The sequence below is a fragment of the Actinoplanes sp. TBRC 11911 genome (genome assembly GCF_012933445.1).
Classification (GTDB): Bacteria; Actinomycetota; Actinomycetes; order Mycobacteriales; family Micromonosporaceae; genus Actinoplanes.
Window position 1 is genome coordinate 228,808 of sequence record NZ_JABBNC010000008.1, and the last position, 57,117, is coordinate 285,924.

Sequence of the window (57,117 nt, forward strand, 5' to 3'; positions counted from 1 at the left end):
CAGGCGGCATCCGGCGGCGACGGCGAGCTCCGTACGCGGGATGAAGCCGTGACTGACACAGACGGCGTCGACCTCGATCTGTTTCTCTGTCCCGGAAATGGGCGCCCATTGTGGATCTAATCGAGCGACGGTGACGGCTTCGACGCGGTCGGTGCCGTGCGCCGCGATGACGGCGGTGGCGGTGCGGTAGGGCACGCGGTAGCGGGCCAGATCCTTCACATACCCGGCGAGTTCCGCCCCTTTACGCCACGACGCGGCGAGTTCGGCGGGCTTGGCGGTCCAGGCACGGCCGAGGCGTCCCCAGCCGTTCGCCTCCAGTACGCCCCGAACCCGCGCCCCGGTCCGCACCAGGCTGGTGGCGACGGGCAGCAGGAACGGCCCCGCTCCCGCCACGAGCACGTCACCACCGACGGCGATCCGTTCCGCTTTCGCGAGCGCTTGAGCCGCACCGGCGGTGAAGACACCCGGCAGTTCCCACCCCGGGAAGGGAAGCGTGCGCTCGGAGGCCCCGGTGGCGAGCACCAGCGCCCACGCCCGGAAGGTCAGTTGCCGTCGCCCGCCCCCGTCCGCGGCCCCGACGAGAACGTGCACGTCCGGCGCCCCGTCATCGCGCCGCTCGACCAGCCAGACCTGCGCGTTGACCAGCACCTCACAGCCCGGGTCGGCGTCAAGCCGCCGGCGGAGCGCCGCAAACCGCCGCCAGCCGTGGTGCAGCTTGGCTTCCCGCCCCGCCGGCCGCTGAGGCGGAAGGTGCCGCCAGTATTGCCCACCGACATCATCGGCCGCGTCCAGCAGCGTGACCGAGGCCCCGCCCCGCCGCGCGGCCAGCGCCGCCGCAAGCCCCGCCGGTCCAGCCCCCACCACAAGCACGTCACGTGTCATATATTTCATGCGCCGCCCCCGCCGTCAGGCGCGCTGGTCCGTGGCGAGGGCGTCCCGGCCGGCAGGCAGGCCGGCCGGGTCATGCTGGAAATTTCGTCCTTTGTCGTGATGACGTCGCCGTCTGCGGCGCGCCGCTGGCATGCCCGGACATCGCTCAAGCCGTTGACGGTCAGCAGGCAGTCGTAGCAGACGCCTATTCCACAGAAGACTCCGCGGGGACGGCCGCGCCGGGTCGTGCGCCAGCTGGCCCGGCCCGTGCTCAACAGAACGCCGGCGATGGTCTGGCCGGCCAAGCCGGAAACCGGGAGCCCGTCAACGTGGACGGTGATCGCCGTGGTCGCGCCGGGCTCGACTGGGTCATCGGACGGTGCCAAGCGGTGCGGTCCGGTCGCCCTCACGCCAGTAGTATGTCACACATCGCTGACGATGAAAGGGCGAAGACTCGGCCGATCAACGGCGAACGGTGTGGCCGGCACATGCGTGGTCCGCCCGTACAGGAGATCGACGATCAGCTCCGCGGTCGCCATCGACAGCACGATCCCCGCGCCCTCGTGGCCGGTCGCATGCCACAGGCCGGGCAGCCGCGGGTCCGGGCCGATCACCGGCAGATGATCGGGCACGAAGGGGCGGAACCCGCCGTACGCCCGCATCACCGCGACATCCGCCAGGAACGGGAACAGCGCGGCGGCCTTGGCCGCGATCGCGGCCAGCACACGCGCCTCGATCCGCTCGTCAAACCCGCGCCGCTCCCGCGACGATCCGATGAGAACGGTCCCGCCCGCCGTCGACTCGATCACGCTGGACGTCTGCAGCGCGGCGTCGTCCGAGCCGACGGCACCGACGTAGTCCGCGTCGTAGACCTTGTGCCGAATCCGGCCCGGCATAGGCGTGGTGACCAGCAACGTCCCACGCCGCGGCCGCACCGGCAGAAGCACCCCGAGACGCCGCGCCACCTCCGCCGACCAGGGCCCGGCAGCCACGACGACATGGTCCGCCGCGAAGTCGCCGGCCGTCGTCCGCACACCAACCAGCCGATCACCGCCGCCCAGCCCGGCACCGCCCGCCAGCCCGGCACCGCCGCCCAGCCCAGCACCGCCGCCCAGCCCAGCACCGCCCGCCAGCCCAGCATCGCCGCCCAGCCCAGCACCGCCAACCGGCCCGTCAGCACCATCCAGCAAGCCGCCGCCCAGTCGGTTGCCGCCAGCCGGCCCACCAGGACCAACCAGCAAGCCACCCCCGCCGAGCCCGGCGCCACCAGCCAGTCGACTGGCTCGGCTGAGCCCGTCGGCGCCGCTCGTCCCACCGACGCTACGCAGCGCTTCATCGCCCGCACGTGGACGCCCCCGCGACGACCGATCCCGGCCATAAAGCGGACCAAGCACCTCGACGCCCTGATACACCCTCGCTCCCCCACGCCGCGCCGACGCGAGCAACGCCTCGGTCGCGATCGCGGGCTGCACCTGGGAATCCTGCGGGTAATATATCGCTGCGGTAATCGCGCGGGTCAGATCCGGTTCAAGGCTCGCTGCCGTCCCCGCATCGACCGGCACCGCCTCGACCCCGGCCGCGCGCTGCCCGGCCGCGAAGACCCGCAACGCTTCCGCGCCCTCGTCGGTCGTGGCGACCACGAGACCGCCCTTGGCCTCGAACTCGATGCCCGGAAACGATGGCCCCAGCTCATCCGGCAGATCCCGCCAGAGCGACAGCGAGCGCTGCGCCAGCACCAACTCCGCGCCCGGCCCTTTGTCCGACACCAGCAGATTGCCCTCGCCTGCCGCCGACGTCCCACCGGCCGACGCCGAGCGGTCCAGCACCGTGACCTTCGCACCGGCCTTGACCAGCTCCCGCGCCACCGCCGCACCCACGATCCCGGCCCCGACGACCACCACCTCAAGATCGCCCGCAGGCGGCGACGAGATCAAAGACCCCGGCGATCCGGGATCCCCATGTCCCGCCATCAGCGCTCGCTCTTCTCGGGCCGGCCGCTCCACCAGCCGGTGACATGTGCGATGTGATGCACCATCAGTTCCTCGGCGGCCGCCGGTTTGTTGTCGGCGAGCAGGTCCAGCAGCGTGTGGTGCTCGGCCGACGACCGGGCCAGCTCGGGCGTGCCGAGCATCCCGGCGAGCCCGACCAACCGGCTCTGCTGACGCAGGTCCCCGACCAGCGTGACCAGCCGGTCGTTGCCGGTCAAGCTCAGCAGATGCAGGTGGAAGTCGGTGTCCGCGATCAGGTAGGTGCGCAGGTCGGACGCGGCGGCGCCGGTCACGATCGCGTCCGCCTCGAGCCGCAGCGCGGCCAGCTCCGGCTCGTCGATCCGGCCGGCGAGCTGGCGCATCGGCGGCGCCTCCAGCCATTGCCGGATCTGCACGATCTCCTCCAGGTCGCGCCGGTTCACGTGGGTGACCCGGAACCCTTTGTTGCGCGCGATCGAGACAAGCCCGCGCCGCTCGAGGTTGAGCAGCGCCTCGCGGACCGGCGTGACCGACACGTCGAACGACACGGCCAGCGACGGCGCGGTCAGCATGGTCCCGGGTGGGATCTCCCCGGTGACGATGGCCGTCGACACCGCCTCTTCGACGAGCTGGCGAAAGTTTCCCCCCGCATGCAGCGGCCCGATGACCGGAAGCTTCACGCGCCACCCTCCCTCAGTAATATGTCACATCCTACAGGCGGCGGGCGCTACGGCACCGGACGAAAACGGGGCTGAATACCGCGGCCCGACGACGTAACGTTCGAGGCATGCATCGACGGGCGATCATCTTTCACGGGACCAACGCCAGCCCCGACGTGGCGTGGTACCCCTGGCTCGCCGAGCGCCTCGCGGCCCGCGGGCTGGTGGTGGAGCTGCCACACTACCCCGGCCTCAACGCCGAGCCGATCGCCTCCTTCGCGCCCAAGGTGCTGGCCGGGCACACGTTCGACGAGAGCACCGTCCTGGTTGGTCATTCCGGCGGCGCCGCCCTGATCCTGGCCCTCCTCGAGCACGTCACGGTCGACCAGGCGATCCTCGTCGCCGGCTATTGCACCCGCCCGAACACGAACGACGAACCCGTCCTGAAGCAAAGCTACGACTGGGCGGCCATCAAATCCCACGTACGCGACATCACCTTCATCAATTCGCGCCACGACCCGTACGGCTGCGACGAACACCAGGGCCGCGCCATGTTCGACCGTCTCGGCGGCACACAAATAGTCCGCGACGACGGCCACTTCGGCGACTACGACCAGGTGTACGACGATTTTCCCCTGGTGGACCACCTGATCGGATGAGGCGATGAAGCGGATAGCCATCGTGGGTGCCGGCATCGGCGGCCTCACCGCGGCGATCGCGCTCGCCCGCCAGAACGTCGAGTGTGTCGTCTTCGAGCGCCACGCGACCCTGCCCGACGACGCCACCGGCATCGAGATCTCCCCTAACGCCGCCGCCGAGTTGCACGCGCTGGGCGTGGCGTTCGAAGACGACGCGGTGCGTCCCCACGGCCGCGAGATCCGCCGCTGGCGCGACAACTCCACGCTGGCCCGCACCGACCTTTCCCGGTACGCCGCGCCGTATTACACGGTCCGCCGGGGCGCTCTGATCGCGGCTTTGAAAAGCGCTTCCCCGGTACGCTTCGGCCGCCGTTGCGTGGCCATCCGCAACGACCCGGCCGGCGTCGTTCTCGGGTTCGACGACGGCACGATAACCCGCGCCGACGCCGTGGTGGGCGCCGACGGCCTGCACTCGGCGGTCCGCGGCGTCTTCTCCCGCGAACTACCCCGCTACAGCGGTTTCGTGGCCTCCCACACCGTCATGCCGATGGACGCCGCCCGCCCGCTGGCCGCCCCCGACCGCGTCCTGACCTGGCTGGGCCCGAAGCGGCACTGCCTGGCCTACCCGATCGACGGCGGCCGCCGCCTGACCCTCGTGGTGGTCGAGCCGCAAGCGACACCGACCGCCCAGAACCCGCCGCGCGACTCGCTGACGAACTTCCTCGGCTGGCATCCGGCCGTCCGTGGTCTGCTGGGCCTGGCCGGCCGGCTGCACCGACGTGCCCTCTACGACCGTCCGCCGTTGCAGCACTGGCAGCACCACCGGGCCGTGCTGATCGGCGACGCCGCCCACCCGATGCTGCCGTTCCTCGCCCAGGGCGCCGCCCAGGCCATCGAGGACGCCGCCACCCTGGCCCGGTGCCTGACCGCTCCGGACCCGTTCGCCCGCTACGAGGAGCTGCGCCGCCCGCGGCTGGCCCGCATCGCCGAAGCCACCCGCGCCGCCCTCCGCACGTTCCACTTCCCGGACGGCGAAGACCAGCGTCGCCGCGACCGCGCCATGGCCGCGTCTCCCCCGGATGCCCTGGACTGGCTTTACGCCCACCGGCCGGGTTAGTGCCCGCGGAACGCCTCCTCCAGCCACCACGACGGACGCTGCCCGGCCACCTTGAGGTCGACGACCATCGGCACGTCGCGCGGCCCGGCCACCCACTGCTCCACCGATGCCAAATCCTCTCGACGGCGCACGGTCGCGGCCGCACAGCCGTGGCCCCGGGCGATCGCCGCGATGTCCGTCGACGGGAAAACCACAGTGGACAACGGATGTCCGCCGGGCCCGAAGTGGTGCACCTCGGCCCCGTACGCGTCGTCGTTGTAGACCAGGATCAGCATGCCGAGGCCCAACCGGCGCACGGTGTCCAGCTCGGAAATCCCCATCAGGAAGCCACCGTCGCCGCAGGCCGCCACCGGCAGCCGGTCCGGCATCGCGAAGGCGGCACCGATCGCGCTCGCCAAGCCCAGCCCGATCGACTGGAACGCCTGGGTGAACGAGAACCCGCGATGGTCCGGCACCGACAGGAACATCGACGGGTAGCCCATGAAATTCCCGGAGTCGACCGCGACGACCCGCTCGGACGGAAGGATGTCGTCCACCGCGATCGTCGCGGTGCGCGCGTCGATGTGCGAGCCGTCCCCCTCGTCCTCGTACGCCACGTCGCGCCAGCGGCCGGAGGTGGAGAGCTCGAGGCGTACGGGATCGCTTCTATAGCCTTGTTTTTCGGCAACTGTGACCGCGGCCGCCGTTTCCGCGACGTCGCCGGCGATGCTCAGGTCGACCCGGTGGTGGGCGCCGAACGCGGACGGATCGAGGTCGACCTGCACGACCGTGGCCGACCGGTCGACGAGCCCACCGTGCCGGGTGGTCCACATGTTCAGCGACGCACCCCAGGCCACCACGACGTCGGCCGCCCGGATGAGCGAGGCCGCGAGCGGTGTGGCGAAGCCGCCGGACACGTCGAGGTTCCACGGATCCCCCGTGAACAGCCCTTTGGCCGCCGCCGAGGTCGCGAGCAGCGCCCCGCATCGCTCGGCCAGCGCCGACAATTCGGCCCGGGCGCCGAGAGCGCCCCGGCCGGCGATGAACACCGGCCGCTCCGCCTGGTCCAGCACCGCGTTCAGCTCCACTATGGACGACTCGGAGACGGACCGCGGCACCGGCGGGAACGACGGTGTCACCATTTCCCCGGCCGGCATCGCCTGGATGTCGAGCGGCAGATTGACCAGCACGGTGCGCCGTTCGCTGACCGCAAGATGCCACGCCCGCGCCACGTCCGCCGCCTCGTGCACGCGCACGCTGGAAGCGCCGACAGCGTGCGCGAGAGCCCCCTGGTCGATCCGGAAGTTCGAGCGCGGCGCGGTGGCTTCCGCGGCGAGCACCAGCATCGGCGTACGGCTCTTGGCCGCCTCGGTGATGCCGGTCATCGCATTCGTCAGGCCCGGCCCTTGATGCACGGTGACGATCCCGGGACGCCCACTGATTCTCGCGTACGCGTCGGCGGCCGTCGCCGCCCCGCCCTCGTGCCGGCAGGCGACAAACTTGACGCCGTGCTTGACGAGCGCGTTGGTGACGTGGAAATTGCCGCTGCCGACCACCCCGAACACGTGCTCGGCGCCGAGCGCGGCCAGCGTCGCACCGACCGCCTCGGCAACCGACCCGGTCATCGTTCGACCAGCGCCAGTACGCGGGTGGGGCTGCCCGAGCCGCCGACGATGGGCAGCGGACCGGCGACCACGACCGCGCCGGTGGCGGGCAGGCGGCGCAGGTTCTGTAACTGGGTGAGGCCGTACTTGCCGGCTCCCAGCACGAAGGAGTGGCACGGGAACGGCGGGTCGAACGAGTGCGCGGTGCCCGCGTCGGTGCCGACGGTCTCCACGCCGACGCCGATGATCGGGGCCTCCTCGGCGAGCCAGCGCGCGGCCGCGACCGAGATGCCGGGCGTGTGCGGGCCGGTCTCGTCGGCGTTCAGGAACGCCTCCTGGCTCTGCGACCTGGCGTCCCATCCGGTACGCACGAGCAACCACCCGCCGTCCGGCAACGCACCGTATTTGGCCTCCCACTCCTTGAGGTCGTCGACCTCGAGGAGGAAGTCGGGGTTGTCGGCGACGCGATCCGAGACGTCGATGACCGCGGCCGGCGCGATGAGCTGCCGCGCCGGGATCTGCGACACGTCGGCGCCGTCCTTCGCCGTCACCCAGTGCACCGGCGCGTCCAGGTGGGTGCCGGTGTGCTCGCCGGTGTGGATGTTGTTCCAATACCAGGCCGGCCCGCGGTCGTCGTACCGGCTGATCTCTTCGAGGCTGAACGGCACGGTGTCGGCGAACGGCGAGGGCAGCTTGAGGATCGGCGTCGTGCTGGACAGCGGCGCGGTGAGGTCGACAACCTCGATCGAGCCGCTGCCGATTCCGGACACCAGGGCCTGCAACGTGCTCATCGGACCTCCACTGTGCGCTCGCTCACCATGACAGCGAACAGCGTACGACCGTACGCCTCAAGTTCGTATCGGGATCTTGCAAGTGACCGTGGTCCCACCGCCGGCCGGGCTGTGCACGTTGAAGGTGCCGCCCAGCGCCTGGATCCGGTCGGTCAGGCCGAGCAGCCCGGTGCCGCGTTCCGGGTCGGCGCCGCCCATCCCGTCGTCGCGGACCTGCAGCCACAGCACGCCGTCGGTCACCTCGGCCTCGACGTCGACGCTCGAGGCGCCGGCGTGCTTGACCGCGTTGTTGAGCATCTCCGAGACCACGAAGTAGGCGCCGACCTCGACCGCCTGCGGCAGCCGCCCGTCGAACCGCACGTCCACCTTCACCGGCGCGGTCGAGCGCCGCCCGAGCGCGCGCAACGCGGGCCGCAGACCGGAGTCGGACAGCACCGCCGGGTGGATGCCCCGGGACATCTCGCGCAGCTCGTCGATGACCGTCATGAGGTCCTGGGCGACGCCCGCCACCTCGCCGTCCCTCTGCGCCGGTGCCGTCCGCAGCCGCAGCGCCAGCGCGACCAGGCTCTGCTGGATGCCGTCGTGCAGGTCCCGCTCGATCCGGCGGCGTGCCTCGTCGGACGCGGCCACGATCCGGGCCCGCGACTTGGTCAGCTCGGCCCGGCTCTGTGCGTCCGCCACCGCGGTCGCCACCAGGTCGGTGAACTCGGTCATCCGCACCTCGACGTCGGGCGGCAACGCCCCGAACCCGGGTCCGGTGCCGATCACGATCACGCCCCACAGCCGTCCGCTGACGTGGATCGGCACCCCGACCCCGGCTGCCAGCCCGACCGTCTGCACCAGGTTGCCGGGCAGGGCGCCGTAGTCGTCGACGCGGGCCGGCCGTCCGGTCCGCAACACCTGCTCGACCACCCCCTCGGCCGGCCGGCTGTCCCAGATCCCGCCGATCTCGGCCGTCGGCCCGTTCTCGCCCTGGCTGGCCAGCAGCGTGATCGTGCCGTTCAACTCGAAGCGCAGCAATCGGGCGCTGCCGCCCTCGCCGAAATGACGCAGCACCTCCTTGATGACCGCGGCGAACACCTGCTCCGGGGCCTCGCCGCGGGCGATGAGCAACGCGAGGCGCCGCAGCGACGCCTGCATGTCGGCGAGCCGGCGCAGTTGCTCGTCGGTCTCGGTGTTCGCGATCGCGATGGCGGCGAGCTCGAAGAAGTCGGCGATGCGGGACTCGACGCCGGGCTGGAAGTCACCGAAGGTGGCGACGACCGACACCCCCCATGTCCGGGAGCCCACCTTGATCGGCGTGGCGATCCCGGTGTTCAGGCCCAGCCGCACGGTGATGCCGCCGAACGGCCCGATGTTCAGGCCCTCGCCGGACAGCGACGCCGCCCGGCCGGTGTCGACCGCCGAGCGCATCATCATGCCGGGGATCAGCGTGACCCGCGTGCCGATCGGCGTCGTCATGGTTACCCGCCCGTAGGAGCCGACGATCGTCACCCACGGGTCCGGACCGCGGGGCGGCTCGGCGTCCGGGTCGTCCAGCCGGGCCACGAAGCTGGAGTCGGCGCCGAGCAGCCGTGCGAGCTCGTCGGCGATCGCCGCGAACACCTCGGCGGGTGCGGCCCCGCCGGCCACCAGCGTGGCGACGCGTCGCAGCGCGGCCTGCTCGTCGGCCAGATCACCGCGGGCACGCTCGGACGCCACCACGTTGCGCGCTACCGTCGTGGCGATCACCCCGACACTGACCGCCATCGCGAGCAGAAGGCCGAGCACGGTGAAGGTGGAGGTGTCGAACTCCCCGCGCAACGGCGGCAGGAAATACCAGTCGTACGCCTCGATGACCACGACGCCGACGGGCAGCGCGTAGAGGATCCCGGCCGTGCGAGCGACCCCGAGCACGAGCGCCAGCAGGGCGAGCCCGAGCACGAGGTCGGGCACGTGAGCGCGGCGCGCGGCGACACAGACACCGCTCGCGGCCGCGAACGCCACGGCCCCCGTCAGAACGGACAAGAACACCTCGGCCGGCAGCGGGATCCGTCGAGATCTCAGTTGCACGCGGTCGAGGTTCCCACCACCCACCGCGCAGAGGTCCCGAGCGGCGGCACAGGTGTGGAAGATCACCACCGGACGATCGCATCGTGACGGTACGCCGCGGTGCGAACCTCCCTCGACGCATCGATCTGCGACCATGGATTCATGGGGCCGGAGCTATGGACCGATGCCGAACGTGCGGCTCTGACGAACGGCGTCCGGCGTTGCTACGAAAACGCGGGGCTGCGCGCCCCGGAGATCGTGGCCTGGGCGTCGTCGCCACTGGCCGGAGAACGGCTCGCCGCCGAACTCGCCCGGCGCCACACCTCGATCGGCACCCGGAGCCGGGCATGGGTCGTGCTGCTCGCTCGGGCGGTCTCGTCGGGAACCCTCGGCGTACTGTCCTTCGGGATCACGTTCGGCCTGTCCCTCGCCGGCGCGGTTTACTGGCTGCTCGCCATTCTCCCGTCCGCCGTCTCCCCGGACGACGATGAGTGGTTTCCGCTGGCGCACGCCCGCGGTGCGTGGATCGGTGCGATCACCGCGGTGGTGCTGACGCTCACGGCCTTGTTGGTCGTGATGACCCGCACGATCGCCGCCGTCCCCGTCAGCTGGGTCCTGACCGGAACGCTGTACGGGGCCCTCTTCGCGGTCTTCGGCCCCTACCTGCCGATCGTCATCGGCGGCTGGGCGGGTGTGGCCGTGAGCACGCTCGGAGCCGCTTCCGGCGCGCCACCCGAGTCATGGATATCGACGCTGCTGACGGCCACCGTACTGCCGGTATTCGCGGTGGCCGTCGTGGTCGGCTTCGTGGTCCGGATGCGCACCGGCCCACCCGCACCGTTGCGCTACACCGACGACACCCACCTCCGGATCCGCAACAGCCTCGCCGCAACGATCGATCTTGCTCCCGTGACGCTGCCCGGGCAGCTGTGGAACGATCCCGACAGGCCGGTTGAACTGGCCGTCGCATGGGCCGTCTCGACGGGGCGGCCGGTGGTCCGGCGATATCCGGTCGCCCACTTCGACACTCAGACCGGTCATCGCGTGCTTTCCGGCACCTTGACCGCCGCGCCGCACCTCGGCTGGTGGTGGCCGCACCGCCGCTTCGTCGTCTTCAGCCACACCCCCACGGAAGAACATGACGAACACCTCATCGACGGCTTCCGGCGCCCGCACCGCACCGACGGCCCGGCCATCTCGTGGCCCGACGGTTACCGTGTGTACGCGGTGCACGGCGTCGGGGTGCCCGCCGAGTTCGTCGAGGCCGGGTGGGACGCCGAGGCCTTGCACCGGCATCCGAACACCGAGGTGCGCCGCGCCGCGATCGAGCTGATCGGCTGGTCGTCCTACATCGAAGGGGCGGGCTGGGAGCTGGTCGCGACCGCACCCGATCCCGGTAACCCGCCGCATGAGCTGGCGCTCTACGAAGACCCGTCCGGGCGGCTGGCAAACGTGCGGGTCCTCGTCATGACCAACGGCAGCCCCAACCGATCAGGCAAACCACTCCGGTACGCCGAGACGGTGCCCGACACCATCAACGATCCGGTGGCCGCGGCGGCCTGGCAATACGGTTGTCCCGTCGATGTGTACCGCCAGATGCGGCGCCGCACCTGAGCCCTCCGAGTAGCACCGACCGCGCGTCGTATGTCTCAACGACGAGAACGTGGCTTGGCGCCGCCCTGGCGGCCCAGCGCCAAGCCACGTATCGGTCCGCCCAGGGGCTTCGAGGGGAGAGAGGCGGACACCCATTAATTGCTCGTTCGTAAAGCAGGATGGAATCACTTTCCTGCGGGGCTACCCTGGGCGAGTCGTGAGATGTGGTCCCACTCCTCAAGCCCGGCGAGGCGGCCGGCATACTCGACTCGCATCTCCTCGAGTCCCTTGATGCCGAACAACACCCGCAGCGGCGGATTCGGAGCGTCGGCGAGTGCGAGGAGCGCTTCGGCGGTGGCGGCGGGGTCTCCCGGCGTGAACCCGGCGCTGGCCGAGTTGGTCCGGAGGGCTTCGCGCGCGTGCGTGTATTCGGGCATCGGCGTGACTTGCGGTGATGCCTCGAACAGGCCGGTCGGGAAGGCGATCGGTTCGATCAGGGTGACGTGGATGTCATAGGCGGCGACCTCAGCGGCCAGCGACTGACTCATCGCTTCGAGTGCCCATTTCGACGCCTGGTAGATGCCCATCGTCGGGTAGGCGATCAGGCCTCCGAGCGAGGAAACCTGCATGATGCGGCCGTTGCGGCGTTCGCGCATTCCGGGCAGGACGGCCTGGGTCGTCCACAGGGAGCCGAAGTAGTTGACATCCATCTGCGCGCGGGCCTGTTCCGGGGTGGCTTCTTCCACGGCACCGATGAGCATGTGCCCGGCGCTGTTGACCAACAGGTCGATGCCGCCGAACCGCTGCTCGGTCTCCTGGACGGCGGCGTCGACCGCGGCGCGGTCGGTGACGTCTAACTCCAGCCCGAGCACCCGGTCGCCGTAACGGTCGATCAGCGGTTTGAGCGTTTCAGTGTGGCGAGCCGCTGCCGCCAGATTGTCGCCGCGCTCGAGAATGGCTTTGGCCCAGTAGGCGCCGAGCCCTCGGGATGCTCCGGTGAGAAACCAGGTGGCCATGGTGATACCCCCATGATCGGTTGGATCGGTCGGAACCCAGCGTGCGGCGAACCCGGCAGGGTAAACAGAGTGAGTTTCACTCTGCCTAGCGATTCTGTGGGCGCGAACATGGAAGGGTGAACGCTCACCTGCTGGCCGAGTTCTTGAAGGCGCGCCGGGTCGCGCTGAGCCCCCACGAGGTGGGCCTGTCCGCGAGCGGCCGCCGGAGGACCCCGGGACTACGCCGCGAAGAGGTCGCCGCCCTGGCCGGCGTCTCGACCGACTACTACACCCGGCTCGAGCAGCAACGCGCCACCGCGGTGCCTTCCGAGGTCGTGGTGAGTTCGCTGGTCCGGGCGTTACGGCTGAGCCAGGACGAACGGGACCACCTCTATCGCCTCACCGGGCACCCCGTCCCCGACCGCCATCGAGACGATCAGCATGTCGCGCCGGCATTGCTCAGGGCCCTCGACGCGCTCGCCGACATCCCGGCCCGGGTCATGACGGACCTCGGCGCGACACTCGCGCAGAACAAGCTGGCTCACGCCGTCTTCGGCCCCGCATCAAAGACAAGCTTCATCTACCAATGGTTCTGCGATCCTGCCGCGCGCAACGGGTACCCCGCCGAGGACCATGCTGCGGAGTCCCGCGCGCTCGTCGCGGACCTGCGCGCCGCGGTCACCCGCCGCGACGACGATCCCGCCCGGTCGCTGGTCGCACATCTGCTGGCCGACAGCCCGGAATTCACCGCACTCTGGAACCTGCATGACGTCGCCGTACTGCGCCGGCGCGAGAAACGGATCCTGCATCCCGAGGTCGGACTGCTCCAGTTCGACTGCCAGTTCCTCATCGACGAGAACCGGTCGCAACTCCTGGCCCTCTTCTCGCCGCTGCCCGCAACGCCGACAGCCGACCGGCTCACCCTGCTCGCGCTCGCCACGTCCACCGACATCGGCGGCTGAACTCACCGCCGGGGCGTGAAGCGACCGGTTCGCGCGGGGTGGCCGCAATCGCTCCCGGTGACCAGCCGTTGCACGATGGTCGCGGTCGGCAGCGACATGCGGTCAATTCTTCCGCGCGCCAGCCTTCCCCGGCCCCGCCGGCGTGTCGGTCGGCCGAGCGCGGGCGCCGTTAACCGGGCCTTCGGAACCCGGCTACCGGTCCTATGTCGTCGATTCCGTCCATGCGTACATAGTCACCGGTGTGGGTGGCGTTCACGATGGTGTCGTCGCCGACGTAGATTCCCATGTGGTGCAGATCGGTAAACCAGAAGACGAGGTCGCCCAGCCTCAACTCGCCACGGGAAACGGGCTTGGTGGCTTGTCCGTCAGGTCAATCGGGCTGCCGCTGATCAGCTTGCCGCTCAACCCCGACGAGCCACCTTCGATGTACACGCGGCTGGCCAGCACATTCACATCGGACAGCGCCGCATCGACTCGGCTTTGCAGGGGCTTGAGCTGTTCCTCGACCTGGCGCGGGGACGGTTCGCCGTGTGCCGGCGCAGCGACACCGAGCGTAGAAACGCCTAGCGTCGCGGCACCGGCGCACAGCAGCGCGGCCCAGCCGGGCCTCATGCGGGAGAACACGAAGCTCAGCCGGCGTGCGAGTGCGGCACGACCGGGGCGTAGTCGTTCTCGACGCCGGTCACCAGGTTGAAGTAGTTGGTGAAGGTGTTGAGTGCGATGTGCGCGACAACCTCGGCTATCTCCGCATCGGTGACACCGGCGTCGCGGGCCTTCTGAATGACGGCGTCCGCCACGATGCCACGGCCGCGCACGATGGCATCGGAGAGCGTCAGCAGCGCCGCGGTATGCGGATCGCTCGACCTGGCATCGCGAGCCAGCTCGAGTTCCGCGTCGTCGAGCCGGCCGACCCGTGCACCGAGGAAGGTGTGTGCGGACAGGCAGTACTCGCACCGGTTGTACTCCGAGGTCGCGATCGCCAACTGTTCGCGTACGGCCGAGTTGAGAACGCCGTGGGCAAGCGCACCGTTCAACGCCAGCCAACCCTTCAACACCGCGGGGCTGATGGCCATCATCGTGGTCATGTTCGGGGTGCCACCGAGGGCTTTCCTGGTCTCTGCCAATACATCGGCCGCCTTACCGGTGGCGGTGGCTGGCTCGACGGGTACAAAACGGGTCACGGCGATTCCCTCTCGTTCTAACGGTTTCTTCCGTTAGAACCTCGCACGGCGAATCTTCGCGCGTCAACGCTTGGTGAGGTTGGTAACCGTTAGAACTGAGGGTCTGGTGTACGTCGCAAGGGGTCGGTCGCATGCCGGCCGAATTGACCGACGGGCGCGCGGCGGTTAGTCGGCGAGGGCCGCGAGCGCGGCCTCGGCGCACTCGTCGTCCTGCCCGGGCACCGTGCCGCCGCTGACCGCCAGCGCACCGAGGACGGTGTCGCCCCGCACGATGAGCACCGCACCGGCGCCGACCAGGATGGGCACCCGCACGGCATGATCCAGTTGGGCGAAGAAGTCCGGCGAGGTCTCCTGCATCTTGCGCAGCACGGCGCCGTCGCGCCGGAACAGGGCGACGCTGGCCGCCTTGACCTGGGCGATCTGTGCGGAGAGTGGCGGTGCGCCGTTCATGCGGCCGAGGGCCTGCAGATGCCCGCCTTCGTCGACCACCGCGACCGTTACCGGCGCGGCCAACTTGGCGGCGCGCTCGTGTGCGCCGGCGATGACCGTCTGAGCGTCTTGGAGTGTCAACGGCATGGCGATCCCCCTGAGTTATGTGGAGCCGCGCCCACAGCATGATTGAAGTACAGCTGTAGCGCAATGGGTGTCCAGCTATTCTGCCGGGATGGACACCAAGGGCCGGCGCAAGCAGAACACCCGCGGGAAGGGCGACCTGCTCCGCGAGGAGATGCTGACGGCCGGCGTGCGCATGCTCGACGAACTCGGCGACGATCAGGCGCTGTCGCTGCGCGCTGTCGCTCGCGCCGTGTCCGTCGCCGCCACCTCGGTCTACCTCTACTTTCCCGACCGCGACGCACTGGTGCTGGCCGCGACGCAGCGCTGCCACGAGGAACTCGTCGCCGTCGGCGATGCCGCCGAGGCCGCCCACGACGGCCACCCCGCCGCGCAACTGCGGGCCCGCATCCTGGCCCAGGCAGAATGGGCGCAGACTCACCCCGGCCTTTACAAGGTGCTGCATGAGAGCGGTGTCCACCGCCGCCTGGGCATGCCGTTCAAAGAGGTCATGGTCGAACGCACCCGCACCGCCGTCCAACGTTGCATGGACGCCGGCGCCGCCCCGCACGACGACGCGCTCACCGTGACGATCGACCTGCGCACGGCCGTCAACGGCATGCTGGCTCAGCGCATCAACGAGCCCGACCTGCCGTGGCCGCCGTTGGCCGACCAGCTCGACCGCTTCCTGACCAAACTGGTCGGCCTCCAACTCTGACGCGACCGCGAGCCGTTCATCGACCGTCCCGCACCGTGACCGAACACTGGGTGACCGTGTTGGGTTTGGTCGCGGTCTCCCCGTCCATGGCAAGCTGAGACGTCGCGATCTGGCACCCCACCGTCTTGTTCCGGTCGATATTCAGGGCGCTCAGCGAGAGATACAGGTCAGATTCCTTAGCCGCCACCGTGACCGTGCGCGTCCAGGGTATCGGCGCGACGAGGCTGACCGATTTCTCGCCCAGCGTGTAGACGATCGCCGCCTCGCCCTTGCCCGTGACGTCGAAGGTAACCTTGATCGTCTCGTCGCCGCGCGGCTGGACGGTGCCGGGTGAGGCGGTCACTGTTCCGGCATGCGAGGCCGGCGGTGGAGTGCCCGGCGACGCGTCACCCCTGCAGGACGACATGCAAGCAATGGTCACGGCGAGAGCCGCGCACGTGAGCCCGGAGCGACGCATTTAAGTATCTTGGCCCACCCGAAGGTCGTCGGCATCACCCGGCGACCTTCGGCGCCGGGTCGCACGGCGGCTCCGGCACGGCGTGGTAACGCGGCAGGGTCAGCTCCAGAGCGCACACCACGTCTTCTCGCCGACCACCCCGTCAACCGACAGCGGATTCCCGTCGAAGTCGACATTGTCCGTCTGGAACGCCCGCACAGCCGACAACGTGTTGGACCCGAACACCCCGTCCGCCTTTCCGGGGTCGAACGGATCGTGGTCGAAGCTCTGCAAGATTTCCTGAAGGAGCTTCACCCCGTCCCCGGTCGAGCCTTCCTTGACCGTGTCCGGTGCCAGCCTCGCCCACGTCTTCGGGCCGACGGTCCCGTCGACGCTCAGCGGGAACGAGAACGCCCAGAACTCGCCGACGCCGCGGTCCAGCTGGTACCGGATCACCCGGTTCTTGGTCACCGGGCCGAAGATGCCGTCGTCGGTGCCCGGTGGCAGATAGAAGCGGCAAATCAAGGCTCGCTGCGCCTTCTTGACGGCGTCGCCTTTCGAGCCCGCTTTGATGGTCGGATTCGCCATTGATATTCCTCCTGGAAAAGAGCGCCACGAGCCGGCGCGGTTCCCTCAGCATCAGCGGGCCGCCCGATAGATCGATAGCCGTATGTCGCAAGCCGGACACGGGGTGAGCCGGACCGGTGGGACAGCCCGGTCGTGCGTGAGGAGATGTTGTTGCAGGCGGCCGGGCGAAGACCTGGGGACCCTTCGTCGAGGCGTACCGGAGGCCCTCGTTCTGGGACATGCCACGACGTTGCGCGAGAAACGATCATGGGCGTTTGTGCTGTTCGTTTCTCTGCTCGCGCTCAGCGGGCTCGCGTGGGGGGTCGTCTACGTCGCCGCGATCCGGGCCGGAATGCGCGACAAGACGTTTGCGATGCCGTTGTTCGCCTTAGGACTGAATCTGTCGTGGGAAGGGCTGTACGCGGTCGTCTCGCTCGTGGCCGGCGGGGAGGTTCTCTTTCAAGGCTTCATCGATGCGCTGTGGGCGCTGCTCGACTGCGGGATCCTCTACACCTATCTGCGTTACGGGCGGGTCGGGGCGCGGTGGGTGTTCGGGACGTGGACCGTGCTCGCGCTGGCCACCTCGTTCATTCTGCAACTGTTGTTCCTCAACGAGTTCGGGTCGCGGATGGGCAGCGCCTACTCGGCGTTTCTGCAGAACCTGCTGATGTCGATTCTGTTCATCAACATGTTCGTCACTCGTCGTGGGACGGCCGGGCAGTCACTGTTGATCGCGGTCGCCAAATGGCTCGGGACGCTGGCGCCGACAATCGCTTTCGGCGTGCTCGGCCACAGCCTTTTCTTTCTCGTCTGCGGTGCCCTGTGCACGCTTTTCGATCTGGCCTATATCGGCTTGCTGGCGCGCCCGGCGTCGATCGCATTGTTCGTCGATTCTCCGGTGCCGGAGAGATCCCCGGTGGGGTGAGGCGTTCGTTCTCGGGGCGCAACCGGGCTGCGATACCGTCGGTGCGCCCCCGTCTGGCGGGGGCGAACGATCAAGGGAGACACGCATGTCCGACTCTTCCGCCGAATCCGACGCGACCGACGCCGAACCGACTGAGGAGGTCTTCGAGAACCGGGCGGCCCGGCGGGCCAAGGGCAAGAAGACGCCCGGCCGCACCGAAATCTTCGGCAAGGGGCAGCCGCCGGCCGGCCGCGGCTCCGTGCAGAGCCCCCGGCAGTACGGCAACCGGCGTAGCGGCTGACCAGGAGAAACGGCCGGGCGTAATCGCTCGGCCGCACCCCTTTCCGGGCGAAAATGGGTTGCGCCGACCGGCTGCGGGCAAGAAATGTCACACCCGTACGGGACGATGCGGCCATGCCCAACGGAGGGGGACCACCATGACCACACCGGCCATCGAGACCGCCGGTCTCGTGAAGACGTTCGGTGACAACCGCGCCGTCGACGGTGTCGATCTGTCGGTGCCGGCCGGCACCGTGTACGGCCTGCTCGGGCCCAACGGCGCGGGCAAGACCACCGTGGTGCGCATGCTGGCGACGCTGTTGCGCCCGGATGGCGGCAGCGCCCGCGTGTTCGGGCACGACGTGATCCACCAGGCCGACGCGGTCCGCAGCCGGGTGAGCCTGACCGGCCAGTACGCCTCGGTCGACGAGGACCTGACCGGCACGGAGAATCTGGTGCTGCTCGCCCGGCTCCTCGGCCATTCCAAATCCCAGGCGCGCGAGCGTGCCGCGCGGCTGCTCGAGGCGTTCGGGCTCACCGACGCCGCCGACCGCCAGGTGAAGAAGTATTCGGGCGGCATGCGCCGGCGCATCGACATCGGCGCCAGCATTCTCAACACGCCCGACCTGCTGTTTCTCGACGAGCCGACGACCGGGCTCGACCCGCGCAGCCGCAACCAGGTGTGGGACATCGTGCGGCTGGTGGTCGCCCACGGCACGACCGTGCTGCTCACCACGCAATATCTCGACGAGGCCGACCGATTAGCCGGCCGGATCGCGGTGATCGACCACGGCACGGTGATCGCCGAGGGCACTCCCGGCGAGCTCAAAGCCTCGATCGGGGCCGGCACTGTGCACGTCCGGCTGCGCGACCCGGATCAGCGACCGGCCGCCGAGCGGGTGCTGGCCGAGGAACTGGGCACCGCGGTGCAGCTCGATCCCGACCCGGTCGCGCTGACCGCGCGGGCCGAGGCCGCCGGGTCCGAGCGCGGGGCCGCCGAGCATGCCGCGCGGGTGCTCGGCCGGCTCGCCGAGGCCGGCATCGTGGTCGACGACTTCTCCCTCGGCCAGCCCAGCCTCGACGAGGTGTTCCTGGCCCTGACCGACCGCCCCGCCGTCGCCGTCGAGGAGGCCGTGGCATGAGCACCGTGACCGAACCCGCCGCCTACACCCCGTCCGCCGAGTCGCTGAGCGCCGTCCTGGCGCGCGGCGACAAACCCGGCCGCCCCGGCGCGCTCGCCGCGTCCATCGCCTTCGGCTGGCGCGCCATGCTGAAGATCAAGCACGTGCCCGAGCAGCTGTTCGACGTGACCGCGTTCCCGATCATCATGACGCTGATGTTCACGTATCTGTTCGGCGGCGCCCTCGCCGGCTCGACCCGCGAGTACCTGCAGTTCTTCCTGCCCGGCATCATGGTCACCAGCGTCGTGATGATCACCATGTACACCGGCGTCGGCCTCAACACCGACATCGAGAAGGGCGTCTTCGACCGCTTCCGCACGCTGCCGGTGTGGCGCCCGGCCGCCCTGGTCGGCATGATCTTCGGCGACGTCCTGCGCTACATCCTGGCCGCCGCCACCATCATGGTCGTCGGCCTGATCCTCGGCTTCCGCCCCGCCGGCGGCCTGATGGGCGTGCTCGCCGGCATCGCCCTGCTGGTCGTCTTCTCGTTCGCGTTCTCCTGGATCTGGACGATGTTCGGCCTGTTCCTGCGCTCCGAGAAATCCGTGATGGGCGTCAGCATGCTGGTCCTGTTCCCGCTGACCTTCCTCAGCAACGTCTTCGTCGAGCCGTCCACGATGCCGGGTTGGCTGCAGGCGTTCGTCGAGGTCAACCCCATCTCCCACCTGGTCACCGCGATCCGCTCCATCATGGCCGGCAGCTGGGACATGGGCGCCGTCATGTGGACGCTGATCGCAAGCGCGGCCCTCGTGGCAGTGTTCGGCACCCTGACAATGCGCCTGTATAACCGCAAATAAGACCCTTCCCCGTACGCCTCGGCGAGGAGTTCCGGGGTTTCCGCCCGGCTGGTTGCAACAACAGCTCCTCGCGCACGACCGGGCTGTCCCACCGCTTCAGCCGAACGTGTCACGCCCACCGGTTCAGCCGAACGTGTCGCGCGCCGTGATCGCGCGCCCGCCGCCGTGGCGGGCCGACGGCGCCTGGCCCGCGGCGCGCGGCCGATGGTGTGGAGCCGATGGCGTGCGGCCGATGGCGAGAGCGCGGGCGAGGCCTCGCCCGCGACAAATCACCGCGCAACAATCGCGCCGTGACAAATCGCGCCGTGACAAATCGCGCCGTGACAAATCGCGCCGTGACAAATCGCGCCGTGACAAATCGCGCCGTGACAAATCGCGCCGTGACAAATCGCGTCGTGACAAATCGCGCCGCAGGCCGCCCCGTGACAAATCGCCACAATAGTCGCCCCGCCACAGATTGCCGTGGCAAATCGGCTCGTGATAAGCCGCCCCGTGACAGATGGCAGCCTTCGGCTATCGGTCGCATCGGGACCAGGCGCCCTTTCATGCCCTTTGACCGCTTTCGATGCTCCCGTTCAGGTGTCCGCGGCCGTATTTTCGAGACCTTGGAGAGTTATGGCTCGTATGTGGGCACAACTCTCCAAGGTCTCGCAATCACGCGATGCCCGGCCGTCACAAAGGTTGGCGGACAGGTACAAAACGACCGTCCTTTTCGGATGGTCGTCCATCATGCAGGCATTGTCGCCCGAATAATGAGATCGCGGCACCCGGCGTTGCTGGGCGGCCAGCGCGGCACGGGTCGCGCGCCGGGTTTGGGTGACCGTTCGGGTGGAGGCTCGGGCCGGCACTCGCGCTATCGGAACTGAATGGTGGTGCTGAGCGTCTTCGGGCGTTACGAACGGCGGTCAGAGCGGTGCGGGCCCGGACCGACCGGCCCGCACCGCCACGGTCAGCCGGTGATGCTGTCCTTGCCGGTCTCGAGGTGACCGACGAAGCGCTGCGACCACGCCGTGTCGCTGTGGGTCGTGACCGTCACGTCGTACCAGCCGTGGCTGGTCCGCACCGGGTCGATCACCGTCTCTTCCTTGCCGTGCGGAGCAACCTTGATGGTGTGCGGCCGCGCCGAGTTGTAGTGGTTGTGCGTGATCGTGAACGTCACCGCCGACTTGCCGTGGTTGGCGAGCGACAGCCGCAGCTGGGGCTCGCGTTCCGACCGGCCCTCGTAGTACGTCACGTCGACCGAGAGGTCCTTGCCGACTGCGGCCAGGTCGCCGGTGAAGCGGCGCAGGAACCGGTTCGGCCCGGTGACGGTAAGGTCGTAGCGGGAGCCGTCCACCGGCCCGGTGCCGGCAACGGTCGCGTGCGGCCGCACGGTGTACTGCCCCGGGAACGCGCCCGGATACTCCGAAAGCGACGGCACCCCGGCAAGGTTGTCGTAAACCGCGAAGTGGCTCGCCTTGGTAACGAACGGCGCCGCGTTGGTGAACGAGAACGTCGCCTTCCCACCCCGGAAGCCGGTCAAGACGGCGTTCGGCTGGCAGGACACCGGCCGGGCCCGCTTGGTCCCCGCCTCCTGACGGGGCATCGTGTTGTCACCCGGCAGCGGCGTATAGCGGGTCTCCGGGATCAGCGCCCCGGTGTCCGGCAGGTGCGGCAGGCCGTACACGGGTGACGTGAAGTCGAACGCGCTCGTCAGGTCGCCGCAGATCGAGCGCCGCCACCGGCTGATGTTCGGCGAGATGGCCGGCTTGCCGATCGCGGTCGTCCACTTCTCGATGAACTGGATGACCGACGTGTGGTCGGACACCTGCGAGGTCACCCACCCGCCACGGGACCAGGGCGAGGCGACGATCAGCGGTACGCGAAAGCCCAGCCCGACCGGCAGCGGAGCGTTGACGCCGTACTCCGTCATGGTCCCCGGCACGAACTCGTCCGTCTCACCGGGCGTGGGCATGGGCGGCGGGACGTGGTCGAACTGCCCGTCGTTCTCGTCGTAGTTGATGATCACCACGGTGGAGTTGAGGACGTCCGGGTCGGCGTTCAGCGCCTCGAAGACGCCGCGCAGGAAATAGGCGCCGTTGCTGGGCGCGGTGACCGGATGTTCGGAGAAGAACTGGTTGTTCACGATCCAGCTGACCTGCGGCAGCGTGCCCCCGACGACATCGGCGCGAATCGCCGCGATGAGATTGTCGGCGTTCCCGGAGAGCCCGGTGACCGGCTCGGGAACGTTCTTCACCCCGTTGTCGTAGAAGACATTTCCGGGAGCGGCCTGGCCACCCTGCGAGGGGTCGAGCTTGGCGAATGTGTCGAAGTATTCGAGGCCGTTGTCGCCGTAGTCGTCGGCGCACTGGTAAACGCGCCATTTGACCCCGGCGGCCTGCAGCGTCTCGGCGTACGACTGCCAGGGCAGATTCTCGCCGAGCTCGTCACCGCCTTCGTTGGCGATGAATTCGCCGTGCTTGCGGTCGGCGTTGATGGTCCCGCCCCACAGATAGGTGCGGTTCGGCCCGGTAGCGCTCAGCACCGAGCAGTGGTAAGCGTCGCCGATCGTGTACGCGTCGGCGAGCGCATAGTGGAACGGCAGGTCGGCGCGGTCGAGATAGCCGAGCGTCGTCGGGCCGCCCTTCGCGTAGTACCAGCCGTTCATCAGCCCGCCGAACCAGGCGCCGTGCTGATCGTCCCAGCCGTGACTCGTACCGCCGTAGTTGGCCGCACCCAGCTCCGCACTCGGCGGCGTGGCCCCTTGCCAGCTCTTGGCGCCGCTGAGCCGCCACGGATATTGCGTGGCCGCGCCGTCCGTCGGCGTGACCGGCTGCTCCCAGACACTCTTGCCGCCCGGCAGCTGAATCGTCGACCGGTCCCCGAACCCGCGCACCCCCTTCATGCTGCCGAAATAGTGATCGAAACTGCGGTTCTCCTGCATGATCACGACGACGTGCTGGACGTCGCGGATGTCACCGTGCGGGTGGCGCGGCCGACCGGCCGCCTCAGCGGGATCGGCGATCGAGGCGCCGACGGCGGCCGCTCCGGTGATCGCGGCGGCACCACCGAGAAGAGTCCTACGGGATAACTTCGACATGACGGTCAAGACCTCCGGCTCCGGGATGCGACATCCCGGACGCTCGTCCCGCCAGATTTCCCGCGAGCGACGGCCAGCCGAAGGCGATATTGCCGCTGACGCAAGTCTATTGCCATGCGAATCTCTTCGGACTTGCGCAGAGGAAGCGAATAGCCGCTGGTCAGAGCGTTCCGTCTATGCCGATTAGACCCTTTCGAACCCCGAGCCGGTACGCCTCGCCGAACAGTCCCCGAGGTTTCGCCCGGCTGAGCGCGACACCATCTCCTCACGCACGACCGGGCTGTCCCACCGACAAGGGCGCCGGCCCCGACCACTGAGTCGGGGCGGCGCCGGACGAAAACTAGGTTGGCGGCTGTTCAATCCGCTCAGGACTTCAGATGGTGCTGGCATCTATGACGTAGCGGTAGCGCACCTTGCTACCTCCGTGTTCGCGAAGGGAGTCGAGGGCGTCGTTGATGCCCTCGGCGGGGATCTGCTCGATCTCGGAGGTGATGCCGTGCTTGACGCAGAAGTCGAGCATCTCCTGGGTTTCATGGATGCTGCCGATGGCCGACGAGGTGAAGGAGATCCGGGTCAGGATCAGGGAGAACATGCCGATCGACACGGGCCCGTCCGGAGCGCCGAGGTTGACGAACGTGCCGTCGAACGCGACCAGCGACAGGAGCTGGTCGAAGTTGAGAGCGGCCGAGACGGTGCAGATGATGATGTCGAAGTATTCGGCGCGTTCGACGAAGGTGTCCGGCTCGGCGGTGTTCCGGTAGTCGTCTGCTCCGAAGGCGAAGGCGTCGTCCTTCTTGCTGGTGCCGTGGCTGAGCACGGTGACTTCGGCGCCGAGGGCATGGGCGAACTTCACCGCGAGGTGGCCCAGGCCGCCCAGGCCGATGATGCCGATCTTGGTGCCCGGGCCCACGTTGAAGTGTCGTAACGGCGAGTAGACGGTGATGCCGGCGCACATGAGCGGGGCTGCGGCCGCGAGATCGAGGCTGCCTGGGATTCGTACCAGATAGTTCTCGTCGACGACGATCGAGCGGGAGTAGGTGCCGTATGTCGGCTCGCCCGACTTGTCGTAGCCGTTGTACGTGACGTTGAGATTCCGGCAGTAGTGCTCCATTCCGTTGAGACAGAACCAGCACGTCCGATCGCTGTCGATGTAGTTCCCGATGCCGACCCGGTCACCGACCTGAAACTTGGTGACCTCGGGGCCGACCTCCGTGACGAGGCCGGTGGACTCGTGACCGGGGACCATGGGATAGATGCCGGCGCCCCATGCTCCGTCGATTTGGAGCGGGTCGGAGTGGCACACGCCCGTGTAGGCGATGTCGATCCTGACGTCGAATCGGCCGGTCTCGCGGCGCGGGATTCGAGTTTTTTCCATACGCCCGGATTTCGCGATGGCGGCGTAGGCGTCAGTCAGCTGGGTCAACGTTCTTTCCTTCTGGTGAGTGCGGCGTGGGTCGCCTCCATTCGAGCAGTGACGGTCCATCGGGAGAATGGTTTGGCACGTACCCCCTAGGCTGGTACTCGCAGTGCGCGCTAATGGGGGTCGGCTCGGTCACATAAATGGTGCGGTGGCAGCCCGCTCGCGCAAGCCTGGAATTCTTCGTGAGAAGTCGAGATTCCGGCCCGGCACACAGGGAGCACAACCCCATGGCCCAGCTCTTCGTCGTCAGTACCACGCGTCCGTATCAGACCCTCAAGGAGATTCCGTGCTCCATCGAGGACGGAGACGCCATGGCGGCCACCATCAACCGGCAACGTTCGCTCATGGGTCGTCCGGCCATCGCCATCTGCATCCCGGACGCGATCGGCAACAGTGAGTATCGAAGAGATCCCAAAAACGGATGACGGCCGCCCCGGCACCGGAGCGGCCGTCGTGACGGTCAGGCTCCGGCGCGCGCGATCCGCATGGCGTTGGACCAGCGGATCAGTTGGTCGAGTTCTCTCGTGAGCTCATCCTCGCGGTGCCCTCGCGGGGTGAACGTCGTGAGGTTGTCTTCCCACTCGGTCATGACATCGAACGTGACCTGGGCGCGCACGTGGGCGATCTGTAGCTCGGCCATCATCCCGCGCAGGTGGTCGATGGCGTGGGCACCGCCAGCCGTCGCGCCATAGCCGATGAACCCGGCCGCCTTATTGTTCCACTCGGCGTACAGGTAATCGATGGCGTTCTTGAGCGCGCCGGAGGTGCTGCGATTGTATTCGGGGGTGACGAACAGGTAGCCGTCAAATCGGGCGATTCTCGCGGCCCAGGTCTTGGTGTGGTCGTTCTGATACCGGTTGGCCACTGGCGAGTTGACCTCGTCGAGGAGGGGCAGCTCGTAGTCCCGCAAGTCGACGATCTCGAACTGGGCGTCGTCGCGCTTCGAGGCACGGTCGTACACCCACTGAGCGACGGCCTCGCCTCGGCGGCCGGGCCTGGTGCTACCGAGGATGATCGCAATTCTCGGGGAGGTGATTGCTTGAGTCACGTACCGACGCTAAGACCTTCCGGGGAACGCAACCAGGCATCGTTTGTATACGTCAGCGGACCAGCCGGGACAGCCGCTCGGCGGACAGCTGGTCGCTGCGCGCCGGTTGCATCAGGACGAGGCGCTGGGTGGAGATCGTGCTCCGTACCACCGTCGTTTCCAGATCGATCCTGCCGACGTCGTCGTGCTCGATCCGCTTCGGAGCACAGGGTTCCGCGGTGGCTCGGTGCTCAGCCCACGTCCGCGCGAAATAGTCGCTCACGGCCAGTAACCGGTGCCAAAGCTCCAGTGCATCGGTGTTCTCGCATTGCGGCGCGAGGGTGACGCGCAGATCGGCCACCAGGGAGTGGCTTGTGCTCTCGTGCCGCGCCGTCGGCTCCACCGAATCCCGCCAGCGGGGCTCGGTGAACCAGCGCCACAACATGTTGGATCGAGGCCATTCGGCGGAGGCCATCGGGCCGGCGTCCCTCCAACGTGGTCGGCATGGCGTGACTCTATGCCGGAGACCCGGCGCCCGTTCCGGTTACCAGAAAACGTAGCCTCTCCTCGGACGGTGAGCCCACATCGGGGGTGTAGGCCGAGATGAACGCACCGTCGGCCCCGGGGATGGGCAGGGTTTCCCAGTTCACCGTGATCACTCCGACGGCCTCGTGGAGGAATTGCTTCCGGCCGTGACCGTGCTGGTAGAGCCGATAGTCGGCCCACATCCGCGCGAAGTCGGCGGACGCTGTTTTCAGCACGCCGACCAGCCGCTCCAGTTCGTCATCCTGGACGTGGGGGTTGCGGTTGGCGCGCAGTGCCGCGACTGCTTCGGCCGCGACCTCCTCCCACTGCGGAAACAGCACCCGGGTCCGCGGGTCGAGGAACAGCCATCGCACGATGTTGCGCTCGGCGACTGGCATCGCGTCGAAGTCGGCCGACAGAATCCGCGCCGCCCGATTGGAGAGGAGCACGTCAAGCCTGCGACTCAGGAGGAGTGCGGGGATCGGGTCCATCGATGCGACAAGTGTCTGCAGGGCGGCGCGGGGGCGCGCCGTCACCGGGGGTTGACGCCGGCCCGGGAACCGATGCGGAACGACCAGCGCGCGGAGGTGCTGGCGTTCCAGCGAATCCAGGTGCAGCGCGTCCTCGATCGCGGTGAGCACCTGGTCGGAGACCACACCGACACGACCCTGTTCGAGGCGGGCGTAGTAGTCGACGCTGACGCCGGACAGGGCCGCCACCTCCGCACGCCGTAGGCCCCGCGCCCGCCGCTGCACGGGTGACTGTGGCAAGCCGACGGAAGCAGGGTCGATCGCCGCTCTCCGCGACATCAAAAAGGCCCGCAACTCACCACTCGCAACCATGACAGAATTATTTCGCGAGGCCACCGGGACAGCGAGAGCGACGACTATTAGTTAGCTCACGGTCGAGTTCCCGCTCGATGATCGATCGGGCTGAAGCCCCAGAATGACGAGCCCCTTAGCTGGTCCTGCCAGTGCCTGTTAAGCAGCCCGAACCGGTGGGACGCCGTGCCAAAGTTGAGCTGGTGCGAACATCTCTGCCCGGCCGACACAATGAGGAGAATGAGATGACGACCGCTGCGGCTCGGCTCGATCACATTGCTTTCCTAGTGCCCGACTTACCGACCGCGATCACCGCGTGGGAAAGCATGTTCGGAATTTCCTTCGGTGCTGTTTCAAAACGGACCATGCAGCTCCGTCACGATGGCAAGGTGATCGACACGGTCGTGCACAACGCATTCGCGTCGATCGGCAGGATGTCGGTCGAACTGCTCGAAGCGAGCGGCGACGACGTCCTCGGCGGCGACCAGCCATACGGCTTCCACCACGTCGGCGTGCGCGCGGCCCATCTGGAAGCCGGCGGCGAAGCCGGCCTCGTGGAGCACGAAAGCATTTTCGCGGGTGGCCGGCGCCTGGCCTGGTTCGCGGGCACGCCCTCGATGCCAGGAGTGCGCGTCGAAGTGGCCTGAGGGGCACGAGAGCGCCGGAGCCGCCCCCGGCAAGTGCGTCGGAGGCGGCTCCAGGGCGGGAAAGCCCTACTTAGTGACGCGGCACGTCTTGGTCACCGTCTTCGACGGGTCGCTCACCGACGTCGCCGTCAGGTGCACGACGCCCGCGTTGGAAGCGGAAGCCGTCGCGGCCACCGCCACCTTGACCTTCGCCGTGCCGCCGAACTTCGCCGTGGCCAGCGCGTTGGGCAGGACCGCCTGCCACCCGTTGCCGGTCACCGTGCTCGAAAGCCGGTATACGTCGGACGTCAGGAACTTGGTCGCGTCCTCCGGGTGTGCCTGCCCACCGGACGAGTACACACCGGTGTTGGTCAGGTCGAACGCGCAGGACACCCCCTTCTTGGTGGGCTGCCCGTCGGTGGCCACCGAGCCGTTGCTCAGCGCCACCCCGTGCGTCGACGGCCCACCGGCACCGTCCAGCGACTGGATGGCCACCGTGTACGACAGCACGCCTTCCTTGTCACGCTGCATGTCCAGGATGTAGAAGTGCAGCCGGTTCTGGGTGTCGGTGTACTCGTACTCGCTGCCCGAGCGGCTACCGGCGTGGAACAACGCGTCCGACAACTGCCGGTAGTCACCGATAGTGATCTTCTGAGCCGTACCGTCCGGGCGGTAGAAGTCGATCAGGTTGAGGTCCTGCGGGTTGGCGTCGATCGTCCACTGGAACGGCGCGCTGTCGGCGTTCTTCGTCTTGCTGATCATCACGCCGTGGTCGGGCTGGTACGAGTCCGCGCCCATCCGGTCGATCACTTCGAGCGTGTAGTTGTTGAAGTTACCGCCGTCGCACATCGGGTCCTCGTTGACGTTGCACGGGGTTTCCCGGTCGGCGTTCATCGCCACGTTGACGCCCATGAGCCCGTTGCCGGGGTCCACCGCACGTGAGGTGATCTTCGCGACGATGAGGCCGGAGCCGGCCAGCGCCTCGCGCGACAACCGCAGCACGTTCTTCTCGTCGACGAGCCCGATCTTCGCCTTGTCCCGCAGCGTGTGCAGCGAACCCATCGAACCGCCCTGCACCGAGGGGATCTGCCATCGGGTGTGCGGTCCGCCGGGCCCGTTGAACGATCCCCGGGACATCATGCTGAACGGTCCCGTGTAGTCGCGGCGGGCGGGCACGCTGAACGGATTGTTGTAGTTGTCGCCGATCGACAGCAGGTGACTGAGCTCGTGCGCGTACGTGCCCATGCCGGAGCTCTCCGCCTGGGTGGACGATCCGCCGCCGGCGTTGGGCCAGATCGTCGACGCCGACGCCCAGGACGTCCAGTCCACGTACCGGGTTTTGGCGTAGTTAGGCATGGTCGCGTCCGGCGGCCCGAAGTTCTCCGGAATGGCGTCCTTGTTGAACTTCATCTCGCCGAACTCCTGCCAGGTGGACGACTCGTCCTGCCCGGCCGAGAGGATGAAGACCAGTTCGTACTTGGCCGCTTCCTCGGCGCCGACGGCGTTGCGCCACAGCGCCAGCCCGTCGGTGCGGATGTTCTTGTTACAGGTGTCCGCGGGCGGGCACATCCCCGGGTTCATGTCGTTGGTGATGCCGTACTGGTATGACTTCGACGGCAGCGTGTACACGCCGAAGCTGGTGAGGTCGACGCCGTAGCGGCCGCCGGAGTCCTCCATCCAGTACTCGTGCATGGTGTGGCCACCGTTGAGCGTCTGCGGCTTGTTCAGCAGGTCACGGTAGAAGCCGGGCACCGCGTCCTTGCTGAGGCCGGACGCCGACGGCTGCGGGTTGCCGAAGATCGTCGACCGGGCCCGCTGGGTGACCACGAACGGCTCGTCCGGGTAGTCCAGCGTGACCAGCGCGATGTTGAAGTTGCGAACCGAGCCGCGGACGCTCGGGTTGGCCCAGTCGGTGCCGGGCGGCGCCGTGAAGTCCGCGGTGGTCATGTCGTCCGGGTTTTCCCAGTTCTGCGGGTCGAGCACCTTGAACGGCCCGCTGGCCGGGTCGGGCGCCGCCGACGCGGGCGCGCCCGGGAGTGTGCACACCCCGATCGTCACGAGGCTGGCCGCCGCCGCGGCCAGCAGTCTCTTGGTCAAGCGCATCAAACACCTCTTGTTCGCAGGGCGGGTGCGCCGACCGTATAACTGATCAAGCTGATAGTTACATGTACATGTGTCGCAGCATTCCGGCGCGGCTTACGACGGGTGATGGAGATGGCACGCGACGTGCCCGGACCCGCCCGGAGACGGCAGCAGGCGGGGCTCCACCGGCGACGCGAACCCCACCACCACCTTCCCGTCGCGCACGGACATCGACGTCACGCCGCGCCACAAAGGGTCGTCCGGCGCGTCCGCGCGCGCGTCGTTCAGAACCGTCAGGACGTCGGACGCGGTGTGCAGGCGACCGGGCGCGACCACAACGTCGCCGACCGGCGAGAACTCCAGATCCGGGAAATCCGCGAAAACCCGGGATTCCTGCTCGTACGCCGAAGCGCCCAGCCGCGTCCACCGATCCTCGAGATGTGCTCGCAGGTCCCGCCCCGTCCACCCGCACGGCTCGAACGCCACCGGGCACCGCGGATGGAACGCACACCCGGCGGGCGGCCGGGACGCGTCCGGGATCTCGCCGCGCGGCAGGTCGCGCGGCGCCGACCGGGACGGGTCCGGCACCGGAACGGCCTTCAGCAGCGCCTTCGTGTACGGATGCCGCGGCTGTTCGAAGATGGACGCGACCGAGCCGATCTCGACGATCCGCCCGAGGTACATGATGGCGATCCGATCACAGAACAGCTTCGCCGTGGCCAGATCGTGGGTGATGTACACGTACGTGAGGTCGAGGCGGTCGCGCAACGACGCCATCAGCTCGATGGTCCGCGCCCGCACGCTCATGTCGAGCATGGACACCGGCTCGTCGGCCACGATCAGCGAGGGGTCGAGGATGGCCGCGCGCGCCAGCACCGCCCGCTGCTTCTGCCCGCCGGACAGGTCGGACGGGTACGCCGAGTAGTACCGCTCGGCCGGCGCCAACCCCACCAATTCCAAGGCTTCCAGTACGCGCGTACGGGTCTCGGCCTCGCCGGAGGTCAGTTTGTGGATCTTCAGCGGGTGCCCGATCGCGGTACCCAGATCCATCGCGGGGTTGAGCGCGGCGTGCGGATCCTGGAACACCATCTGCATCCGGCGCCGCAGCGGCCGGATCCGGCGTTCCGGCAGCCCGGCCAGCTCGGTGCCGTCGAAGCGGATGCTGCCGGCGGTCGCGGGCACCAGCCCGAGCAGCGCCCGGCCGAGCGTGGTCTTGCCGCTGCCGGACTCGCCGACCAGCCCGAGCACCTCGCCGCGCCGCAGCGTCAGGTCGACGCCGTCGACCGCCCGGACCACCGCCGAGCCCCGGCCGGTCAGCCGGCTCAGCGCGCCGCCGCGCAGCGTGAAGTGCACCGAGAGCTTGGAGACCTCAACGAGCGTCGACACGGGACCCCCTGAGCCAGCATTCGACCCGCCGGCCGTCGGCGAGACGCGACGTGAGCGGGTCCTGCGACGAACAGATCGGCATGACGTCCGGGCAGCGCGGATGGAACCGGCACCCGCTCGGCGGATCGACCAGGTCGGGTGGCGCGCCGCCGATGGAATGCAGCTCCGACGTGGCCAGCGAGATCGTCGAGCGCAGCAGCTCGCGCGTGTACGGGTGCGACGGGTCGCGGAACACGGTCCGCACGTCGCCCTGCTCGACGATGCGGCCCGCGTACATGACCGCGACCCGGTCGCACGTCTCGGCCACCACGCCGAGGTCGTGCGTGATGAGCAGCAGTGCCATCTGATAGGTCACCCGCAACTCCGACAGCATCGCCAGGATCTGCCCCTCCACCAGCACGTCCAGCGCCGTGGTCGGCTCGTCCGCGATGACCAGGGCCGGGCGCAGCACCAGGGTCAGCGCGACCATGATGCGCTGCCGCATGCCGCCGGAGAACTCGTGCGGGTACTGCTGGTAGCGCGACGGCGGGATGCCGACGTCGCGCAGCGCCGCGAGGGCCCGCTTCTCGCGCTGCGCCTTCGAGACTCCCGGGTCGTGCACCTTCAGCAGCTCGGTGAAGTGCTCGCTGATGCGCATGAGCGGGTCGAGCCGGGTCATCGGTTCCTGGAACACCAGGCCGACCTCGCTGCCCCGGCGCCGGCGCAGCTCCCGCGCGTCGACCGGTTCGCCGCGCAGCGTCACGTCACCGTCCATCTGCGCGCCGTCCGGGAGCAGCCCGAGCAAGCCCTTGCCCAATGTGGACTTGCCGGAACCGGACTCGCCCACCAGGCCGACGACCTCACCGGCCCCGATCGCCAGGTCGACGCCGTCGACGGCCCGGACCGGGCCGCGTGAGCTGCCATACCAGACTCGCAGGCCGCGTACGTCCAGAACGGTCATCGGGGCTCCTTGGCGGCGAGAACGGGCGCCTGCGTGGACGCGGAACGGCCGGGCAGCAGGAAGGCGAACGCCCGGCGCCGGCGCAGCGTCGGGTTCAGCACCTCGTTGAGCCCCTCCCCCAGGATGGTGAGCGCGACCACCAGCACGGTGATGGCCAGGCCCGGGTACAGCGCGGTCCACCAGATGCCGGCGTTCGCGTCGGAGACCGCCCGCTGCAGGTCGTACCCCCACTCGGCGGCCTCGGTGGGCTGGATGCCGTAGCCGAGGAAGCCCAGCCCGGCCAGCGTCAGGATCGCGTCGCCGGCGTTGAGGGTGGCGACCACCGGCACGCTCTGCACGACGTTGGCGAGCAGGTACCGCACGATGATGGTGCGCGGCTTGGCCCCGATCACCCGGGCGGCCTCCACATAGGGCAGTTCCCGGGCGCTCATCGTCGAACCTCGTACCACCCGGAAGTATTGCGGCACGTAGACCACGGTGATGGCCAGCGCGGTCGTCACCACGCCGCTGCCGATCGCGTCGGAGAGCAGGAACGACAACACGATGGCCAGCAACAGGTACGGGAAGGCGAACAGCGCGTCCATCAGCAATACCAGCACGCGGTCCAGCCAGCCGCCCACGAACCCGGAGATCAGGCCCAGCGCCACCCCGATGATCAGCGAGAAGACCACGGCGAGGACGACCACCTCCAGTGCCGTGCGGGCCCCCCAGATCACCCGGGACAGCACGTCGAGCGACTGCACCGTGGTCCCGAACGGATGGTCACCGGACGGATGGCCGAGCTTCGGGAAACGGGTCCCGTCGCTGCGGTACTGGTCGAAGTCGTACGGGGCGATCAGGGGTGCCGCAAGCGCGACCAAAGTGAAGACCAGGACCGTCGCACCGCCGATGTAGAGCAGCCAGCGGGGCACCGCCCCGGTGGACCGGACGGTGGCGAGAGTCCGGCGGAATCGACCGGCCATCAGTATCGGATCCTCGGGTCGACGAGTGCGTTGATGATGTCGATGAGCAGGCTGATCAGCACGACCACGAGCGCGAAGAACGTGATGATGCCCTGCACCGCGGTGTAGTCCCGGTTGTTCAGGTAGTCGACGAGCTGGTTGCCGATGCCGGGCCAGTTGAACGTCTGCTCGGTGAGGACCGCGCCGCCGAGCAGCAACGCGGCCTGCAGGCCCATCACCGTGATCACCGGGACCAGGGCGTTGCGTAACGCGTGCCGCACCACCACCGTCCGGTCCGGGATGCCGCGCGCCCGGGCCGACTCGACGTAGTCGCTGCCCAGCGTCTGGATCACGTTGACCCGGGTCATCCGGACCAGCACCCCGAGCGTGAGCAGGCCCAGCGTGACGGCCGGCAGGACCAGATGTTTCAGCACGTCCCCGGTCGCCTCGCCGTCGCCCGCGATGATGGTGTCGAGCAGCAGGATGTGCGTCTTGGTCTCGACCGTGGCCTGGACCACCGGGCTGGCCTGTCCCGAGGTGGGCAGCCAGCCCAGCGCTTTGCCGAAGAACAACTGGAAGAGCAGGCCGACGAAGAAGACCGGCGCGGCGAAGGTGAGGATGCCGAACAGGCGGATGACGATGTCGTCCGGCTTGTCGCGACGGCGCCCGGCGTGCAGGCCCATCGGCAACCCGAACAGCACCGCCAGGATGACCGCCGCCAGCGTCAGCGTCAGCGTCGCCCCGCCGTTCTCCACGATGATGTCGGTGACCGGCCGGTTGTCGGTCAGCGTCCGGCCGAAGTCGAGCCGGACGATGTGGCCGAGGAAATCCCAGTACTGCTGCAGGATCGGCGCGTCGAACCCGGCCGCGGCCCGGCGCTCGGCGAGCTGGTCCGCCGAGAGCCGGGCACCCAGCGCGGCGCTGACCGGGTCACCCGGCGCGACGCGCATCAGCACGAAAACCATGGTCAGCAAGATCCAGACCATCGGGATGGCCAGCAACAACCTGGTGCCTATGTAACGGGCCAGCGACCCGGACCTCACTGCCCCCACCCCGCCAACCTCCCCTCCCGCCACCCAAGAGCGGACTAAAGACTCTGTTTGCTTAGCTGCTCTTACCGACCAGCCAGAACCGGAACGTGAAGGACGGGTCGAACGTGTCCTCCACACCGGTCACGCCGTCACGGACGGCGGCGAGCTGCTTGCCCTGCCAGATCGGGACCATCGGCACGTCCTCGGCGGTGATCTGCTGGATCTGCGCGAACGCGTCACCCCGCTTGGTCGCGTCGGTGCTGCCCTGCTCGGTGGCGACCAGGTCGGTCAGCTTCGGGTTGAGGTAGCCGTTCTTGTAGTAGCCACCCTTGCCGTCCAGGAACGGCGCCGAGTAGTTGTCCGGGTCCGGGAAGTCCGGGAACCAGCCGAGCTGCCAGGCCGGGTACTGACCGCCCTTGAACGCGGTCTGGTACTGCTGCCACTCGGTGCTCTTGAGCTCGACCTTGAACAGGCCGCTCTCCTCGAGCTGCCGCTTGACCTCGGCGTACTCGTCGGCCGCGTTCGGCCCGTAGTGACTCGGCGTCCACCAGATCGTGGCGTTCACCGGCGTGGTGACCCCGGCCGCGTCCAGGATCGCCTTGGCCTTCGCCTTGTCCGGCGCGCCGAACTTCTCCTTGAAGATGTCGGTCCGGTAGTCGAGACCCTCCGGGATCATCGAGTACAGCGGCGTGACCTGCCCGTCGTACGCGTTCTTGGCGATCGCCTCGCGGTCGATGACCTGGGCCACCGCCTGCCGGACCGCCTTGTTGTTGAACGGCGCGCTGCCCGCCTGGAACACCATGTACCGGATCTCGGTGCTGTTGCCCTCCACCACCTTGACGCCGTTCGACGACTTCAGCGCCTCCAGATCGGAAGGAGCCAGGCCCCGGTACGCCACGTCGACGTCACCCTGCTCGACCGCCAGCTTGAGCGCCGACGCCTGGTCGAAGTACTGCAGGATGAACGAGTTGTTCTTGAGCTGGTCGTCGCCCGAATACTTCTCGTTGGGCGCGAACACCACCTGCTGGCCGTCGGTGTACTTCGAGATCTTGTACGGTCCGGAGCCGATCGCGGCGCTGTTGTCGAGCTTCTTGTCCGGCGGGAACACCTTCGACGGCACGATCGCGCCGGCGCCCGTGGTCAGCACCGACGGCCACGTAGCGTCCGCGTGGTCGAGGTGCATCGTGACGGTCTTCGGGTCGGTCGCGTCGATCGACTTCATGTTCGCGAACAACGACGACGGCCCGGCCGGATCGTTGATCTTGACAACGCGGTCGAACGAGAACTTCACGTCCGCCGAGGTCAGCGGGTCCCCGTTGGAGAACGTGAGCCCGTCGCGCAGGGTACAGACGTACGTGGTCGGATCGGTGAAATCGCACTTCTCGGCCGCGTCCCCGACCGGCTTGACCGAGGTCGTCGGGATCTTCAACAGGTTCTGGTAGACGTTGTAGATGATCGTCCAGGACGGCAGGTCGTACGCGCCGGCCGGGTCCGTGCTGGTCGGCTTGTCGGTCGTGCCGAGCACGACACCGGTCAGCCCGGACGACTCCTTCTCGTCGCCGCCGCCCCCGTCGCCGCCACAACCCGCCGCGACCAGGACCACCGCCAGCCCCGCTCCCAGGGCCTTTATCAATCGTGGTGCCATCGTTCCCCTCTCACTTCTCCAGTGGGTGATCAGGTACGCGTAACGCTCGAACCAGGTCGCGCCGCAGCCTGCCCTGCTCGTCGTCGGTGAGCCGGCCGCGCGGCGGGCGGCACGGGCCGCCGTACCGTCCGGCCAGCTCCATCTCGAGCTTCACCGCCTGCACCGAACCCGCCGTGCCGCTCCAGCCCAGCACCGGGTGCAGCCGCGTGTAGATCGGGAACGCGGCGGCCAGATCGCGGGCCGCGCACAGCCGGTACAGCTCGACGGACAGCTCGGGCAACGAGTTCGGCAGCGCCGCCATCCAGCCCCGCGCCCCGGAGATCATCAGTTCCAGCAGGATGTCGTCGGACCCGACCAGCACGTCCAGGTGCGGGATCAGGTCGTGGATCTGGTGCATCCGGCGCACGTCGCCGCCGGCCTCGTGCACGGCCACCACCCCGTCGGTCTCGGCCACCCGGGCCAGCAGCTCCGGCGTCAGGTCCACGCGGGCGTTCGCCGGGTCGTGGTACGCCACCACGGGCAGCCCGACCGCGGAAACCTCCTGGTAGTGGGCCACCACCTCGTCGTCGCGGGCCGCGTAGCCGTCCGGCGGCGGGACCAGCACCGCGTCCGCGCCGGCCTTCTGCGCCTCCTCGGCCCAGCGCCGCGACTCCCGGCTGCCGTAGCCGCCCACCCCCGGCACCACCGAGCAGCCGACGGGCGCCGCCTCCACGACGGCCCGGACCACGTCGGTGCGTTCCGCGTCGGACAGGCTCTGGACCTCGCTCAGCCCGCTGCACGGGGACACGCCGTCGACGCCCTCGGACGCGAGCCACCGCACATGCTCCTGCAGCCGGTCGAGGTCGAGCGAGAGGTCCTCGCGGAACAGGGTCGGCAGCGTGACCACGGCGCCCTGCCAGGGCTGAGGTGCCTTCATCGAGATGTCTACTCCTCTGCGGGACCGGGTGGACCCGGCGTCACAGTAAGAAACCGCAAAGGGCCGGGTCTTCGGACAACTGCCGGAACGGGGACTCCCCGAATAGGAACGTCCGTAGGGACTCGCTGCGCCCGCTTGCATACGCGCCGCAAGACATCAGAGAGTAGGCATACATCTAAGTAATCGGGGGTCGCGTGGAGCTGCAACGCATCGTCGACGCGGTCGCGGCGCGGGCCGGCCGGCCGGCGCTGATCGAGGACCGCCGCCAGCGGGTCGTCGTCTACAGCGAACACGACGGGCAGATGGACGACGTCCGGCGCAGCTCGATCCTGCGCCGGCACACGACGCCCGAGGTGATCGCCTGGTTCCGCGACGCGGGCATCATGAAGGCGCGCGAGCCGATCCGCACCCCGGCCTGCCCGAAACTGGACCTGCTGCCCCGGGTGTGCGTCCCGATCCGGCACGACGACCTGCTGCTCGGCTTCGTCTGGTTCATCGACGCGGACGAGACCATGTCGTCCGGCGACATCGACTCGGTGAACGGGCCGATGGCCGAGCTGTCGCTCGCCCTGTACCGGGAGAACCTGCTCGGCGAGCTGGCCACCCAGCGCGAGGCGGAGACCACCCGGACGCTGCTGGTGGACGCCCCGGACGTGCGCGAGCACGCGGTGAACGCGCTGCTGGCCGACCAGACCCTGGCCGGCGACGGGCCGAGCACCGCGCTGGTGGCGCAGGTGGTCCCGGCGCGCGGGCAGGCGGTCGACGAGGTGGCCCGGATCGCGCTGGAACAGGCGCTGGTCGCGACCCGCCGCTGGTACGGGGTGCGCGACGCGGTGCACCTGATCCGGCACGACCACGGCGTGCTGGTGCTGTGCGGCGACCGGGTGATCACGCGGCCACCGGCCGACCGGGTCGGGCACCGGCTCGAGGAGACGCTGCGCAACGCCACCCGCGGGGTGGTCTCGGTGAGCCGCACGCTGATCGGGGTGGGCCAGACCCGGTCGCGGCTGGCGGACGCCGCGAACTCCTACGACGAGGCGCTGCAGGCGGCCCGGGTCGGTGCGCAGCTGCCCGCGCTCGGGCCGGTGATCACCTGGGCGGGACTGGGCGTGTATCGCGTGCTGTCGCGCATGGACCAGCAACATCTGGATGCCGGAGGCGTACACCCGGGTCTGGAAAGGTTGCTGGACGACAGTGCGCACATGGTGCTGCTGGAGACCCTCGAGGCGTACCTGGACCTGGCCGGCAACATCCACGCGACGGCGGAACGGCTGCGGCTGCACCGCACCACGCTGTATTACCGGCTGCAGCGCGTGGAGCGGCTGGCCGAGACCGACCTCAAGGACGGCAACGAACGGCTCTGCCTGCACCTGGCGCTGAAGCTGGGCCGTCTTAACGGGCGCTACCGCCCGGAGGCGTAGCAAGGCCGGGCCGGGGATTTCAACACGTGTCGATGGCTCGATACGTCGGAACGCTCCTACGGTCGTACGTCGAAGGGAAAGGTGAATTCCTTGAGACGACTACTCGCCCTGGCCGCCGGACTCGTGCTCGCCGCCACCGGACTGGCCACCCCCGCCCACGCCGCCGTCGAACCCCTGCCCGCCCCCAAGGTCGTGCCGATCCAGGTCACCGGACCGACCACCGAACGCCTCAACCTGATCATCATGGGTGACGGCTACCAGGCCGACCAGCAGAGCATCTTCCGGGCCGATGTGGACCGGAACCTCGCGGTGCTGTGGGCCACCGAGCCGTACCGCTCCTACCGCGACTACATCAACGTCTTCGCGGTGGAGCTGGCCTCCGTCGACTACGGCGTGCGCTGCGACCCGGACGGCCGGGTGCGCAGCCCGGACGGAACGATCCGGGACACCGGCGTGCGGGAGGGGCCGATCGACGCGAAGAACACGGCCCTGCGCATGATCTACCAGAACGGCTGCGCGGACCCGCTGTCGCGCGGCACGGTCTACGGCGGCGCGCCGGTCAACTGCCAGGCCGCGGCGCCGTACTACCCGGCCGGCGTGAACCCGTGCGAGACCGGCAACCAGGCGTTCAACCGCATCATGGACACGTACGTGGCGCCGGTGCTCGGGATTCCGCGGACCTCGCAGAACGTGCAGTCACTGGCCATCTTCAACACGTTCACCTACGGCGGGATCGGCGGCACGCAGGCCACCACCTCGGGTGGCTCGCCGCAGGGGCCGCTGATCTCGATGCACGAGCTCGGCCACTCGCTGGGCACCCTGGTCGACGAATACCCGTACAGCTCGCGAGACGTCATCCGGCCCTGTTACACCGGGGGTGAGCCGTCGAGCTTCCACCACACCATTTACACCGACCCGCAGAAGATGGTCGCCGACCAGGTCAAGTGGTGGCGCTGGGTGGGCGAGGAGAGCCTGTCCGGCGGCACCATCGGCACGCACGAGGGCGGCGGCATGTACCCGTGCGGGCAGCGCCGGCCCAGCGAGCACTCGATGATGCGCTGGATCGGGTTCGACCTCGACCAGATCGGCCGCGAGCACATGGTCGCCCGGATCACCGGCATGCGTAACGCCGGGCAGATGTCGGTGCGGTCCAGCACGGCCGGCACCGTCGCGCGGGACACCGTGCTGTGGGCCGAGTCCGGGCAGCCCAAGGAACACAACCTGCAGTACACGTGGAAGGTCGGCGGCACCCAGGTCGGCAGCAACCAGTACCTCGACCTGCAGCCGCTGGGCCTGCCCGCCGGCACGGTGGTGAGCCTGGAGGTGCGTGACCCGGTCGGCCCGGCCGGCGTGGACTGGGTGCGCAACCCGTCGACGAACAACGCGGCCGCCGACTCCGGGTTCAACGGCCCGCGCTTCGTGCAGACCCGCTCGTGGACGGTCGGCTCGGCCACCGCGCCGGTGTCCCCGGCCGCCGCGGACATCACCTCGTCGACCATGACCAGCCAGCCCCTGGCCGCCGACGAGATCGCGTTCGTCGAGACCAACCACTTCGCCGACCGGGTTCCGCTGGTGAGCTGGGCGCTCGACGGCAGGGCGGTGGCCAACCCGGGCAACCTGCTCACCTTCGATCTGGGCGCCGCTGGTCTGACCGCGGGCAACCACAAGCTGACCGCCACGGTCAGCGATCCCTCGTCGCCGTCCGTCACGGATTCGGTGACCTGGAACGTCGACAACACGATGCCGTCCGCGCCGCGGCGGCTGTCGGCGCCGCTGACCACGGTGGCCGACACGGTCGAGCACCCGGTCTACTTCGACGGCTGGGACATGTGGCTCACCCCGACCGACGACCAGGCCGGCCGCTACGTGGTCGGGCAGCTGCGCGTCGACCACGACGGCTGGTACAACTACTTCGGGTTCCCGGAGCAGCCGATGCCCAACTCGCCGTTCCACTTCAGTCACTCGGGGACGGTCGTGAAGGCGCTGACCTACGGCAACCTCGGGACCGGTGGCCTGTCCCGGGCGGCGTTCGAGCAGACCTTGCCGGACGACCACCCCAGCGGCGGGTTCGTCCCCGGCTTCGGCACGCACGTGGTCGAGCACCGGGCGATCGACCCGTCCGGCAACATCGGGCCGGCGGACAGCTACAAGGCGACGGTGCTGCCCGGTTCGTCGCCGGCCTGCACCCGGACGCTGACCGGCACCCAGGGCTCGGTGACGGTGACCTCGGGCGTGACCTGCCTGACGAACGCGCAGGTCAGCGGGACGGTCACGGTTCGTACCGGCGCCTCGCTGGTGGTCAAGAACAGCCGTCTCAACGGTGCTCTGGTCTCGGCCGGGGCGCAGGCCGTGCAGCTGTTCGGCTCCACGGTGACCATGTCCGTGCAGATCACCGGCACCCGCCGGGACGTCACCATCGCCGGGAGCACGCTGAGCGGCTCGGTGATGCTGGCGAACAACACCCAGGTGACGGCCAACGACCGGTTCACGCGACTCGCCGGGGCGTACGGTCCGCTCCTGGTGGGCAGCAAGGTGACCGGGTCGCTGTCCTGCTCCGGCAACAACGCGCCGGTGAAGGACTTCGGCGCGAAGAATGTCCTGACCGGCTCGCGCACGGGTGACTGCGCGAAGCTTTAACCGATGACGAGGACAGCGGGGCCGGTGTGGCCCCGCTGTCATTCAACTGTCACAATGCCGGGCAACCGCTGCCATACCGGAGGACGATCCTGGGCCCTCGCACGGCCGAAAGGAGCTGAAGTGGTGCCGTTCGGCATGTCCAACGACGGTTCGCACCGCTTCCCCCTGGATCGCTGGATCGCGGGGCGCAACAAGGACGAGTGGCTCGCCGGCCAGGTCGCGGACGCGCTGCGCAAGGACCCGCTGGTCCGCGGCCGGTATCTGGAAATCATCGTGCAGAACCGCGTGGTGGTCCTGCGCGGCGTGCTGAACTCGGAAGAGGCCCGGGAAGCGGCGAGCCGACGCATCTGGACGTTGTCGGGCGTCGCCGACGTGAGCAATCAGCTCTCGGTCGACGAGGAGTAGGTCGTCGATCCGTCCGGCGATCGGTCGCAGATCCGACTGCAATGAGAACTGCAACGGTTGGTGCGGGCGCCCCTCCGACGATGGTTCGGGGGAGGTGAGCAGCATGATCGAGGAACGTCCGGTTCTGGTGGCGCGGTTCCTGGGTGGCTTCCGGGTGACCGTCGGCGATGTCACGGTCGGCACGGGCCCTCGCCGGCGCGTCCGCCAGGTCCTCGCCTATCTGCTGGCACATCGGCGGGCCCCGGTGCCACGCGACGTGCTCGCCGACGTGTTCTGGCCGGATGCCGCACCGGACGCGGCCCGCAACAACCTGCACGTAACGCTCAGCTACGTCCGGCAGGCGCTGCGGGCCGCCCACCCGGCGGCGAGCGTCGAGCGGCGGTTCGACACGTATCGGATTGCCGGTGATGTCGCGGTGTGGACCGACGTGGAGCAGTTCGCCCGGCACCGGGCCGACGGGCTGCGCGCCGAGCGTGCGAACGATGCGGTCGCGGCGCTGCGCAGCCACGAGGCGGCCTGCCAGCTCTACGACGGGGATTTCCTGGCCGACGACCCGTACGCGGCGTGGGCCGAGCCGATCCGGGAGGCCCTGCGCCTGGACGTGATCGACGTGCAGAGCCGGCTGATCGAGGCGTACCTGGAGCAGGGGGCGTACGCCCCGGCCACCATCCTGGCGCGGCGTCTGGTCGAGATGGACCCCTGCAACGAGCAGGCGCACCGCCGTCTGATGAGCTGTTACGCGGCGTCCGGGCAGCGGCATCTCGCGTTATCGCAGTACCACCGGCTGTGTGATCTGCTGTGGACCACGCTGCGGGTGGCGCCGTCGGCCCGAACCACCGAACTGTTCCGCGAGTTGTGCCATCCCCGGCACGATCGGCTCGCCGGGCTTGCGTCCTGAGGCGGGCGGCGTACGTTCGGGGGCATGTCTGGTAGGCACCGGCTGATCGGCACCGAAAGCCCGGGTGGGCTGCTGTTCGAGTGCGAGTCCTGCGGCCGCCGCCTGGTCGTCGACGGGGAGAGCGGCGAGATGGTGATCGTCGACCACGGCGACCGCGCCGCACTGCACCGGGGTGCGATGGGCGGGGTGAAGCTCCAGGTCGAGAAAGGCCTGTGACACGGCGACGGCGGCCGCCCTTCGGCGACCGCCATCGATGATCGTGCTGTCAGTTCACGTAGACGACCGGTCCGTCTTCGATCGCGGCCAGCGTGGTGAGCGTGCCGAAGCTGTTGCGGTGGGTCAGCAGGGTGACCACCTTGTAGACGCCGGAGTCGTTGGCCGACTCCTTCTTCAGCGTGCCCGCCGGCACGTTCAGCAGCTTGCTGTAGAGCTGCGACCCGTTGACCGCCTGCGTGCCGGTCGCGATCTCCTTCTCCTCGCCCGGCCCGATCGACTCGACGTAGGTCTTGACCGTGAACTCACCGGCCAGGAACAGGGCCGCCAGCGCGCCGACGTCCCAGTCCGCCTTGATCTGGAAATCCCCGTCGGCGTCCACGACGCTGACGGGGGCGCCGGACGGGTCGATGATCTGGGCGGTGAAGGTGCCCGCGAAGAGCGCGTTGGGGAACTGGATGTCTGCCATTTCTTCCTTCCCGCGACAGCCCTCGCTGTCGTCGGGAAGAGACTGCACCGCCACCCTTCCCACCTCCCTAGCCAGCGCTTAGCCGCGCCCGCCCGTGAAGTAAGTCGTCGAGCCGCCCCCGCACCCCGTCGGCGGACGGGTGACCGAGCTCGTCCAGCACATGCACGGCCCGCCGCCAGGCCGCCGCCGCACCGTCGGAATCCCCGGCGTCGGCTTGCGCGTCCCCGAGGGCCACCAGGGCGTTCCCCTCGTCGTACCGGTCACCGAACTCGGCGTACAACTCGATCGCCTCGCGGTAACAGGCGGCCGCACGATCGTACTGGCCGAGCTGATGGTGAATCCGGCCGAGACTGTCCAGGGTGTCGCCCTGATCGAAACGGTCCCCCGTCTCGCGCAGCAGCGCCAGACCCTGCGTGCAGTGATCCAGGGCCGCCTCGAGCCGGCCGAGCCGGGAATGGAACCAGCCGATCGCGTTGAGGGCGCGCGCCTGCCCGGTCCGGTTGCCGCCGCGGCGGAACAGCTCGAGCGCCGCGTACGCCTCGGGCAGCGCGTCGCCATACCGCCCCTGACTGTCGAGGAGCCACGTCATGGTCCGGTGCACGTGCCCCATGCCGGTGTGCTCGTCCAGCGTTTCGTACAGCTGCAACGCCCGCTGCAGGTGCTCGCGAGCCTCGTCGAGCCGATGCAGCCGGATGCAGGCGTAGGCGAGGCACCCCCGGCTGACCGCCTCGCCTCGCGGATCGCCCAGCCGCCGGGTCGCTTCCAGCGCCCGCTCCTGGATCGCTGCCGCGTCGTGCCAGTGCCCCTCCCGGTCCAGGAACTGCGTCAACGTCCAGGCGAGCTGCCAGGCATGGGTGTCGAAGCCGGCCCCGGCGGCGTGCCGGAGCAGCGCCAGCAACACCGGCTCCTCGGCGGCGAACCAGGCCAGCGCGGCCTGATGGTCGGCGGGCTGCTCGGCGCGGACCCCGGACGCGGCCGGTTCGAGCACGATCGGATCGTCGCGGAAGGGGTTCAGCATCCGGTCGGCGGCGTACGCCGAGTGCAGGTGGTGGTCGAGGTCGCGGCGCACCACCGCGCGCCGGTCACCGATCGGATGATATTGCTCGGCAAGCTCCGCGGCGTACGCCCGCAGCAGGTCATGCTGGGCGAACCGGCCCGGTGACCGCTCGGCGATGAGGTGCGCCCTCGCCAGTTCCCCCAGGTGGGCGCGCACCGACGCGACCGGCTCGGCGGCCAGACCGGCGGCGGCCAGCACCGAGATCTCCGGCCCGGCGTGCAGCCCGAGCAGCCGGAACAGCCGGGCGCCGGGCGAGGTCAGCCCGCGGTACGAGCAGGCGAACACGGCCCGCACGTCGGTGACCAGGTCGCCGCCGTCGAACGCGTCCAGCCGCCCGTGCGCGCGCCGCAGATCGGCGGCCACCGCGGCCAGCGGGAACTGGGGATGGGCGGCGGCCTGGGCGGTCACCACGGACAGGGCCAGCGGCAGCCGGGCGCAGCGCGCGATGATCTCGTCGGCGGCGGCCGGCTCGGCGTCGACGCGCTGCCGCCCGAGCCGGTGTACCAGAAAATTGTGGGCCTCGTCCACGGTCATCAGGCCGACCGGCACGGTCCGGGCCCCGTTGATCGCCACCAGGCTGAGCATCTGATCCCGGCTGGTCACCAGGGCCATGCTGCCGGGCGAGGCGGGCAGCAGCGGCCGGACCTGTTCGGCGTCGCGCGCGTTGTCCAGCACCACCAGCACCCGTTTGCCGGCCACGATGCTGCGGAACAGGGCCGCCTGGCTGTCGGTGTCCGGGCCCACCCGCTCCGGCGGCACGGCGAACGCCTGGAGGAAGCCGCGCACCACCCGGCCCGGGTCGAGCGCCGGCCCGTTCGGGTCGAAGCCGCGCAGGTTCGCGTAGAGCTGGCCGTCCGGGAAATGGTCGCGTACGCGGTGTGCCCAGTGCACGGCCAGCGTGGTCTTGCCGACGCCCGCGGTGCCGGAGATCGCGGCCACCACGGCCCCGGCCGGCTCGTCCGGGAGCAGCACGTCCAGCCAGGCCAGTTCGGCCTCGCGGCCGACGAAGTTCGCCGGGGCGTGCGGCAGTTGCGCCGGGACGGAAACGCGTGCCGGCGGCTCGGCCGGCGCCGGGTCGCCCTCGAGGATCCGCCGGTGCAGCCGCTGCAGCCCAGCGGCCGGTTCGACACCGAGGTCGTCGTGCAGCAGGCGCCGCACCCGCTGGTACGCGGCGAGGGCGTCGGCCCGCCGGCCGGTCCGGTGCAGGGCCAGCATGAGCAGCTCGTGCAACCGTTCCCGCAGCGGATGCTCGGCGATCAGCCGATGCAGTTCGTCGATCAGGGACGGGTCGGCGGCGATGCCCAGATCGAGATCGATGCGGTCCTGCAGAGCGGTGAGCCGGCGGTCGGCCATCCGGTCGCGCTCGGCGTCCAGCAGCGGGCTGGACAACCCGTCGCAGAGCGGACCGCGCCACAAGCCCAGTGCCGCCCGCAACGCGTCCGCGGCGGCCTTGTGGTCGCCGGCCTCGCGCGCGGTCCGGGCCGCCCGCAGCCCGGCCTCGAAGTCGTCGAGATCGAGGCTGTCACCGGCGAGCGCGAGGCGGTAGCCGGCCGTGGTCCAGGCCAGCCGGCTGTCCTGGGCACGGGCCGCGCGATGCGGTTCGAGCGTGCGGCGCAGCGCGGACACGTGCCGCTGCACCAGGTTGACCGCCGACCCGGGCGCCGCGTCACCCCAGACGGCATCGATCATCGAGGCCAGACCGTACGGGCGGTCCCCCCGCACGAGCAGCACGCCGAGCACCACCTGCTGCTGCAGGGGGCCGAGGCGTACCGGCTGCTGGTCGCGCCAGACCATGAGCGGGCCCAGCACGCCGTACCGCAAGCCGGTCATTTCTCTGTCGTCTTTCCGCGAGTGCAGCGGGCACTGCACCGGGCGGTGCAACCACCCCCGACACGATCAAGACAGGTCACCCACCACCACGAAGAGGAGAGATCATGTCTCATACCGTGCAACGCCGCGTCGACCGGGAAATCACGGCATCCGACGGCGACGGCTGGTACGCCTCGGCAGCATCCGGACCGCCGGCCCTCAGCGGCGGGATCAACGCGTCGGCGCTCGCCTTCGTCCAGTCCGTCGAGGGTTCGGACGGCGTCTTCGTCCGCAGCCTGGTGGTACAGACCAACGCCGACATCCACAATCCGCGCATCTTGACCGGAGTGCGGCTCGGCATCTCGGTGGACGTGATCGACGGCCAGGGGATCACGCTGGTCACCTACACGCACGTCGGTTTCGCGGGCGGGTGGTTCGACCCGCGGGGAAACGATCGGGCGTACTCGTGGATCGACAACACGCTGATGCCGGACGCGCGCCTGAACCGCATCGACCATCTGCGCATCCGGTTCGCCAGCATCGCGTGCGCGCGACTGCGGTAGGCGGGGCACGGCGATCGCCCCTACCGTCCGCCGACGGCCGGCAACGCCAGCGCCAGACCCGCCCCGCCGTCGACGAACATCAGCCCCAGCCGCTGGAACGCCTCGAACATCCGTCGCACGGTCTCGGCCGGGAGATCGAGCCGCTCGCGCAGGACGGCGGGCTTCACCGCGCGGTCGCTGCACGCCGCATAGACGTCCGCGGCCGGTCCCTCGAAGGTGAAGGTCCCCTCGCGTCCGGGCCGTCGTCCGTCGTAGACGCGCAGATAGCCCGGCGCCGACCAGAAGACTAGCACCGGCCGGCGATCCCCCTGCCAGGCCTCCTGCCAGCCTTTCACGGCAAGACCCAGTTCCCGGTACGCCTCGGCAAGGTCAGCGTCCGGCGGGTCGTACTCGAAGAAGTAGGCCGCCTTCGCCAGGTCGACGCGATCCGGGTAGACGTAGCCGTTGCTGGCCTCGGGCCGGAACGTCCCGGGGACCGCGTCGTCGAACAGCGGGCTGAACCGTTCCAGCCAGATCGGCCCCGCGGCGTCCGGCGGTTGCAGGTGCGCCAGGTGCGGCATGATCGCGGCCTGCTCCGCGTAGTCCCCCGGTGTCTCGCCCGGAAATCCCCACAACACGTTCCAGGACGCGCCGATGCCGTGGTAGCGGGCCCATCGCAGCAGGTTGATGTTCTGCGCGGCGGTCGTGCCCTTGCGCATCAGCGCGAGCACCCGCGAGCTCAGCGACTCCAGTCCGGGCTGGATCCGGCTCACCCCGGCGCGCGCCAGCAGTCCCACCTGGTCGCGGCTGAGGTTGGCCTTCACCTCGTAGAACATCTCGTAGCCGCGGCCCTGCGCGACGATCCGGGGGAACAGCGTGCGCAGGTAGCCGACGTCGAGGATGTTGTCGACCGCGGCGAACCGGAAGCTGCCCCAGCGCCGGGTCTGCACGGCGAGCTCGTCCAGCACCCGGTCCGGCGACTTGCTGCGGAAAGCCATGGTCGTCCCGTTCAGCCCGCAGAACGTGCAGTGATGCCGCGCGCCCCACCAGCAGCCGCGGGCGGTCTCGACGGGGATCCACACCCGCGCACGACCAGTCTTGTCCGCGAGGCCGAGCCGTTCGGAGCGCTCGAAGAACTCGCCGTAGTCCGGGACGGGTAACGCGTCGAGATCGTGCAGCGGCGGCGCGGGCGGTGCGGGCTTGCCCGAGCGGCTGATCACCCCCGGGATCGCGGCCGGATCGTCGCCGGTGGCGAGCGCCCGCAACAGCCGGGGGAAGGCCTCGTCGGCCTCGCCGCTGACGGCCAGGTCGACGCACTCGACGGTCCGGACCAGCTCGGGACCCATGACACCCTCGAAGGCCGCGCCGCCGAAGACCGTGACGAGATCGGGGTGGCGTTGCTTGAGGCGGCGGGCCAGCGCGAACGACGCGGTGCTCTGCTGGAAGACGCAGCTGAAGCCGGCCACGCCGACCTCGTCCCACGGATACGAGACGACCAATTCCTCCAGGTACGCCGGTACGACGTCGCGACGCAGCGCCGGCAGCCGTTCCCGCAGCGGCCCCAGGTAGGCCAGCTCGTCGCCGAACGCTTCGAGCAGGCCGGAACCCGGGTCGGGCGCATCGTCACCGAACGCGGCGGCGGAGAACAGCCACTCCCCGACGAGACGGCCGCGATGGTCAGCCAGCAGGGCGTACTGCGCGGGGCCGATGCGCGCGGCGAGGTCGAGGTTGGCGTGCAGGGTGCCGGCCGGGAAGCCGTGCTCGCGGGCGATGGCGGCGAGCAGGCCGGCCTGGATGGACGGCCGGTCGGCTGCCAGGAACGGCATCGACACGACCACCACTTTGGGGCGCGCGGACGCGTCAGCGCGGCTCGTAGGGTTCACCGTCGCCGGGGGGAACGTGCGGTTTCGGCTTCGGCGGTAACATCGGCCCCACGCGCCAGCTCGGCAGGTCATCCGGCGACCCGTACTCGGTAGACTCGGGCGACTCGTAGTTGAGCAATTTCCGGGCGCCGGACTGCCACGTCAACAGCAACAGCTCGCGGTCCTTCTTCGACAGGTTCTTGGCGGCCGCGTGTACGCCCACGGACATCTGGTTGAAGTGCGCCTCGGTACGGTCAGTCACGGGAACCTCCCCCCATCCCCTCCAAGCTGACGGCTGAGCAGGCCCGGGTCAACGGACTGACGGCAGACTGACACGCCGCCGTGCCCATTGACGGGGGCTTACCCGAGTTCGCCGGGTTCGGCGCATCGCGCGCATCGCCGAGGCGGCGCGCCTTCGGATCTGGACGTTGCCCGGTCGGCGACGATCGTCCGATGTAAAGGCCGGAACGGCCGAGCGCCCGCGTGCGATCGGCGTGAGTAAATGTCTCCCAGGACGGCTTTGGGGAGGCGGTTCCGGTGCGCCATTTCACGACTTTCCGGCAGCGCGCGCTGCTGATTCTCACGCTCGTCGCGGCCGGGTTGTTCGTGCCGCCGCCAGGCCCGGCAGCTGCGGACGCCTGTTCGCCGCCGACCAATCCGATCGCCTGCGAGAACACGAAGGCCGGCACGCCGAAGAGCACCTGGGACGTGTCCGGGGCGGGCAGTGCGGCGATTCAGGGCTTCGCCACCCAGATGAGTGTCAATGCGGGCGAGACGGTCAGCTTCAAAGTCGACTCCACCGCCACGTCGTACCGGCTCGACATCTACCGGATGGGCTACTACGGCGGGAACGGCGCACGGCTCATCACGACGGTCAACCCGGTCGGGCGGCAGAACCAGCCGGACTGCGTCGTCGCTCCCTCGACCGGCCTGGTGGACTGCGGCAACTGGGCGGTCTCGGCGTCCTGGGCGGTGCCCGCCACGGCGGTGTCCGGCATCTACTTCGCGCGGCTCGTGCGCACCGACGGGACGTCCGGGGCCAGCCACATCGTGTTCGTGGTGCGCGACGACTCCAGCCACTCGGACCTGCTGTTCCAGACCTCGGACACCACCTGGCAGGCGTACAACCAGTACGGCGGGAACAGCCTGTACGTGGGCTCGCCGGCCGGACGGGCGTACAAGGTGAGCTACAACCGGCCGGTCAGCACGCGCGGCACCGGCGCCGAGGACTCGGTGTTCAACGCCGAGTATCCGATGGTCCGGTTCCTCGAGGCCAATGGATACGACGTCAGCTACTCCTCCGGGGTGGACACCGACGCGCGGGGGGCGCTGCTGCGCAACCACAAGACGTTCCTGTCGGTCGGGCACGACGAATACTGGTCCGGCACCCAGCGGGCCAACGTGGAGGCGGCCCGCGACGCCGGCGTCAACCTGGCGTTCTTCAGCGGCAACGAGTCGTTCTGGAAGACCCGCTGGGAGGCCGCGGCGGACGGCTCCGGCACGCCGTACCGCACGCTCGTCGCGTACAAGGACACGCACGCCAACGCGCCGATCGACCCGACCGGTATCTGGACCGGCACCTGGCGGGATCCGCGGTTCAGCCCGCCACGCGACGGCAACCGCCCGGAGAACGCCATGACCGGCACGATCTTCAAGGTCAACGCGGGCACGGTGAACCTGAAGGTGCCGGCCGCCGACGGCAAGATGCGGCTGTGGCGCGGCACCACGGTGGCCACCCAGGCGGCCGGCGCGACCGCGACCCTGGGCACCGACGTCATCGGCTACGAGTGGGACCAGGACGCCGACAACGGCTCCCGCCCCCGCGGGCTCGTCAAGATGTCCACCACCAACGCGAGCGGCGTGCAGATCCTGACAGACTTCGGTTCCACGTACGCCTCCGGCAGCGCCACCCACAACCTGACGCTGTACCGGGCGCCCAGTGGCGCGCTGGTGTTCGGCGCCGGCACCGTGCAGTGGTCCTGGGGCCTGGACAGCAACCACGACCGGGGTTCCGGCGCGGCCAGCACCCCGATGAAGCAGGCCACCGTCAATCTGTTCGCGGACATGGGCGCGCAGCCGGCCACCCTGCAGTCCGGCCTGACCCTGGCGAGCGCGTCCACCGACACCGTCGCGCCCTCGGTGAGCATCACCAACCCGGCGAGTGGGGCCACCGTGCAGGCCGGGCAGGCGTACACCATCTCGGGCTCGGCCACCGACACCGGCGGCGGCGTGGTGGGCGGCGTCGAGGTGTCCACCGACAACGGCACCAGCTGGCATCCGGCGGCCGGGCGCGGCGCGTGGACGTACACGTGGACCCCCGGGAACGCGGGCGCCACCACGATCCGGGTGCGGGCGAGCGACGACAGCGCGAACGTCGGCGCGGACGCGAGCGTGCCGGTCACCGTCGGCGCGCGCACCTGCCCGTGCAGCATCTGGAGCTCGGGCGCCACCCCGTCCACCCCGGCCGACCCGGACGGCACGGCCACCGAGGTCGGCATCAAGTTCCGCGCCGACGTCGCCGGGCAGGTCACCGGGATCCGGTTCTACAAGGCGAGCACCAACACCGGCACCCACGTCGGGCATCTGTGGACGACCGGCGGCACCCAGCTCGCGAGCGTCACGTTCAGCGGTGAGTCGGCCTCCGGCTGGCAGCAGGCGAACCTGTCCAGCCCGGTGACGCTGACACCCGGGACGACGTACGTGGTCTCGTACTACGCGCCGAACGGCCACTACGCCGCCGACGCGGGCTTCTTCGCCGCGCAGGGGGTCGACAGCACGCCGCTGCACGCCTTGCGGGACGGGCTCGACGGCGTCAACGGCGTCTACAAGTTCGGCACCGGCTTCCCGACCGTCGCGTGGGAATCCGCCAACTATTGGGTCGACGTCGTGTTCGCCACCGGCGGCGGGGCGCCGGACACCACCGCGCCGACGGTGACCACGCGGACGCCCGCGTCCGGCGCCACCGGGGTCGCGGTGGGCACCACCGTCACCGCCGGATTCAGCGAGCCGGTGAGCGGCGTGGCGATGAGCCTGAAGACGGCCGCCGGGGCGACCGTCGCGGGCAGCGTCAGCGGCAGCACGTTCACGCCGGCCGCGGCGTTGACCGCGAACACCACGTACACGGTCACGGTCAGCGGGGCCTCGGACAGCGCCGGCAACACCATGACGCCGACGTCCTGGTCGTTCACCACGGCGGCCGCGGGAGGGGGCGGCTCGGGGTGCCCCTGCACGATCTGGCCGGCCACCGCGACGCCGGGCACGCCCGCCGACTCGGACACCGTCCCGATCGAGGTGGGCACGAAGTTCCGCACCGATGTCGCCGGCACGGTCAGCGGCGTGCGCTTCTACAAGGGCAACGGCAATTCCGGTACGCACGTGGGACACCTGTGGACGTCGACCGGCACGCTGCTCGGGTCCGTCACGTTCACCGGTGAGACGGCGACCGGCTGGCAGAGCGCGTCCTTCGCGACGCCGATCGCGGTCAGCGCGAACACCACCTACGTCGTCTCCTACTACGCCCCCAACGGGCGGTACGCGGGCGACTCCGGGTTCTTCGACGCGGCCGGAGCCGGGTCCGGGCCGGTGCGCGCGCTGCAGGACGGTACCGACGGCCCCAACGGCGTCTACCGCTACGCCGCCGGTGGCGGCTTCCCCTCCGATTCGTGGCAAGCGAGCAACTACTGGGTCGACGTCGTGTTCAGCTGAGGAGAGTGCACCCTTGTCCCTGTCGAGATCCCGCCGGTTCCCTCTGCTGATCCTGATGTGCCTGGCCCTGGTGGCCGCGATGCTGACGTCGCTGCCGACCGCGGCCTCGGCCGGCCCGCCGTGCCCGTGCTCCATCATGGACCCGGGCCAGGTGCCCCAGGAACCATCCGAGTCCGACACCATGCCGGTCGAGGTCGGGGTCAAATTCCGGGCCGACTCCGACGGTTTCGTGACCGCGGTGCGCTTCTACAAGGGCGCCGGCAACACCGGTACGCACGTGGGACGTCTGTGGACGGCGACGGGTGCGAACCTGGGCACCGTCACGTTCACCGGTGAGAGCGGGAGCGGCTGGCAGACCGCGACGTTCCCGGCGCCCATCGCGGTGAGCGCGAACACCACGTACGTGGCCTCGTATTACGCGCCGGACGGGCACTACTCGGTCGACTCGGGGAAGCTGGCGACGGCGGGCATCGACAACGCGCCGCTGCACGCGCTGCGCGACGGCCAGGACGGCGCGAACGGCCTCTACCGGTACGGCAGCGGCGGTGGCTTCCCGACGAACACGTTCGGCTCGTCGTACTACTGGGTGGACGTCCTCTACACGACCAACGCGGTGGACACCACGCCGCCGACCGTCATCGGCACCGCCCCCATGCCCGGGACCGTCAACATTCCCGTCACCACGACGGTCAGCGCGCAGTTCAACGAGCAGATCCAGAGCGGTACCGCCGTTCTCACCGTCCCCGGCGTGACCGGGACGACCGCCTACGACCCCGGCGCCCACACCGTTACCCTCACGCCGTCCAGCGCGCTCGCCGCGTCGACGACCTACACCGCCACGGTCAGCGGCGCCAAGGACGTCGCGGGCAACACCATGGCGCCCTTCACCTGGTCGTTCACCACGGCGGCGAGCGGCGGTGGCGGGTCGGGCTGCCCCTGCTCGATCTGGACCTCCACCAACGTTCCGGCGACCCCGGCGGCCAACGACAACTCGGCGGTCGAGGTCGGGGTGCGGTTCCGCAGCACCACAGCCGGGTTCGTCACCGGCATCAGGTTCTACAAAGGACCGGGGAACACCGGCACCCATACCGGATCCCTGTGGAGCAGCACGGGCGTACGGCTGGGAACGGTGACTTTCAGTGGTGAAAGTGCCGGCGGCTGGCAGACCGCGACGCTGCCCGGGCCGGTCGCCGTGGCGGCCGGAACGACATACGTGGCGTCGTACCACACCGACGCGGGCTTCTATTCGGTGACTGCCAACGGGCTGGCGTCGAACGTGACCCGCGGCCCGCTCACCGCGCTGGCCGGCGGCGGCGTCTACCGGTACGGGGCCAGCGGGTTCCCCAGCAGCACCTTCCAGAACAGCAACTACTGGGTCGACGTCGTGTTCGACACCAACGCGGCCGACACCACCGCCCCGGTGCTGGGCGGCCGCTCCCCCGGCGCCGGCGCGATCGGCGTGCCGGCGACCGGCCCGGTCACCGCGACCTTCACCGAACCGGTCGTCGCGTCCAGCATCGCGATGACGCTGACCGGCCCGTCCGGTGCGGTCGCCGGCACCACCGCGTACGACTCCGCGAGCATGACGGCCACGTTCACCCCGTCGGCCACGCTCGCCAACTCCACCGCGTACACGGCCTCGATCAGCGGCGCCCGCGACACCGCCGGGAACGTGATGACGCCGGTGACCTGGTCGTTCACCACTGCGGCTCCGCCCCCGCCGCCACCGGACCAAGGCCCCGGCGGGCCGGTGCTGGTCATCAAATCGTCCGGCGGCAGCGGCTTCACCCCGTTCCTCAGCGAGGTGCTGCGCACCGAGGGCCTCAACGAGTTCGCCACCGCCGACCTGTCCACCGTGACCGCGTCGACGCTCAGCCAGTACGACGTGGTGCTGCTCGGCGCGACCTCGCTGAGCGCTGCCCAGGTCACCATGTTCACCACCTGGGTCACCGGCGGCGGCAACCTGATCGCGTTCCGGCCGGACAAGCAACTGGCCGGGCTGCTCGGGCTGACCTCGACGACCGGCACCCTCGCCGAGGGCTACCTGAAGATCGACACGGCGTCCGCGCCGGGGGCCGGCATCACCGCCCAGACCATGCAGTACCACGGAACGGCCGACCGGTACACGCTCGCCGGGGCCCGCGCGGTCGCGACGCTCTATTCCAACGCCACCACGGCGACCACCAACCCGGCGGTCTCGCTGGTGAACGTCGGGGCGGCCGGTGGGCAGGCCGCCGCGTTCAGCTTCGACCTGCCGCAGTCGCTGGTCTACACCCGGCAGGGCAACCCGGCCTGGGAGAAGCAGGAACGCGACGGCAGCACGCCGATCCGCTCGGACGACCTGTATTTCGGGGCCGGCTCGACCGACTGGGTCAACCTGAGCAAGGTGGCCGTTCCGCAGGCCGACGAGCAGCAACGGTTGCTGGCCAACCTGATCGGCACGATGAACCTGGACCGCAAGCCGCTGCCCCGGTTCTGGTATTTCCCGCGGTCGCTCAAGGCGGTCGTCGTCGCGACCGGGGACGACCACGGCACGGGCGGGACCGCGGGCCGGTTCGACCAGTACGTGGCCAACAGCCCGGCCGGGTGCGTGGCCGACAACTGGGCCTGTGCCCGCTTCACCTCGTACGTTTACCCGAATACGCCACTGAGCAACACGCAAGCACAGGCGTACCAGAACCAAGGTTTTGAGGTTGGTCTGCATCTCAACACCGGCTGCTCCGACTTCACCGCGTCGTCGCTGACCGACGACCTCTCCGAGCAGCTGGGCACCTGGCGGGCGAAGTACCGCAACGTCTCCGGGCCGGTCACCAGCCGCACCCACTGCATCGTCTGGTCGGACTGGTCAAGCCAGGCCAGTGTCGAGGCCGCCAACGGGATCCGGCTCGACACGAACTACTACTACTGGCCCGGCTCGTGGGTCGGTGACCGGCCCGGCTTCATGACCGGCTCCGGCATGCCGATGCGCTTCTCCGGCAAGACCGGTGGTCTGCTCGACATATACCAGGCCGCGACCCAGATGACCGACGAGTCCGACCAGAGCTATCCGTTCACGGTGAATTCGTTGCTGGACGGGGCGCTCGGCCCGAACGGCTTCTACGGCGCGTTCACCGCCAACATGCACACCGACCAGGACACCACCTTCGACAGCGACCAGGTGCTGGAGTCGGCGCTGTCGCGGGGCGTGCCACTGGTGACGGGCCGGCAGATGCTCACCTGGCTGGACGGGCGCAACGCCTCGTCGTACAGCGGGATCGGCTGGTCCGGCAACACCCTGTCGTTCACCGTCAACGTGGGCTCCGGCGCGAACGGGCTCACCGGCATGGTGCCGACGGCCGGGCCCGGCGGGGTCACCCTCACGACGCTCACTCGCGCCGGTGCCGCGGTCCCCTTCACCCGGACCACCATCAAGGGCGTCGAGTACGCGTCGTTCACCGCGGCCCCGGGAACATACGCCGCCGGGTACGGGACCGCCGCTGCTTCGGTGGCACCGCAGCGGCGTGCCTCGAACCCCGCCCCCGACAGCCGTGCGCCGGCGGTGTCCGGGCTGTCGGTCGTGGCTCGCCCGGACGGCACCGCCACGGTCGGCTGGACCACCGGCGAGTCCGCGGCCGCGACACTGCTGATCGGCACCGAGCCGGCTGGTCTGGAATCGCGGGCGGGCGACCCTGGCGGGACGCGGCACGAGGTCGTGGTGCCGCGGTTGACGCCGCTGGAGACGTACTACTACCGGTTGCGCAGCCAGGACGCGGCGGGCAACGTGACGCTTTGGCCCGCGTTGGACAAGCCACCGGCGTCGTTCGTCGCTTCGGCGTACGGGGTCGCGGACTTCACCACCACGCAGCTGCGTACCAGCAAGCGCAGCGGCACGACGGTGACGGCCGCGGGCATCACGCTGGCGTCCGGGGCCCGCAGCGGAAGCCAGGTCTCGCGGGTGATGGACGCCCGGCAGATGGTCACCTGGGACCGGCTGAGCTACCAGTCTTCGGTGCCTGCGGGGGCGTCGGTGCAGGTGTTCGTCCGCACCGGAAGCACCTCGACGCCGAACGCCTCGTGGTCCTCGTGGAAGCTGCTCCGGCCGGGCGACCGGGTTTCCGCGAGCAGCCGGTACGCCCAGTACCGGGTTTCGCTGACCCGGTCCGCCTCGGGCGCTTCACCGTCGGTGCGGGGCGTCGGCATCACCTCCAGCGGCAAGCCCGTCACCGACCCGATCGAGACACGCTAGGTCAGCCGCCACATCGCCACCGGGGCGGTTCCGTAGAGGAGCTGCCCCGGTCCGGTCGCCCCGAACACGAGCGTGCGCTTCGCCGCTTTGTCGTCGAATCCGGTGGAGCAGGCGGGAATGGGGAGCACGTCCTCGCCGTCGCTGGTGAGCATCGAGAAGTCCGTGGGTGTCAGCTCGGCGCGACCCTGAAGCTGCTCCACCACGAGATCGACCGTCACGGCCGGGCCGTCCGCGCAGTCTCCCTTACCCACGTGTTCCGGCGTGACACGCACCAGGACCTTCCGGCCATGCAGCACGAGGCTCTGACCCAGCAACAGATCGAGGGCGCCCGGGCCGTCGGCGGTCAAGGTGTCGTCGGCGCGCGCGGTGCCGTCGGCGCCGAGCAGGAGTGACGCCGCCTGCCGCACCTCCGCGTCGCGCTCGGCCGGGGTTGGGTTCTCGTGCCTGACCGCCACGCGATACCCCACGCTGATCGCGGCGAAAAGCACCACACCGACCGCCACGATGAACCCGATCTGATGGTCGTTCAGGAAGTCCGGCTTCGGTCGTCGTTCCTGCGCGGCATCCCAGTCCTCCATGCTCTTACCCCCATGATCATTGAAGTGTGCCGCAGGATCGTAGGGGCAGTGCCTTGTTCTCTGCCATATAGTCATGGACGTGCTCCCCCAGGAACTGCGCGAGCTTATCGAGTCGGGCCCGCTCGCCCATTTGAGTACGGTCAGCCCCGACGGCAGTCCCCAGGTCACCGTCATCTGGGTCGGTCTGGACGGCGACCAGCTCGTCAGCGGCCACCTGAGCCGGAATCAGAAGCTGCGCAACATCGAGCGTGACCCGCGGGTCGTGCTCTCCCTCGAAGCGCCCCGCGACCCGTCGGTGTTTCTCAACGAGCACGCGGTGCTGCGCGCCCACGCCGCGATCGAGCCCAGCGACGAGGCGTGGGACCTGCTGAACCGCCTCACCAAGGTCTACATGCGCCCCGCCCAGGAGTTCCCGGCGCCGCGCACACCCGGGTACATCATCCGCTACACGGTCGAGCGCATCGGCGGCGTCGGCCCCTGGACCCGTCAGTCCTGACCCAGCTTGTCCAGGTCGCGTACGCAGAAGCCGTGGTGTTGCCATTCCTCGTTGAGCACGGTGCCGAGGCATTGCCGCACGCTCCGGCCCTTCGCGTACGGGGGCCATCGGTCGTCGTCCGGCACCGGCGCGGGCATCGCGAGCTGCTCGGGTGTGACCCCGGCCAGCCATGCCTCGATCTCCGACGCCTGCCGGTCGCGCACGCCCAGCACGTCGCCCAGAGCCGGCCGGGCATCCTTGTCCAGCCCCAGCCCCTCCTGATCCGGCACGAACGCGGTTGCCAGTCCGATCGCGGTGAACGGCTCCGTCAGCCCGAGCACGCAGCGCCGGAACCACGAATCGTGCACGAAGACCAGATGACGCAGGGTCTCGACCATCGACCACTCACCGTCGACACTGCGGAACTCGCTGCCCTCGGCCATTGATCCGACCCGCTCGGCGGTCGTCGCCCACGCTTTTCGCAGCTGCCGCCACTCCTCGCGCAGGTCGGCCGGTTCGTCGGAACGCATCAGCAGCCGCACCGGGTGCCGGCGGTCGAGC

At 69.5% G+C, this 57,117-nt stretch carries 52 protein-coding genes (2 of these 52 cut by a window edge); 20 read left to right on the forward strand and 32 right to left on the reverse strand.

The annotated features are described in order from the left end of the window. The 4 genes in view from HH310_RS14670 to HH310_RS14690 are tightly spaced (at most 12 nt apart) and all read right to left on the reverse strand, a layout consistent with a single transcriptional unit that may run on beyond the window. Positions 1 to 882: the 5' portion of an NAD(P)/FAD-dependent oxidoreductase gene (locus HH310_RS14670; RefSeq protein WP_169176064.1), read on the reverse strand. Its footprint begins 657 nt before the window's first position; 882 of the gene's 1,539 nt are visible here — the first part of the coding sequence; it begins with the start codon at positions 880 to 882; its stop codon lies off the left edge, out of view. A gap of 5 nt (positions 883 to 887) precedes the next feature. Next, entirely contained in the window at positions 888 to 1,280 is a 393-nt protein-coding gene (locus tag HH310_RS14675) for a 2Fe-2S iron-sulfur cluster-binding protein (protein ID WP_312034071.1), read from the reverse strand. Positions 1,281 to 1,292: 12 nt separating this feature from the next. Then, complete coding sequence (locus HH310_RS43830; RefSeq protein ID WP_248293999.1) at positions 1,293 to 2,840, reverse strand: FAD-binding oxidoreductase; 1,548 nt, start codon at positions 2,838 to 2,840, stop codon at positions 1,293 to 1,295. Next, a complete protein-coding gene (locus HH310_RS14690; RefSeq protein ID WP_312034072.1) occupies positions 2,840 to 3,517 on the reverse strand; it encodes a GntR family transcriptional regulator in 678 nt (225 codons plus the stop codon). Before HH310_RS14690 ends, HH310_RS43830 begins: the two co-directional genes overlap by 1 nt. 107 nt (positions 3,518 to 3,624) lie before the next feature. Here HH310_RS14690 and HH310_RS14695 point away from each other — a divergent pair, with 107 nt between their 5' ends. Continuing rightward, positions 3,625 to 4,155, forward strand: coding sequence for an alpha/beta hydrolase (locus HH310_RS14695; RefSeq protein WP_169176065.1), 531 nt, complete (start codon positions 3,625 to 3,627; stop codon positions 4,153 to 4,155). A 4-nt stretch (positions 4,156 to 4,159) separates the two neighbouring features. Continuing rightward, the gene (locus tag HH310_RS14700) at positions 4,160 to 5,251 is read left to right on the forward strand and encodes an FAD-dependent monooxygenase (protein ID WP_169176066.1); all 1,092 of its coding nucleotides are present in this window, start codon (positions 4,160 to 4,162) and stop codon (positions 5,249 to 5,251) included. On the opposite strand, the gene HH310_RS14705 is transcribed toward HH310_RS14700, so the two are convergent. Genes HH310_RS14705 through HH310_RS14715 form a run of 3 tightly spaced genes read right to left on the reverse strand, consistent with a single transcriptional unit; the run spans position 5,248 to position 9,677 of the window. Continuing rightward, positions 5,248 to 6,855 carry a thiamine pyrophosphate-binding protein gene (locus tag HH310_RS14705; RefSeq protein ID WP_169176067.1) on the reverse strand — a complete coding sequence of 536 codons (1,608 nt, stop codon included), beginning with the start codon at positions 6,853 to 6,855 and terminating at the stop codon, positions 5,248 to 5,250. The two genes, HH310_RS14700 and HH310_RS14705, sit on opposite strands and share 4 nt — an antisense overlap. Next, positions 6,852 to 7,625 (reverse strand): cyclase family protein, encoded by a 774-nt coding sequence (locus tag HH310_RS14710; protein WP_169176068.1) that lies wholly within the window; start codon positions 7,623 to 7,625, stop codon positions 6,852 to 6,854. Before HH310_RS14710 ends, HH310_RS14705 begins: the two co-directional genes overlap by 4 nt. Before the next feature lie 57 nt (positions 7,626 to 7,682). Next, positions 7,683 to 9,677, reverse strand: coding sequence for a GAF domain-containing protein (locus HH310_RS14715; protein ID WP_312034073.1), 1,995 nt, complete (start codon positions 9,675 to 9,677; stop codon positions 7,683 to 7,685). 141 nt (positions 9,678 to 9,818) lie between these two features. Between HH310_RS14715 and HH310_RS14720 the strand changes: the two genes are divergently transcribed. Beyond that, positions 9,819 to 11,270: a DUF6745 domain-containing protein gene (locus HH310_RS14720; RefSeq protein WP_169176070.1), complete on the forward strand. Its 1,452-nt coding sequence runs from the start codon at positions 9,819 to 9,821 to the stop codon at positions 11,268 to 11,270. Positions 11,271 to 11,434: 164 nt separating this feature from the next. On the opposite strand, the gene HH310_RS14725 is transcribed toward HH310_RS14720, so the two are convergent. After that, positions 11,435 to 12,265, reverse strand: coding sequence for an SDR family NAD(P)-dependent oxidoreductase (locus HH310_RS14725; protein WP_211192134.1), 831 nt, complete (start codon positions 12,263 to 12,265; stop codon positions 11,435 to 11,437). A gap of 116 nt (positions 12,266 to 12,381) precedes the next feature. Here HH310_RS14725 and HH310_RS14730 point away from each other — a divergent pair, with 116 nt between their 5' ends. After that, positions 12,382 to 13,206, forward strand: coding sequence for a helix-turn-helix domain-containing protein (locus tag HH310_RS14730; protein WP_169176071.1), 825 nt, complete (start codon positions 12,382 to 12,384; stop codon positions 13,204 to 13,206). Between the two features lie 169 nt (positions 13,207 to 13,375). On the opposite strand, the gene HH310_RS14735 is transcribed toward HH310_RS14730, so the two are convergent. The 4 genes from HH310_RS14735 to HH310_RS14750 form a co-directional block, all read right to left on the reverse strand. After that, positions 13,376 to 13,537, reverse strand: a complete 162-nt coding sequence (locus HH310_RS14735) for an NlpC/P60 family protein (protein WP_169176072.1) — start codon at positions 13,535 to 13,537, stop codon at positions 13,376 to 13,378. Further along, positions 13,534 to 13,830: a hypothetical protein gene (locus HH310_RS14740; protein ID WP_169176073.1), complete on the reverse strand. Its 297-nt coding sequence runs from the start codon at positions 13,828 to 13,830 to the stop codon at positions 13,534 to 13,536. The genes HH310_RS14735 and HH310_RS14740 overlap by 4 nt, the downstream gene beginning before the upstream one ends. A gap of 5 nt (positions 13,831 to 13,835) precedes the next feature. Further along, positions 13,836 to 14,387, reverse strand: coding sequence for a carboxymuconolactone decarboxylase family protein (locus HH310_RS14745; protein WP_211192135.1), 552 nt, complete (start codon positions 14,385 to 14,387; stop codon positions 13,836 to 13,838). A gap of 165 nt (positions 14,388 to 14,552) precedes the next feature. Further along, positions 14,553 to 14,963 (reverse strand): heme-binding protein, encoded by a 411-nt coding sequence (locus tag HH310_RS14750; protein WP_169176074.1) that lies wholly within the window; start codon positions 14,961 to 14,963, stop codon positions 14,553 to 14,555. Positions 14,964 to 15,051: 88 nt separating this feature from the next. Between HH310_RS14750 and HH310_RS14755 the strand changes: the two genes are divergently transcribed. Beyond that, positions 15,052 to 15,657, forward strand: coding sequence for a TetR/AcrR family transcriptional regulator (locus HH310_RS14755; RefSeq protein WP_169176075.1), 606 nt, complete (start codon positions 15,052 to 15,054; stop codon positions 15,655 to 15,657). A gap of 16 nt (positions 15,658 to 15,673) precedes the next feature. Here HH310_RS14755 and HH310_RS14760 read toward each other — a convergent pair whose 3' ends face one another. After that, positions 15,674 to 16,000: a hypothetical protein gene (locus tag HH310_RS14760; protein ID WP_169176076.1), complete on the reverse strand. Its 327-nt coding sequence runs from the start codon at positions 15,998 to 16,000 to the stop codon at positions 15,674 to 15,676. 213 nt (positions 16,001 to 16,213) lie between these two features. Next, on the reverse strand, positions 16,214 to 16,681 hold the full coding sequence (locus HH310_RS14765) for a peptidoglycan-binding protein (RefSeq protein WP_169176077.1): 468 nt from the start codon (positions 16,679 to 16,681) through the stop codon (positions 16,214 to 16,216). Positions 16,682 to 16,910: 229 nt separating this feature from the next. Here HH310_RS14765 and HH310_RS14770 point away from each other — a divergent pair, with 229 nt between their 5' ends. From HH310_RS14770 to HH310_RS14785, 4 genes are all read left to right on the forward strand, one after another. Further along, positions 16,911 to 17,585, forward strand: a complete 675-nt coding sequence (locus HH310_RS14770) for a hypothetical protein (protein WP_211192136.1) — start codon at positions 16,911 to 16,913, stop codon at positions 17,583 to 17,585. Between the two features lie 85 nt (positions 17,586 to 17,670). Then, positions 17,671 to 17,865 (forward strand): hypothetical protein, encoded by a 195-nt coding sequence (locus HH310_RS14775; protein ID WP_169176078.1) that lies wholly within the window; start codon positions 17,671 to 17,673, stop codon positions 17,863 to 17,865. Between the two features lie 136 nt (positions 17,866 to 18,001). Further along, positions 18,002 to 18,985, forward strand: a complete 984-nt coding sequence (locus HH310_RS14780) for an ATP-binding cassette domain-containing protein (protein WP_169176079.1) — start codon at positions 18,002 to 18,004, stop codon at positions 18,983 to 18,985. Continuing rightward, positions 18,982 to 19,821 (forward strand): ABC transporter permease, encoded by an 840-nt coding sequence (locus tag HH310_RS14785; protein WP_169176080.1) that lies wholly within the window; start codon positions 18,982 to 18,984, stop codon positions 19,819 to 19,821. The genes HH310_RS14780 and HH310_RS14785 overlap by 4 nt, the downstream gene beginning before the upstream one ends. A gap of 949 nt (positions 19,822 to 20,770) precedes the next feature. Here the strand turns inward: HH310_RS14785 and HH310_RS14790 are convergent. Both HH310_RS14790 and HH310_RS14795 read right to left on the reverse strand, forming a co-directional pair. Continuing rightward, positions 20,771 to 22,900 (reverse strand): phosphocholine-specific phospholipase C, encoded by a 2,130-nt coding sequence (locus tag HH310_RS14790; RefSeq protein WP_169176081.1) that lies wholly within the window; start codon positions 22,898 to 22,900, stop codon positions 20,771 to 20,773. A 373-nt stretch (positions 22,901 to 23,273) separates the two neighbouring features. Then, on the reverse strand, positions 23,274 to 24,323 hold the full coding sequence (locus HH310_RS14795) for an NAD(P)-dependent alcohol dehydrogenase (RefSeq protein WP_312034074.1): 1,050 nt from the start codon (positions 24,321 to 24,323) through the stop codon (positions 23,274 to 23,276). Positions 24,324 to 24,547: 224 nt separating this feature from the next. On the opposite strand from HH310_RS14795, the gene HH310_RS14800 reads away from it, so the two are divergent. Continuing rightward, the gene (locus HH310_RS14800; RefSeq protein ID WP_169176083.1) at positions 24,548 to 24,745 is read left to right on the forward strand and encodes a hypothetical protein; all 198 of its coding nucleotides are present in this window, start codon (positions 24,548 to 24,550) and stop codon (positions 24,743 to 24,745) included. 35 nt (positions 24,746 to 24,780) lie between these two features. Here the strand turns inward: HH310_RS14800 and HH310_RS14805 are convergent, their stop codons facing one another. The 3 genes from HH310_RS14805 to HH310_RS14815 form a co-directional block, all read right to left on the reverse strand. After that, positions 24,781 to 25,356: an NADPH-dependent FMN reductase gene (locus HH310_RS14805; protein ID WP_169176147.1), complete on the reverse strand. Its 576-nt coding sequence runs from the start codon at positions 25,354 to 25,356 to the stop codon at positions 24,781 to 24,783. Positions 25,357 to 25,420: 64 nt separating this feature from the next. Then, positions 25,421 to 25,822, reverse strand: a complete 402-nt coding sequence (locus HH310_RS14810; RefSeq protein ID WP_169176084.1) for a hypothetical protein — start codon at positions 25,820 to 25,822, stop codon at positions 25,421 to 25,423. A 40-nt stretch (positions 25,823 to 25,862) separates the two neighbouring features. After that, positions 25,863 to 26,714, reverse strand: coding sequence for a helix-turn-helix transcriptional regulator (locus tag HH310_RS14815; protein ID WP_312034075.1), 852 nt, complete (start codon positions 26,712 to 26,714; stop codon positions 25,863 to 25,865). Between the two features lie 224 nt (positions 26,715 to 26,938). Between HH310_RS14815 and HH310_RS14820 the strand changes: the two genes are divergently transcribed. Continuing rightward, positions 26,939 to 27,340, forward strand: a complete 402-nt coding sequence (locus HH310_RS14820; protein WP_169176086.1) for a VOC family protein — start codon at positions 26,939 to 26,941, stop codon at positions 27,338 to 27,340. A gap of 66 nt (positions 27,341 to 27,406) precedes the next feature. Here HH310_RS14820 and HH310_RS14825 read toward each other — a convergent pair whose 3' ends face one another. The 7 genes from HH310_RS14825 to HH310_RS14855 all read right to left on the reverse strand — a co-directional run bounded on the left by HH310_RS14825 (position 27,407) and on the right by HH310_RS14855 (position 36,260). Then, on the reverse strand, positions 27,407 to 29,422 hold the full coding sequence (locus HH310_RS14825; protein WP_169176087.1) for a M6 family metalloprotease domain-containing protein: 2,016 nt from the start codon (positions 29,420 to 29,422) through the stop codon (positions 27,407 to 27,409). 93 nt (positions 29,423 to 29,515) lie between these two features. Further along, positions 29,516 to 30,787 carry an ABC transporter ATP-binding protein gene (locus tag HH310_RS14830; protein ID WP_169176088.1) on the reverse strand — a complete coding sequence of 424 codons (1,272 nt, stop codon included), beginning with the start codon at positions 30,785 to 30,787 and terminating at the stop codon, positions 29,516 to 29,518. Beyond that, positions 30,771 to 31,727 carry an ABC transporter ATP-binding protein gene (locus HH310_RS14835; RefSeq protein WP_169176089.1) on the reverse strand — a complete coding sequence of 319 codons (957 nt, stop codon included), beginning with the start codon at positions 31,725 to 31,727 and terminating at the stop codon, positions 30,771 to 30,773. The genes HH310_RS14830 and HH310_RS14835 overlap by 17 nt, the downstream gene beginning before the upstream one ends. Continuing rightward, on the reverse strand, positions 31,724 to 32,689 hold the full coding sequence (locus tag HH310_RS14840; RefSeq protein ID WP_169176090.1) for an ABC transporter permease: 966 nt from the start codon (positions 32,687 to 32,689) through the stop codon (positions 31,724 to 31,726). Before HH310_RS14840 ends, HH310_RS14835 begins: the two co-directional genes overlap by 4 nt. Beyond that, entirely contained in the window at positions 32,689 to 33,711 is a 1,023-nt protein-coding gene (locus HH310_RS14845; RefSeq protein ID WP_211192137.1) for an ABC transporter permease, read from the reverse strand. The genes HH310_RS14840 and HH310_RS14845 overlap by 1 nt, the downstream gene beginning before the upstream one ends. A gap of 61 nt (positions 33,712 to 33,772) precedes the next feature. Continuing rightward, the gene (locus HH310_RS14850) at positions 33,773 to 35,344 is read right to left on the reverse strand and encodes an ABC transporter substrate-binding protein (RefSeq protein WP_169176091.1); all 1,572 of its coding nucleotides are present in this window, start codon (positions 35,342 to 35,344) and stop codon (positions 33,773 to 33,775) included. A 10-nt stretch (positions 35,345 to 35,354) separates the two neighbouring features. Next, positions 35,355 to 36,260: a dihydrodipicolinate synthase family protein gene (locus tag HH310_RS14855; protein ID WP_169176092.1), complete on the reverse strand. Its 906-nt coding sequence runs from the start codon at positions 36,258 to 36,260 to the stop codon at positions 35,355 to 35,357. A 194-nt stretch (positions 36,261 to 36,454) separates the two neighbouring features. Here HH310_RS14855 and HH310_RS14860 point away from each other — a divergent pair, with 194 nt between their 5' ends. From HH310_RS14860 to HH310_RS14880, 5 genes are all read left to right on the forward strand, one after another. Then, positions 36,455 to 37,681, forward strand: coding sequence for a helix-turn-helix domain-containing protein (locus HH310_RS14860; protein WP_169176093.1), 1,227 nt, complete (start codon positions 36,455 to 36,457; stop codon positions 37,679 to 37,681). 90 nt (positions 37,682 to 37,771) lie between these two features. After that, positions 37,772 to 40,318: a M64 family metallopeptidase gene (locus tag HH310_RS14865; RefSeq protein ID WP_169176094.1), complete on the forward strand. Its 2,547-nt coding sequence runs from the start codon at positions 37,772 to 37,774 to the stop codon at positions 40,316 to 40,318. Between the two features lie 120 nt (positions 40,319 to 40,438). Next, the gene (locus tag HH310_RS14870) at positions 40,439 to 40,723 is read left to right on the forward strand and encodes a BON domain-containing protein (protein ID WP_169176095.1); all 285 of its coding nucleotides are present in this window, start codon (positions 40,439 to 40,441) and stop codon (positions 40,721 to 40,723) included. 103 nt (positions 40,724 to 40,826) lie between these two features. Further along, positions 40,827 to 41,621, forward strand: coding sequence for a BTAD domain-containing putative transcriptional regulator (locus HH310_RS14875; protein ID WP_169176096.1), 795 nt, complete (start codon positions 40,827 to 40,829; stop codon positions 41,619 to 41,621). A gap of 24 nt (positions 41,622 to 41,645) precedes the next feature. Next, complete coding sequence (locus HH310_RS14880) at positions 41,646 to 41,837, forward strand: hypothetical protein (protein ID WP_169176097.1); 192 nt, start codon at positions 41,646 to 41,648, stop codon at positions 41,835 to 41,837. A gap of 49 nt (positions 41,838 to 41,886) precedes the next feature. Here the strand turns inward: HH310_RS14880 and HH310_RS14885 are convergent, their stop codons facing one another. Together HH310_RS14885 and HH310_RS14890 are read right to left on the reverse strand one after the other, a co-directional pair. Beyond that, positions 41,887 to 42,303 carry a hypothetical protein gene (locus HH310_RS14885; protein ID WP_169176098.1) on the reverse strand — a complete coding sequence of 139 codons (417 nt, stop codon included), beginning with the start codon at positions 42,301 to 42,303 and terminating at the stop codon, positions 41,887 to 41,889. Positions 42,304 to 42,370: 67 nt separating this feature from the next. Continuing rightward, positions 42,371 to 45,190 (reverse strand): BTAD domain-containing putative transcriptional regulator, encoded by a 2,820-nt coding sequence (locus HH310_RS14890; protein ID WP_169176099.1) that lies wholly within the window; start codon positions 45,188 to 45,190, stop codon positions 42,371 to 42,373. 104 nt (positions 45,191 to 45,294) lie between these two features. Between HH310_RS14890 and HH310_RS14895 the strand changes: the two genes are divergently transcribed. After that, positions 45,295 to 45,732 (forward strand): hypothetical protein, encoded by a 438-nt coding sequence (locus HH310_RS14895; RefSeq protein WP_169176100.1) that lies wholly within the window; start codon positions 45,295 to 45,297, stop codon positions 45,730 to 45,732. Between the two features lie 20 nt (positions 45,733 to 45,752). Here the strand turns inward: HH310_RS14895 and HH310_RS14900 are convergent, their stop codons facing one another. Together HH310_RS14900 and HH310_RS14905 are read right to left on the reverse strand one after the other, a co-directional pair. Continuing rightward, positions 45,753 to 47,543, reverse strand: coding sequence for a RiPP maturation radical SAM C-methyltransferase (locus HH310_RS14900; protein WP_312034078.1), 1,791 nt, complete (start codon positions 47,541 to 47,543; stop codon positions 45,753 to 45,755). Between the two features lie 28 nt (positions 47,544 to 47,571). Continuing rightward, positions 47,572 to 47,835, reverse strand: a complete 264-nt coding sequence (locus HH310_RS14905) for a hypothetical protein (RefSeq protein ID WP_169176102.1) — start codon at positions 47,833 to 47,835, stop codon at positions 47,572 to 47,574. Positions 47,836 to 48,110: 275 nt separating this feature from the next. Between HH310_RS14905 and HH310_RS45340 the strand changes: the two genes are divergently transcribed. After that, on the forward strand, positions 48,111 to 51,278 hold the full coding sequence (locus HH310_RS45340) for a N,N-dimethylformamidase beta subunit family domain-containing protein (RefSeq protein ID WP_169176103.1): 3,168 nt from the start codon (positions 48,111 to 48,113) through the stop codon (positions 51,276 to 51,278). Between the two features lie 13 nt (positions 51,279 to 51,291). After that, complete coding sequence (locus HH310_RS14915) at positions 51,292 to 55,503, forward strand: DUF4082 domain-containing protein (RefSeq protein WP_211192138.1); 4,212 nt, start codon at positions 51,292 to 51,294, stop codon at positions 55,501 to 55,503. Here HH310_RS14915 and HH310_RS14920 read toward each other — a convergent pair. Next, positions 55,500 to 56,081, reverse strand: coding sequence for a hypothetical protein (locus tag HH310_RS14920; protein ID WP_169176104.1), 582 nt, complete (start codon positions 56,079 to 56,081; stop codon positions 55,500 to 55,502). The genes HH310_RS14915 and HH310_RS14920 overlap by 4 nt on opposite strands. Positions 56,082 to 56,154: 73 nt before the next feature. Here HH310_RS14920 and HH310_RS14925 point away from each other — a divergent pair, with 73 nt between their 5' ends. Beyond that, positions 56,155 to 56,577 (forward strand): PPOX class F420-dependent oxidoreductase, encoded by a 423-nt coding sequence (locus HH310_RS14925; protein ID WP_169176105.1) that lies wholly within the window; start codon positions 56,155 to 56,157, stop codon positions 56,575 to 56,577. Here HH310_RS14925 and HH310_RS14930 read toward each other — a convergent pair. Beyond that, positions 56,568 to 57,117, reverse strand: partial view of a DinB family protein gene (locus tag HH310_RS14930; protein ID WP_169176106.1) — the 3' portion only. The gene runs 164 nt beyond the window's last position; only the last 550 of its 714 coding nucleotides appear in the window; its start codon lies beyond the right edge, outside the window; the stop codon is at positions 56,568 to 56,570. The two genes, HH310_RS14925 and HH310_RS14930, sit on opposite strands and share 10 nt — an antisense overlap.

What these genes read in the sequence shown, in the direction of transcription:
- HH310_RS43830 (WP_248293999.1), bottom strand. Translation starts at nt 2,840, where the DNA reads ATGGCGGGACATGGGGATCCCGGATCGCCGGGGTCTTTGATCTCGTCG.
- HH310_RS14695 (WP_169176065.1), top strand. Translation starts at nt 3,625, where the DNA reads ATGCATCGACGGGCGATCATCTTTCACGGGACCAACGCCAGCCCCGAC.
- HH310_RS14700 (WP_169176066.1), top strand. Translation starts at nt 4,160, where the DNA reads ATGAAGCGGATAGCCATCGTGGGTGCCGGCATCGGCGGCCTCACCGCG.
- HH310_RS14705 (WP_169176067.1), bottom strand. Translation starts at nt 6,855, where the DNA reads ATGACCGGGTCGGTTGCCGAGGCGGTCGGTGCGACGCTGGCCGCGCTC.
- HH310_RS14710 (WP_169176068.1), bottom strand. Translation starts at nt 7,625, where the DNA reads ATGAGCACGTTGCAGGCCCTGGTGTCCGGAATCGGCAGCGGCTCGATC.
- HH310_RS14720 (WP_169176070.1), top strand. Translation starts at nt 9,819, where the DNA reads ATGGGGCCGGAGCTATGGACCGATGCCGAACGTGCGGCTCTGACGAAC.
- HH310_RS14725 (WP_211192134.1), bottom strand. Translation starts at nt 12,265, where the DNA reads ATGGCCACCTGGTTTCTCACCGGAGCATCCCGAGGGCTCGGCGCCTAC.
- HH310_RS14750 (WP_169176074.1), bottom strand. Translation starts at nt 14,963, where the DNA reads ATGCCGTTGACACTCCAAGACGCTCAGACGGTCATCGCCGGCGCACAC.
- HH310_RS14755 (WP_169176075.1), top strand. Translation starts at nt 15,052, where the DNA reads ATGGACACCAAGGGCCGGCGCAAGCAGAACACCCGCGGGAAGGGCGAC.
- HH310_RS14765 (WP_169176077.1), bottom strand. Translation starts at nt 16,681, where the DNA reads ATGGCGAATCCGACCATCAAAGCGGGCTCGAAAGGCGACGCCGTCAAG.
- HH310_RS14775 (WP_169176078.1), top strand. Translation starts at nt 17,671, where the DNA reads ATGTCCGACTCTTCCGCCGAATCCGACGCGACCGACGCCGAACCGACT.
- HH310_RS14780 (WP_169176079.1), top strand. Translation starts at nt 18,002, where the DNA reads ATGACCACACCGGCCATCGAGACCGCCGGTCTCGTGAAGACGTTCGGT.
- HH310_RS14785 (WP_169176080.1), top strand. Translation starts at nt 18,982, where the DNA reads ATGAGCACCGTGACCGAACCCGCCGCCTACACCCCGTCCGCCGAGTCG.
- HH310_RS14790 (WP_169176081.1), bottom strand. Translation starts at nt 22,900, where the DNA reads ATGTCGAAGTTATCCCGTAGGACTCTTCTCGGTGGTGCCGCCGCGATC.
- HH310_RS14800 (WP_169176083.1), top strand. Translation starts at nt 24,548, where the DNA reads ATGGCCCAGCTCTTCGTCGTCAGTACCACGCGTCCGTATCAGACCCTC.
- HH310_RS14810 (WP_169176084.1), bottom strand. Translation starts at nt 25,822, where the DNA reads ATGGCCTCCGCCGAATGGCCTCGATCCAACATGTTGTGGCGCTGGTTC.
- HH310_RS14815 (WP_312034075.1), bottom strand. Translation starts at nt 26,714, where the DNA reads ATGGTTGCGAGTGGTGAGTTGCGGGCCTTTTTGATGTCGCGGAGAGCG.
- HH310_RS14820 (WP_169176086.1), top strand. Translation starts at nt 26,939, where the DNA reads ATGACGACCGCTGCGGCTCGGCTCGATCACATTGCTTTCCTAGTGCCC.
- HH310_RS14825 (WP_169176087.1), bottom strand. Translation starts at nt 29,422, where the DNA reads ATGCGCTTGACCAAGAGACTGCTGGCCGCGGCGGCGGCCAGCCTCGTG.
- HH310_RS14835 (WP_169176089.1), bottom strand. Translation starts at nt 31,727, where the DNA reads ATGACCGTTCTGGACGTACGCGGCCTGCGAGTCTGGTATGGCAGCTCA.
- HH310_RS14840 (WP_169176090.1), bottom strand. Translation starts at nt 32,689, where the DNA reads ATGGCCGGTCGATTCCGCCGGACTCTCGCCACCGTCCGGTCCACCGGG.
- HH310_RS14850 (WP_169176091.1), bottom strand. Translation starts at nt 35,344, where the DNA reads ATGGCACCACGATTGATAAAGGCCCTGGGAGCGGGGCTGGCGGTGGTC.
- HH310_RS14855 (WP_169176092.1), bottom strand. Translation starts at nt 36,260, where the DNA reads ATGAAGGCACCTCAGCCCTGGCAGGGCGCCGTGGTCACGCTGCCGACC.
- HH310_RS14875 (WP_169176096.1), top strand. Translation starts at nt 40,827, where the DNA reads ATGATCGAGGAACGTCCGGTTCTGGTGGCGCGGTTCCTGGGTGGCTTC.
- HH310_RS14880 (WP_169176097.1), top strand. Translation starts at nt 41,646, where the DNA reads ATGTCTGGTAGGCACCGGCTGATCGGCACCGAAAGCCCGGGTGGGCTG.
- HH310_RS14885 (WP_169176098.1), bottom strand. Translation starts at nt 42,303, where the DNA reads ATGGCAGACATCCAGTTCCCCAACGCGCTCTTCGCGGGCACCTTCACC.
- HH310_RS14890 (WP_169176099.1), bottom strand. Translation starts at nt 45,190, where the DNA reads ATGACCGGCTTGCGGTACGGCGTGCTGGGCCCGCTCATGGTCTGGCGC.
- HH310_RS14895 (WP_169176100.1), top strand. Translation starts at nt 45,295, where the DNA reads ATGTCTCATACCGTGCAACGCCGCGTCGACCGGGAAATCACGGCATCC.
- HH310_RS14920 (WP_169176104.1), bottom strand. Translation starts at nt 56,081, where the DNA reads ATGGAGGACTGGGATGCCGCGCAGGAACGACGACCGAAGCCGGACTTC.
- HH310_RS14925 (WP_169176105.1), top strand. Translation starts at nt 56,155, where the DNA reads ATGGACGTGCTCCCCCAGGAACTGCGCGAGCTTATCGAGTCGGGCCCG.